This window comes from Thermostichus sp. MS-CIW-30 (assembly GCF_054058015.1).
On record NZ_JBSRZW010000024.1, the window covers coordinates 1 to 54,162 of the forward strand.

Sequence of the window (54,162 nt, forward strand, 5' to 3'; positions counted from 1 at the left end):
GTGTCGAGAATCTGGTTGCAAGCATTCGCAAAGCCCTGCAAAGTGCGGTCAATTTCTTGACGCAACTCTTGTGGGACTATCAGCTTGCAACGTACGGATATAGTCTGGCTCATGGGCTTATTGTAGTTCATCCAGGCTTTTGACCGGCAAACCTATAAGGAGGAGGGCTTTCCTCCCGACACCAAGCCTGCGGCTATGGTGCGGGTCTCCAGCCCGAAAATTTGGTGAGCTTTCTGGGAAGGGATCAGTCTTGGATGTACTCCTCGCCAGAGATCAGGGCAGCTTCGGCTTTTTGAAACTCCCTTCCCAAGTAGGCCGCATGGCTGAGCTGGGAGACCACTCTCTCCTGCTCCTTTTCAAAGATCTGTACACACAGTTCTTTGGCCGTGCGCCCAACATACACCCGTTCAGGGGATCGGTTGACGGAGCCCTTGGCCGGGATCACAGCTCCTGTCTCCGGATCGGTGGCCAGCCCCCGCTCGTTGATGACGGTGCTGTAGTACTTGGCGCAAATGAGGTTCTGCTCCCGATCCAAGTAGATGACGAAATAGCCCGCCGGATCCAGATCCAGGGGTCGGCGGGAGAGATGGTCGTCAATACTGCGAATCTGCTCGCTCAGGGGATTGGAGGAAGGGGACATAGAACGGCTGACCCAGAACCACACAGGACGTAGCCGAGACTACCTTTGGCTGCTCTCATTGTGGCAGATGAACCCAATCTTTGGGCAGCCTTTGGGGTGGTTGACTTCCTTCCCAGCTTGAACGGTGGGGCTGGTCATATACCCGATGAAGGGGATCCTGTGCGGGCCATCCACCTGAGGTCTCAGAGCTTGGATTAGCGCGGGGCAACCCGATAGAATCGGGTGGCCGTCACCCACTGGTCGGAAGGGATCCCCTCGACGATGATGGCGCGGGCAATGGCATTGCCCAGTTGGGATCCCCGCACCCGCACGTCGGCAAAGGAGCCACTCTGCTCAAAAGAGGCAATCTCCTGGAAGTTGAGAGGACGGGGAGAGGCCACCGCTAACACCTGGGCTTGGCCGAAGGGTGGAGCGATGGTCAACCGATAGCTGGCCCCTGGCGGCGGGAAGGTGCGCACTTCTCCGGCCCGCAGAAACTCGTTGCCGCCGGAAAAGCGGTTGGGCAAAATCAGATGGGTACGGCCATCGGCTTGGATGCTGAACAGGTAAACGTAGGCATCGCGGTTGGTGCTCAGGGTAATGGCAATCGGCTCGCCAGGCCGGTAGATGGGGTTAGACCCGTGCCGATCCAGCTCCAGATTCACCCGCAGGTCGGAAGGAACGGGGTTGACAATGATGGAGCGGGTGCCAACATCCAACTGACGAGTATCGGCCAGTTGCAGCCTTTGTAAAGGAGGGTAGATGCCCAGGGTTTGCGGAAAAACAGCGGTGGTCGGAGCCACAGACAGCCCCAAAGCCAGCGGTAGGAAAAGCAGTTTGGCATTCATGGTTCACACCCAATCAATGGCTATGTTCATCCTAGGAAGGGGCGCAGGTTATGCGGGTCAGGCTTTGCGCAATCTCCAATCTCTTGCCGCGGCAGTTTCTCCTGCTGCAGATGGCACCCCCAAGAGGGAAAAGACGGTAAACCAGCGGGGGCACGGCTCTGTTCTCGGTACCTGGGATGGGAATTGGGAGCCACCGGTTTGGCAAGGGTTAATCTACAGGTAAGGGATCCCTTCCTCATGCCAGCTTCCCAGTCAACCCCCAACTTGCTCATGGCTCACGACAGCTACCAAGAAGGCATCGCAGCGGTACAAGCGGGCGATTTCCAGGCTGCCATCCGGGCATTTCGGCAGGCGGTTGCTGCCGATCCAACCCATACCGAAGCTCGTTACAAGCTGGCCTGGGTACTGGGCATGAGCGGCTATCTGGATCCGGCCCTGGCAGAGCTGGAAGCCGTTTTGGCGGCAGATCCCAACCATGTGGCAGCCCATTACAATCGAGGGGCCCTCCTCTTGCAAAAGGCCCAACTGGAAGCAGATGAGGACGGACAAATCGATCTGGCCGTTCTGCAACAGGCGGAAGCAGCCTTTCAAGCGGTGATGCGCTTGGATCCCACCGACCAACGGGCCTTTGCCTTCCTCAATTTGGTCAAGCGGGCCATTCGCAACCATCAGGCGTCCACTCAGGTCTCCGGCGGCAGTGGCGGGTAAATCTGTGGGGGTTGTGGTCGGCAGCGATTGCACAGCCAGAAACCCATTGCGTAACATAAGTAAAGCCTGGGGATCCCGGCAATTTGGAGAGGTGTCCGAGCGGTTTAAGGAAGCAGTCTTGAAAACTGCCGTGGTTGACGCCACCGTGGGTTCGAATCCCACCCTCTCCGTTTATCTTGAGGTAAAGCCCAACGGGTCGAAGCTACAGAGATTCACTGGCCCAGAGGGGGAGCTATCCACATGACCATCCTTGATTTATCGACCTTGACCACTCAACAGCTCAAAGACATAGCTTGGCAGTTGCGGGGCACTCCCGCAGTGGAGCCCATCTATCGGGAACTGGGATCCCGACCCAAGAGCATAGTGATTGCACCTGAAGATCCCCAGTGGACAGAAAAGGTTAACCAAATCCTCACAGAGGGATCCCCATCCTGACCGTCGCATCCCAAACAAGGCGGGACATGAATATCGAACAGCCGCCCTTGCCTGCCTGTGTCAGCTCTGCTAAATACTGAACACCCCCCACAGTTCCTTTAGTTGAAGAGAGGGTCACCATCTTGGGTAGCAGGAGCTAGCCGCAATGATTCCCACCGTCAAAGACGTTTGTCAAATTCATCCTATGGCCTTGAACTACGCCATAGTTGAGCAAATTGAAAATCTGTCGAATGTTATCGAGCATACAGCAGAGGATGCCCGGGCATTCTTCGCCAAAAACCACATTACCCGCGGGATGGATCTGTTGCTGCGTCAGGGGCTCAAACGGCTGGCAGGTCGCTCCGACCAAGCGGTGTTTGAACTCAAACAGGCGATGGGGGGTGGTAAAACCCACTCCATGATTGCCCTAGGGTTGCTGGCGCGGGATGCCGCTTTGCGTGCCGAGGTTGTGCCAGACATCACTCAAGATGCTCCTTTTGCCGACGCTAAACTGGTTGCCATCAATGGACGCCTCAAGTTCGAGCAACGGTTTATTTGGGGAGAGATTGCCCGGCAACTGGGGAAAGAAGAGGCTTTTGTCAAATTTTGGCAGCACGGAGCAGATGCCCCCAGTGAGCAGGATTGGATTGATTTAATTGGAGATGAACCCACCCTCATTCTATTGGACGAGCTGCCGCCCTACTTCGACTACGCCATTACCCGCATGGTGGGCGGAGGTACATTGGCGCAAGTGACAACCTACGCCCTATCGAACCTGCTGAGTGCCGCCTTGAAGTTAAAGCGCTGCTGCATTGTCATTTCCAATCTATCCGGCAGCTACGAAGGAGCCTCACGGGAACTGCAAAAAGCAATCGGTAACTTCGCTCAAGAAACCAACCGCCAAGCGCGATCCATCACACCGGTAGACCTGGGCACATCGGAAATTTACGACATTCTCCGCAAGCGGCTATTTAGCTCCCTGCCCAATGTACAAACCATTGATGCAGTTGCTTCTGCCTACGCAAAAGTGCTGGGAGATGCAGCCAGAGCCAAATCAATTGCCAAAACTGCCGAACAAATTGCCGCCGAAATTCATGCTTCTTACCCTTTCCATCCTTCGGTTAAGCACATCATTGCCCTATTTAAGGAAAACGAAAGCTACCGTCAAACTCGCGGCTTGATGCAGTTTGTTTCAAAAATAATCCAGTCGGTATGGGAGCGTCCCAGCAACGATGTCTACCTGATCGGTTGCCAGCATCTGAACCTCAACATCCCAGATGTGCGGGAAGAGATCAACAAAATCAGCAATCTACAGGGAGCGATTGCCCACGATATTGCGGCCAATGGCACTGCTGTCGCTGAACTGGTGGATCAAAAACTGGGCCATGATGCTGCCAGTCAGATTGCTGCCCTGCTGTTGACTGCCTCTCTGTCTGAATCAGTTGATGCTGTGAAAGGCTTTACCGAGGGGCAATTTTTGGAATACCTAGTAGCTCCTCAGCGGAATGTCAGCGAATTTCAGGATGCTTTTCAAGCGTTCCGTGCCAACGCCTGGTACCTGCACCGCAAAGAAAACGATGCTTGGTACTTTTCCAACATCGAGAACCTGCGTAAGCGCATTGATAGCCGTGCCCGCAACGCTCCCCAGCCGAAAATTGATGCGGAAATGAAGCGGCGGCTGGAAGAAATTTTCCGACCCCAACGGCGGATTGCCTATCAAGAGGTGCAAGCCCTGCCCAAAATTGATGAGATTCGCCTCAATGGCCCGCGGGTGTGCCTGGTACTCAGCCCAGACAGCAAAACACCCCCAGAAGAGGCCCAGCAGTTTTGGGAAAGTGTTCCCGAGAAGAACAACTTTTGTGTGGTTACCGGAGATGGCTCCAATCTGGCCAGCCTAGAAGACAAAACCCGTCGTTTGTGGGCCGTTGCCCGAGTACTGGAAGAAACCGGTGGAGACAAATCCCCCCACAAAGCAGAACTGGAGGAAGAGGCCGAACAAGCCGCCTACGACTTTAACGCCACTGTGGTCAGCCTGTTCAATCGGGTCTATTACCCCATCAAGGGCAAACTGACTCCTACCAAGCTCTCCATGACCTTTACGGGCAATACCTTCCATGCTGAAGAGCAGATCGAAAAAGCCCTATCCGATGTCGGTGCATCCAAGCTGTATGTCGATGTGGAAGCCAATGCCGAGGCGTTGCTGTCGCGAGCAGAAGACCTGTTGTGGCCGGCAGGGGGAGAGCGGCGTATCCCTTGGCGAGACGTGGTTTCCCGCACCATCACCAACGAGCGCTGGCCCTGGTTGCCCCCCAAAGGAATGGATACCCTGCGGCAGATAGCCGTCAGCCAAGGTCGCTGGCGGTACACCGAAGATGGATACATCGAAAAGGGGCCCTTTCCGCCCCCCCGCACATCCGTAGCCATCACCCAGCGAGAATACGATGACCGCACCGGTACGGCTACCTTGGAAATTCTGCCTCGAGATGCGGGCAAAAATGGCCGTGTTCACTACAGCTACACGCCCAATGTGGATGCCAACAGCCCTGTGGTGCCCGATACGATCTGGACAACCGATGCCACTGCCCTGTGGTTTGTCGCCATTGACCCGGATGGCCGGCACGAGACAGGGGATGTCTATGCTTGGAAGAATACGCTGACCCTCACCCACCAGCCTCGTATTGGCGGCGGCAAGCGCACCGTAGAGCTAACCGTGAAACCCCGTGGTCAAATTCGCTGGAACACCACGGGCATTAACCCACGGGAAGGCACCCTCTACACTGGCCCCATCGAACTAGAGGGATCAGAAGCCGTTACCATCTATGCCTACGCCGAAGATCAAGGGGTGAGCACCACTCGCAACTTCACGATCCCGGCGCTCGACCAAAAAGGGCCGGTGATTGACAAAAACAAACCGGCTAAGCTGCACAAGCGCCTCAACCTGCAAGGAAATAAGGCGAGTTATACGGCCATCAATCAGAGCAAGGCTTTGGGTGTGCGACTGGCGGGTGGGATCTCCCTAACCGTGGGGGAAGGGAACCGAGCCATCACCACCCGTTTTGGAAGCGATATGGTGGTAAAAGCGGAAGACATTGAGCAGTTTATTGCGATAGCACGTCAGGCTTTGGGCAATGAGACGGCAGAGGTGAGTCTGCGCTTGGACGACCTACGCTTCAGCAGCGGCCACGATTTGGAAGTCTTTTTGCATCGGTTGGAAATCAATCCTGAGCCGGGAGAGGTAGAGCAGTGAGCGATAAAAAATGGGAGACGGTGGGGTTCGGCTGTCCCAAAACCGTTGATCCCCACCACTTTGTGGTCGAAATACCTGCCGGCAGAACCGCTCCTGTGCTGATTTACGAAGTCTATGGCATCAAGGCGGGCATCAACGGACAGCCGGACATTGCGGAGCGCTGTGTTCTCAGCCGGTCTATCTGGAGCCAGATTGCTGAGGATCTCAAACAAGAGTTTAATGACCGCCTGCGGGCGAAAAAAATGAATCCGAGCCGTTGGACAACTGGCCGCAACCTCGTAGAACGTCTGCTGGGGAAGGAATTGCTGGTGCTGGCTTGGGCAGTAGAACGGGCCAAACCGGAGGCGATCCCCAATGCCATTCGCAACTGGAGAGGGCTGCGTCCAGAAGAGCGCTGGTGGCTTTACACCATGACAGCAGCGGCGACAGGGGGTGTCGATCACGGGAATATCGGTTGGCGCAAAGCCCTGCGCTATGCCCTCACAGAAAATCCCTTGACGGAACTGAGTGTGCCCACTCCGGTCAAGCGCCCATACCAGCCAGCTTGTTCCGATAGCTTGCGTAGCGAAGCCGTAGAAGCCGATCAACTCAGCCTGTTATCCTGCTTGCAAGAAGATCCCTCGCCCTTTTGGGATAGTGAAGCAACCATTGGCACGACAAAGCTAAGAGATTAAGTTATACTAGATAAAACCGCCTATTTGGGAGAATGCAAATGATGACAGAACTGCTGGAGAAAGCGATTAGCAAGTTAAAAGCTCTACCCACAGAGGAGCAAAATGCAATTGCCAGCCTGATTCTTGATGAGCTAGAAGACGATCAGCGATGGGAAGAATCCTTTGCTTCTTCAGCGGATATGTTAGCAAAACTCGGTGCCGAGGCAATAGCCGAGTATCAAGCAGGCAAGACGGAAGAATTAAACCCCGAAACACTGTGAAATCTCGCACCACTGCCCAGTTTCGCAAGTTGTTTAACGCTCTTCCAGAGTCCATTCCAGATTTGGACAAGCTAGACTTACAAAGGACGCTAATCCCGATCAAAAGTCAATATAATCCGCTTCTCTTGTGCAGCTCTAGCCAAGACCTCGAAATCTTTAGTACCTGGAGCTTCCTCTGAGAGCGATGCCACATCTAAGCCAGCATCTCGCAATAGACAGATACTTAAGCGTGGAAAATTTTCATTGACGAGAAATTGCATCAACTAACTTTATCTGAAAAACTGTAGAAGTTCATTTCACGCATACATTCTTGGATATAGCTAAACATAGCCCTAAGTGCTTCTGGAGTCAGCGTAGGGTAGTTTTCCAAAATCTGCTTTTCCGTCCAGCCTGCCGAAAATAGCCCCAAAATAAATTCCACCGATAGGCGACTTCCTCTGAAAACTGGCTTACCCAGGAGAATATCGGGATCCGAATGAATATAGTCTTCCCAGTTCACGGCTTAGGGCCCTAAGAGCTACCATGATCGATGGTATCGCCGGAGATCTCCCTTGTCCATCATCCCCCTTGCTTGGAAAGATAAGCCGAGTTTGATCGAGCGGCTCTTGCCTGCCCAAAAAATCAGCGCCGAAGCCCAAAAAGAACGCAAAGCAAATTTGGGACAAACCCTCACCGCCTTGGGAAGTTACTGGAAAGGGCGCAAACCCCTCATCCTCGCCAAAGCCTGTGTGTTGGGAGCATTATTGCCTGCCACCGATAACCCCGAAGCCGATCTGGAAATTTTTGAATTGCTGATGGGCATCGCCGACAGCAGTTTGGAACGGCGTTTGAAATCGCCACGGGACAAACTCAAATTGGCGCAACGCTCTTACCTGGAAAAACTGGAACTCTGCAAACGGCCGGAAGAATGCGACGATGCCACCCTCTACGGCCCCATTTGGGATCGGGTGAACCAACATTTGGGGACAAATGCCCACAGTTTCCCGGAATTGGTGGAACAACTGGGGACTTTGCGGTTTGGCCATCGCCCGCGGGTGGGAGATACCTTCTGCGGCAGCGGCCAAATCCCCTTTGAAGCGGCCCGGCTGGGCTGCGATGTCTATGCCAGCGACCTCAATCCCATTGCCTGTATGCTCACTTGGGGAGCGCTGAATATCGTGGGGGCAGATGAAGCCACCCGTCGGGAAATTGAGCAAGCCCAAAGGGAAGTAGCCGCAGCGGTGGATCAGGAAATTACGAAGCTGGGCATCGAGCATGATGAACACGGCAACCGCGCCAAAGCCTATTTGTATTGCCTGGAAACTCGTTGCCCTCACACGGGCTGGATGGTGCCAATGGCTCCCAGTTGGGTGATCAGCAAAACCCGCAATGTGGTGGCGAAGTTAATCCCCAATTACGACCAAAAACGCTTTGAAATTGAAATTGTCACGGGAGTGAGCGAAGCGGAAATGACCGCCGCCGCCAAAGGCACCGTGCAAAAGGGCGATTTGGTGTACGTGCTGGATGGGGAAGAATACCGCACGCCGATCAAAACCATTCGCGGCGATTACCGCCTGCCCGATGGCACCACCGGCAACAAACTGCGCCGCTGGGAAAAACACGACTTTATGCCCCGCCCGGACGATATTTTTCAAGAACGGCTGTATTGCATTCAGTGGATAACGGCGGAAACCTTGGGCCAAAGCCGCCAAGAAACCTTTTTTGCCAGCGTCACCCCCGCCGATTTGGCACGGGAACAAAAGGTGGAACAAATCGTGCGGGAAAACCTGGCCGCCTGGCAGGAAGCTGGCCTGGTACCCGATATGGCGATCGAACCGGGGGAAGAAACCACACGCCTCGTTCGCGAGCGGGGCTGGACGTATTGGCATCATTTGTTTAACCCACGGCAGATATTTTTACATCAGTTATTTCAATCAAGTTTATTAAACAAGAACTCAAGAATATTTTTATTATTTGGTTCAATTAGCGCTCTCGATTGGAATTCAAGATTATGTCATTGGCATACTAGCTGGGAAAAACCTGAAAACACATTCTATCAACAGGCATTGAATACTATGTATACTTATGCAATACGGACAACAGCTTTAGATAAAAACGCAAGATTTCCTTCTTATAAAAGGGATTTGCTGAATGGAGAAATAAAAGTTATTCATGCTCTGTCCGCCAACAACTGTAATGCTTTTAGTGATATTTTCATCACCGATCCACCGTATGCGGATGCGGTGCATTACCACGAGATCACGGAATTTTTCATCGCGTGGTTGCGGAAGAATCCGCCCAAGGAGTTTGCCGATTGGGTGTGGGACAGTCGGCGGGCGTTGGCCATTCAGGGCAAAGGGGAAAAGTTTCGGCAGGACATGATTGCCGCCTATAGCGCCCTAGCGAACCACATGCCCGACAACGGCTTGCAAATTGTGATGTTTACCCATCAGGATGCGGAAGTATGGTCGGATATGGCCAGCATCATGTGGGGGGCGGGCTTGCAAGTTACAGCCGCTTGGTACATTGCCACCGAAACCACCTCCGAACTGAAAAAGGGCGGGTATGTGCAGGGCACGGTATTGTTGGTAGCGCGCAAGCGGGTGCGCGACGAGTCCGCCTATCGGGACGAACTGGTGGAGGAAGTGCGGCAGGAAGTTGCCCATCAAATTGAGACCATGGTGGGGTTAAATCAGAGTACCAAGGGCAAGGGGCGCACCGAAAACCTATTTGAGGATGCCGATTTGCAAATGGCAGGTTATGCGGCAGCGTTGCGGGTATTGACGGGCTACCGGCGCATTGATGGACAGGATATGGTGGCAGCAGCCCTGCGCCCCCGACCCAAAGGCGAAAGAGACATCGTGCGAGAAATTATTGATTACGCTGTGCAGGTTGCCAATGAGCATCTTGTACCTGAAGGCATCGCGCAGGGGGTGTGGGAGGGGTGCTGTGGTGCAGAGCGCTTTTATCTGAAAATGATGGAACTGGAAGCGGTAGGGCTGAAGAAGCTGGACAACTACCAGAACTTTGCCAAGGCATTTCGAGTTGGCGACTATGGCGAATTGATGGCCTCTCAGCAGCCCAACAATGCCCGACTCAAAAATGCTCTAGACTTCAAGAAGAGCAGCTTTGAGGGCGAATTTGGCCGCTCAGCACTGCGAGCCGTTTTGTTTGCTCTCTACGAACTGCAGAAAGAGGCGGATAGCGATGAGGTGATGGAACACCTGCGGTCTTTGGTGCCCAACTACCACATGCGCCGGGATGATTTGATGGCTTTTTGTCAATACATCGCCCGCAAGCGAGAACACCGCTATCCAGAAGAATCCTCAGCCGCTAATATCTTGTTTGCACTGATTAGAAATGAACGCTTGGGTTGAAGAAGAAGTTATAGGATTAACTCACTCACAAGTTGTATTGCCAGGGCTTCCTTCAAGCTCAGCATCTGAGTTAAAGTATTTCTCAACAATCGACTTTATTTGGTTAACATAAACTATAGCCTTGTCCGCATTTTTTTGTTTGTAGTATTCCAAGGGGACAATATCTACAGCTCCATAAAAAGCCAACTCCCTATCTTTGCGCATCTCAAATGATATGTTTTCCAGCAAGGCTATTTCCTCGTCAGAAAGCTCTGGGAACCGTTCCCTATTTTCTGCTACTTGGCCACCAGGGTCATGGGTTTTGCCGTAGTTTATTCCCTTAATGATTAGGCAAGCTTTGATGAATAACTCAATGACTTCTTGGCACATCCGAACTACATCAGCGTAATCGCCAACCTCATAGAAGAATGACAACGCTTGGATGCGATAATTAGCCCTTTGATAGTAGTCTCTTGCTAATTTCTTTCTCATCGTTATTCACCCAATAGGGGATCCCCCGGCATACTTTATACGTAATTAAACTGTCACAGATGAGTTGATTGACTATATCCCTGATCTGCGTGATGCAGTTCTGCTTTTCATAGATGATGTGGTGGTTGGTAGCCACTTCATAAGTCAAGCTGGCTGGCCTGCATAGCTCTGTGGGCTTTAGCAAGATAAAGTTTATCTCCAAGCCAAGAAGTTTTTCTAGATCCCTGCAGGTAGGAAGCAGTAAGTCATCTCTGCTTCTGCAATCGGGTATATTCTCTGCAATTACTAATAAATCGAGGTCAGAGCCGTGAACCCATGAATTATTGGCGCGGGATCCATAGACAACAATAGCCCACAGATCCGAGCCAAAGACGGATTGAATTTTCTCTTGAATAAGCCGCGCTTGTGCTTCGGATATTCCTATGCTGCGCTTCTCTCTGCCCTGAAAGCCTGCAGACTCTTGTACGGTTGACATGGCTACCTTGCGCTGATCAGCTTATTCTGCAAAGACGCTGCTTGCGCCTTCGGCTGCTCATTTTAAGGCTAGAGTATTGTTACAATTTTACCCCAGCCCGCCATGTCCAGCACTTCTTTCCTACGCCGTTTCAGTTCCCGCCAGCAGCGGCTCAGCCATGTCTTTCTCAAAGATCGCCTGGCAAAGGCACGCACCTACAAGCGCATTGCTGGGTACTTTCGCTCTTCTATTTTTGAATTGGTGACTGAAGAGATTACACACATCGAGCAGGTGCAGATCGTCTGTAACAGCGACTTGGATCCCTGGGATATTGCCATCGGCAAAGCTTCCCGCCAGGCCAGAGAAATGGCGCTCAAAGAAAAATGGAACGAAGAGAAAGGAGAATTGATCACCAGCCTATTACAGCGCCCCCGCTACCGTCAACTTTACGAAATCCTCAAAAGCGGCAAAGTGGAAGTGCGAGTGGTGTCAGCCGCAGATGCCCCCTTTCTCCACGGCAAAGCAGGTGTTATTGAGGCAAGAGATGGCACCAAATCTGCTTTTATCGGCAGCCTCAACGAAACGCGGCAGGGATGGCAAGAGCATTACGAAATTGTCTGGGAAGACCAGTCGCCAGAAGGGGTTGCTTGGGTCGAAGCGGAGTTTCAGTACCTGTGGGAACGGAGTGTTCCTCTGCCAGAAGCGATTGTGGAAGAGGTGGGGCGATTATCTCGCAAGGTAGAGGTATTTCTTCAAGACTTGCAACCTGTCGATGTTCCTGGAGCCGCATTGGTGGAAGCCCCTCTCTATCGCCGGGGTGAGGTTCTCAAACCATGGCAGCAGTCGTTTGTGGAAATGTTCCTGGAACACCGAGAGCTGTATGGTGCAGTGCGACTCATTCTGGCAGATGAAGTGGGGCTGGGTAAAACCTTGTCTTTGGCGGTTGCGGCGATGGTGGCGTGCCTTTTGGAAGATGGGCCAGCCTTAATTCTTTGTCCGGCTACCCTCTGCCAGCAGTGGCAAGTGGAACTCAAAGATAAACTGGGCATTCCCTCTGCTGTGTGGCTCTCCAACCGCAAGGTATGGCAAGATGCCAATGGGCACATCATCAAAACCAAGGGTGCTGAAGGTATTGGCCGTTGCCCCTATCAAATTGGTATTGTTTCTACGGGTCTCATCTTTCACAATGCCCCCGAAGCCCAATGCCTTTTGGAACGACGCTTTGGCACGATTGTCCTGGATGAGGCCCACCGCGCCCGCTGTACCCGTGGTGTCACGGTAAGGGATCCCAAACCCAACAATCTCTTGGACTTTATGGGCAAGGCGGCCACCCAGTCCAAGCACGTCCTTTTGGGCACAGCCACCCCCATCCAAACCCATGTTGAGGAGCTGTGGGATCTGCTGGGAGTGCTCAACAGCGGTGCCGAGCATGTGTTGGGACGACGGCATCAGCAGTTGTGGCAGCAGACGCAAAGGATCCTGCCCATCTTGACAGGACAACAAGCAGTGACCGACGAGCATTTTGCCTGGAATTTGCTCCGCAATCCTCTGCCGCCATCTGTTGAGGATCCCTTGTTTGACCACATCCGCAGCGATCTGAAGCTCTTCAAAGGTCAACACTTCACAGATAAGCCCCTGACGGAATTGGAGGACTTCACCCGCCAAGAACTGCGAGATGCCCTGGAAGAGCGCCAACAGGGGCTGACTTTTTTCCAGCGACACAACCCAATTCTGCGCCATACCGTATTGCGAAAACGCTCTACCTTGGAAGAATTGGGCTTGCTTGAGCGGATTGCCGTCGATATTTGGCCGAGCGAGGGAGAGCAATTGCCCATGTTCTGTGGGCTGGGTTTGCTCACTTCTCCCGAATTTGATGTGGCCTATGAAGCTGCCCAAGATTTTGCTAGGGCTTTGAGACAGCGTACCCAATCCGCTGGGTTTATGAAAAGCATCATGCAAAGCCGGATCTGCTCCAGTATTGCCAGCGGCCTATCTACGGCTCAGAAACTACTGGAAAAGCGGCGTTTTTTTGAGGAGGACGGAGAAGAAGATTGGCTGTTAGACAACCTTCCAGAGATTTTAGAGGCAGAATATGCCCATTTGGAGCGCATTGTTAGCGTCTTGAGCCAAAAGAGCACGGATCCCAAACTCGATGCCGTCCTCTATTTCCTACAGGAACGACACTGGCTGGACTTGGGATGCATCATTTTCAGCCAGTATTTTGATACCGCCCATTGGGTGGCCAACAACCTGAGCCAACGTCTGCCTCAAGAAAGTGTGGCTCTCTATGCAGGCGCCCACAAGTCGGGTTTGTTTTTTGCCGGAGAATGGCGGAGCGCAGAGCGGGAAGATATCAAGAGAGCCGTGCGAGAGCGTACCATTCGGCTGGTGGTGGCCACCGATGCTGCTTGTGAAGGTCTGAATCTCCAAACTTTGGGCACGCTGATCAACATTGATCTCCCTTGGAATCCTTCCCGCCTAGAGCAGCGCATCGGGCGGATCAAGCGCTTTGGTCAGACCCGCGACCGTGTGGACATGCTCAACCTGGTGTACCACGGTACCCACGACGAAAAGGTATACGAGGTGCTTTCTCAGCGGATGAAAGATCGCTACGACTTGTTCGGTTCTTTGCCCGATACTATCGAAGATGAGTGGATTGAGAATATCGAAACTCTGGAGGCCAAATTGCAGGAGTTTACAGAGCGCAAGAAACAGGCCAACGCTTTTGAGCTGCGCTACGCAAGCACAGTTGAACCCAAAGGCCCAAGATGGGAGACCTGCGAAAAGGTGTTGTCCCGTCGGGATATTGTGGAACGTCTTTCAGAAGGGTGGTAGCCATATATCAGCCAATTCGATATGCTTCTGCCAATGGGCTGGAAAAAGTTGCCTCTGACCACGAGTTAATACGGGCGGAAGTGCCTTGACCATGCTAGGCTCCAGCCCGAAAAATCTGCTCAGCCGTGAGGTTTAATTCAGGGAAAACTTTAGAGCGAATCCGGTCATTGCCCCGAAATAATTGCGCCTGATATTCCTCATTGACCAGTTGGAAAACAGAGATTGTGGGAACCTTCGGCTCGCCAATGTACCGACGACCCCCCAACGCTTGGTAGTCAACGATCCAGTATTCGGCAATACCTAACGTCTCGTAGTCACTCAGCTTATGCCAGTAGTCATCTCGCCAGTTGTTGCTGGTGATTTCAATGACAAGAGGAATAGAGGTTCCGTGGATGAGCGTCGAGGATTTCTGCCACAGGGGTTCTCTGGCCAAGGCGGTACGGTCAATCAGCACCCCATCAGGAGCGTAGGCAGTATCGCCTTCCGGCGCCTTGATCAAGGTGTCCCGACCTAGAAAATAGTTGAGGTTGCACCTGCGGATTTCTAATGCCAATTGGATGGCAAGAAAACCACTGATTTCATCATGTTTCCCTGTGGGTTGCATCTCAACCGCAACTCCGTTGTGTAGTTCGTATCGTCTGTTAGGTTTCCACTCCAGAAACTCAGCAAAAGTCATTGGCTTAGAAGACACAGCATAGGTAGCAGTCATAGTTTTTCCTCCCTTGAATGAGTTAAAACGCCCTAGATACTTCTGCAAACATTGTCGCCCATCTCATCCTTTAATAGTCTTTTATGGCATAGCCGTGTAACCCTAGCCAGAGCCGGATGTAGATATCTAGCAGAATCACTTCAGGCATTCCCAACTTGCCTCATCTACGTTTCAAGTGGGGGAGTAGGTTCTTGTCAGGAGCGTGTTGCATTTGAATCTTGCTCTAATTCAATATCACCGTAAATGTCTGCCAGGGAAAAAGTGATGTTGACAGATGGCAGCGTAACAACATCATCCAGGGCATGGTAGTCCCTGAAGATCCACTCGACATTTCCCTGGCGGCGGTAGTGTTCTACACTGATTCGAGCTTGGTCAATTAGCAGATACTCCTGTAAAGTTGGGAGAGAGCGATAGGCAGCAAACTTCGCTCCTCTATCGTAGCTTTCGGTGGCAGGCGAGAGCACTTCCACAATTAAGATAGGGTTAGTGACAGTATCCTTGCGCCCTTCTTTAAGCTGAACTGGGTTTTGGATCACCATACCATCGGGATAGACATATTGTTCGAAGGCAGGTATGTAAAGTCTGAGATCACTAGAAAAAACGGAAAACCCTTGCCTCTTAGCTTAAGCCAAAGTAGGGCATTGACACTGGTAATCAGTTGGCTATGAATGGGTGTGCCGCCAGTTATCTCAATAATTTCCCCATTGCGAAATTCACGGCGGATCCCGCCTGTGGCCTCTGATTCAGCTTCCAGGGCAAAGTATTCCTCTGAAGTGTGGGTTTTACGGGGGGCGAGGGCAGTGGTCATGGCATCTCCTCAGGCAGCGGCAGAATGGCTCAAACGGTCAGTCGGGTGTCGAGAAGCTCGACGCGGTGGCCTTCGGGTTCTCTCGGTCGCAAGTGCAGCCAACCTCTCTGCGTCCTTCGTCGGCCTCTCCATGATGAGAGGTATCCTGCGATTCTGGGGTAAAGACCGGTGGTGGGGAGCTGACGCTTTTGTTATCCTGTCGCATAAGCTCCCCCTCTGGGATCCCAGGGGAAAGTGGGCCAACCTTGCCTGACACTGAACGCCAGCACAGCCCGCATAATGTTCCCGCACAATGTCCTGCACAATGTTGTGTCAGCAAGACTTGGTTCTCGATGGCAGGTTTGCAGAGAGGACGTGACCTGATGTTTACTTGGCTCTGGACGAAACAATTTTCTCGCTTGAATCAAAGGCTACAGAGCCTAGAGGTAGCCCGCGAGGAAAACCTTCTGTCTCCCGATCTGAGCGCTCAAACTCTGCAGGTGGCCCCCGACTTTTGGGAACGGCAGCACCAAGCCTTTGTCTATGTGGATAAGCAAATGCGAAGGCTCAGCCGTCGCAGCAAGATTTGGGGAGGAATGGCGCTGCTGGCCATTCTGGCCGATGCGGCTTTGATAGTGGCAGGTCTGGCAGCGTTCCAGTCTTGGCAGCAGGTGCAGGCGGATCGCCAATTAACTCGCATTGCCCAACAGGTTGCGGCTGTCGATCCTGTGCAGCAAGCTTTTGATGATCTGGTGGCTCAATTGCCCCAGATGAGCGGGGCAGAGCGATCTCGTGCCCTAGAGGCGTTGCAGGCTCTCTCGGCCATCTCGATGGCCTATGGCGGCTACTCCTCCGACGGTTCTGCGGGTATTTCTGTGTACAGCTCTGCTCTCCCAGCAACCCCTCTTGAGGCTCAACTGCAAACCATTTACCGGTTGGGGCAAATGCGGGTGGTGGAGGCGGTGCCGGCTTTGCTGACCAAGCTTGCGGACGATGAACCGGTGGTGCGGGAGGCGGCGGCCCGTGCCCTCGGCCAAATCGGGGATCCGCGCGCCTTGGATCCCTTGCACGATCTTCTGGCCTATGAGCCCAATGAGTTGGTTCAAGATGCCGCTATTGCTTCGATTGCCCAACTGCTGCGCTGAAGAGAGGGTTAGATGGGGGTGGGAGTTGAGGCACTGGGGATGAGTATCGGCAAAATGAGCAGGCTGGGCAAACTGCTGGGGGTGATTTGTTGGGTGTGGGGATCCGCTCTGCCCGTTTGGGCGCAGGATCCCTTCCGCAGCGGGGACAATGCCCGCCCCATCAGGCCGGAGGTGGCGGCAGCTTTTGAAGAGTTCTTCTGTTCAGGCCGCTACAGCCAGAGCCGGGAAAAACTGGAAATGGCCAAGAAGGCCTCCCCCGAAGAGCCGATGGTCTATGCCCTGTTGGCGGCGCTGGCCTATCAGGAGGGAGACCTGGAAGCATTTGCCCAGTTGGCCACTCAAACCCGACAGGTGGCCGCCGAGTTGAAAAAGACGGATCCCTTGCGTGGCAACCTTTACGAGGGTGTGGGCTACGGGCTAGAGGCAGCCAACATAGTGGTGCGAGATGGGGTGGTCATCGGTTTGCCCAAAGCTCTGCCCACCCTCAATCAATTGTTTGCCTCCATCCGGGCCGCCCAAGCAGTGGACAGCAGCGATCCGGAGCTCAATCTGCTCAACGGCTACATGGATTTGCTGCTGACCTACCGGGAGAAGGCTCTAAATCAGTTTCGGATGGCAGCTCCTGACTATCTGTCCTACCGCGGCCAAGCTCTGGCCTACCGGGATATGCAGCGCTTTGACGAGGCGCTGGAGGCGGTGGATCGAGCCATTGCTGCTTCTTGCAGCAACCCCGAGCTTTACTACCTCAAGGCGCAAATTCTGGTTTCCAAAGGGCAAGACCGAGAGGCCGTCCCCCTTTTCGATCAGGCCCTGCAAGCTTCCGCCCAACTGCCCCAACCTTTGGTGGAGCAAATCCAGATGGAGCGGGATCGCGCCGCCCAGCGCAGTGGGTTGACCGGCCAGTTGCCGGCCACGCCTAGCCCCTGAAGGGATCCCATGAGCCTGCGCATCAGCGGCAAACGAGCGCTGCAAACTCCCACTGGCTTGGGCACCCGACCCACCCCTGGCCGGGTGAGGCAGGCCTTGTTCAACATCTTGCAAGGGCAGGTGGAAGGCTGTCGCTGGCTGGATCTGTGCTGTGGGGCCGGTACGGTGGGGGCAGAAGCCCTGTGTCAGGGGGCCGCTTTTGTGGCCGGGATCGAGATTGCCGCCCCTGCCTGCCGCATCATCCGAGCCAACTGGGCCAAGGTGGCGCAGCTGGGGCAATCTTTCCAGGTCATTCAGGGAGATGCCCGCAAGCTGCTCAGCCGCGGCCTGAACTTGGAGCCATTTGATTACGTGTACTTTGCTCCTCCCTACGAGGCCGGTCTGTACGCCCCGCTCCTGCCCCTGATCCCGCCCTTGCTCAAGCCAGGCGGAACCTTGATCGTCGAGCATCGCAGCGGCCAGAAGCTACCAGACCAGGTGGGATCCCTGCTGCGCTTTGACCAACGAACCTATGGGCAAACGGCGCTGGCTTTCTATCGCAATCTGGAAGAGCAGCTCTAGCTGGGGAAGGGAGTGCTGACGAAGCCGATTTCCAAGAGCTGCTGGTAGGCTTGGGTGCCCAGCTCGCGGGTTGGGCTCTGGCTGTTGATGACCTGGATCAGCCAGCCCACGGCCTCTTCCGGTCGCCCGGCGGCGCGGTAGACCACGGCCAAATCGTAGGCAGCTTGATCCCGGGCTTGGGCGGCAACACGGGCCAGCTCCCGCTGTTCTTCGGAGATGCGGTTTTGGATCCCGGCGAAGGCGCGGGAGAGATCTTGGTGGTAGTTGGAGCGCTGGTTGTAGGCGTTGAACACCTGCTGCAGCAGCTCGACAGCCTGGTCGTAGTTTTGCGCTTGGATGGCGGCATTGGCTTCGGCGGCCAGTTGTTCGGCTCGCAATGCGCTGAGGGCGCTGCTGGGTTGCTCTAGGGCGCGAAACTGCTGCGGATTGGGAATAAGCTGCTGTCCGGCAGGGAGCTGCTGAGCGGTGGCCCAGAAGGTGGAGCCCACGCCCAAGATGAGGCCGAGCAGTACGCCGAAAACCAACCGCGCCCAAGAACGGCGCAGAAGGCTGAGCCCCTGTGCGATGGCGTCCTGGCGACAGCCTTGGGAAGCAACAGCGGGACGTCGTCCAATCATGTGCGGGTAACCCCCAAAACCTCTCTTGACCCGTTCCACTCTACCCTACTCCTCGGGCCTTTGCTGCAGCTCAGGGATCCCTTTGGAGCGAGGCTGGGAGGAGATGGGCTTCTTGAGCTTGGGCGGAGAGGAGCTGGGCGAGTTGGGTGGCTCTGGAGGCTTTTCCGGCAGCAGCGGTAGGTTGAGAATCAGCTCATACATGCGCAGGTATTCCAGCGCTGAGCGGTGCCAACTGAAATCGCTGGCCATGCCCCGCTTCTGCAGCGCTTGCCAAGTTTCTTTGTGCTGGAAGGCTTCCCAAGCCCGCGCCAGACAGGTGTAGAAGTCCAGGGCTTCGTAGCGGTCAAAGCAGTAGCCGGTGCCGATCCCCTTGCTGGGGATGTGGTGGCTGACCGTATCCACCAGCCCCCCCGTGCGGCGGACGATGGGCACACACCCATAGCGCATGGCGATCATTTGGCTGATGCCGCAGGGCTCAAAGCGGCTGGGCATCAAAAACGCATCTGCCCCCCCGTAGATCAACTGGGCCAGCTTGGGTTGGTAGCCTTTTTGGTAGGCCATTTTGCCCGGGTGCCGCTCGGCCATCTCCCGGATCCGCCCTTCGTAGTAGGCTTCGCCGCTGCCTCCCAGCAAAACAAATTGCGCGTCGCTGTAGGCCAAAAAGCGATCCAAGGCTTGGATGAGCAAGTCGATCCCTTTTTGCTCCACCAAACGGGCCACCATGCCCATCAGAAAGGTATCTGGGTTGACGGTCAAGCCCAACTTGGCCTGTAGCGTGGCTTTGTTGGCCGCCCGCCCGCTGAGGTCATCGATGCTGAAATTGGCCTCTAGGTCTGGGTCGGTGCGGGGATCAAATCTGTCGATGTCGATCCCATTCAAAATTCCTCGCAACCGTTCCCCTTTCCAGGCCAACAAGTCCTGCAGTCCTTCCCCATGCAGAGGGGTGCGAATCTCCATCGCGTAGGTGGGCGAGACGGTATTCACTTGGTCGGCATAGAGGATCCCGGCAGCCATGGTGTTGTGGGCAGAAAAATACCAGGGCAGCCAGGTCATGCGCTCCAGTTGCCAGCGCCAGGGCCCTTGATAGGCCAGGTTGTGGATGGTGAACACCGTGCCAATATCGGGAGCTTGGTGCATCCAGGCCGGGATCATGCCGGTGTGCCAATCGTGGCAGTGGATGATGTTGGGTTTCCAGGGGTAGTAAGTCCAGGCAAATTCGGCTACGGCGTTGGCAAAAAAGGTGAAGCGCCAGAACTCGTCCTCGCCGTAGTAGATGCGGTGGGGAGCAAAGCAGTAGTGGCTGACCAAGTAGAGGGGCACATCGGTGCCGGGCAAAACGCTTTCGTAAATATCGGCCACCTGACCCATGACCTGTTTAGACCAGATGGGATCTTTCGAGCGGGGGTATTGCCCTGGTTCCTGGCCGAACTTGTCCCAGAGAAAGCCATACAGAGGCATGATGATGCGGACATCCTGCCCCAGCTTGCGCAAAACGACAGGCAGGGATCCCACCACATCCGCCATGCCCCCCACCTTGGCCAAAGGTGCTGCCTCTGCCGCTGCGAACAAAATCCTGGCTTGAACCACGCTGCCCTCCCTGGTGTTGTGGGCTCCGCTCCGCCGCCGCGAACGGATCCCGGCTCAGTTGCCCTCAGCCAAAACCCTTCCCATCCTAAAACACAAGGGATCCCTGCGCCGGATGAGCTGATGCAGCGCCTCATCTTGAGGTTATGTTGCAACTTATTGATTTTTCGTAAGATGGAAGGACAGTGCTGCTCAGAACTGTTGTGGGCGCTGCTGTATTGCACTTTATTCGTCGTCATTGTTCTGGAGAGACGTCCTATGACCATAGCGGTAGGGCGCGTGCGTCAGGAGCGAGGATGGTTCGACATCGTCGATGACTGGCTCAAGCGCGACAGATTCGTGTTCATCGGCTGGTCCGGGCTGCTGCTGTTCCCCTGCGCTTACCTAGCCCTGGGCGGCTGGCTCACCGGCACCACCTTTGTAACTTCCTGGTACACCCACGGGTTGGCCAGCTCCTACCTGGAAGGGTGCAACTTTTTGACCGTAGCCGTCTCCACCCCCGCCGACAGCATGGGGCACAGCCTGCTGCTGCTGTGGGGCCCCGAAGCCCAGGGGGACTTCACCCGCTGGTGCCAGATTGGGGGGCTGTGGACCTTTGTGGCCCTGCACGGAGCGCTGGGGCTGATTGGCTTTATGCTGCGGCAATTTGAGATTGCCCGGCTGGTGGGGGTGCGGCCCTACAACGCCATTGCGTTTAGCGCGCCGATAGCGGTGTTTGTGAGCGTGTTTTTGATTTACCCGCTGGGGCAGAGCAGCTGGTTTTTTGCGCCCAGCTTTGGGGTGGCGGGGATTTTCCGCTTTTTGCTGTTTTTCCAGGGGTTCCACAACTGGACGCTGAACCCGTTCCACATGATGGGGGTGGCTGGCGTTTTGGGTGGAGCGCTGCTGTGTGCCATCCATGGGGCGACGGTGGAGAACACCCTGTTTCAGGATGGGGAGGCGGCCAGCACCTTTCGGGCTTTTGAGCCGACGCAGTCGGAGGAGACCTACTCGATGGTGACGGCCAACCGGTACTGGAGCCAGATTTTTGGGATAGCGTTTTCCAACAAGCGGTGGCTGCACTTTTTCATGTTGTTTGTGCCGGTGACGGGTTTGTGGATGTCGAGCATTGGGGTAGTGGGGTTGGCGCTGAACCTGCGGGCGTATGACTTTATCAGTCAGGAGGTGCGGGCAGCGGAAGACCCTGAGTTTGAGACGTTTTACACGAAGAACATTTTGCTGAACGAGGGGATTCGGGCGTGGATGGCGCCGCAGGACCAGCCCCATGAGCGCTTTGAGTTCCCTGAAGAAGTCCTCCCCCGCGGCAATGCGCTCTAAAGGAAGCTACCCTGGCTGCGTCAGGGATCCGCTCCCGGCGAATCTTGAGTAATCAAAAATCAAAAACTAAAGAGTTCAGGGATCCCTCATGGGATCCCTTTTTGTGTTGGGCGCGAGGTGGCTAGGAGGGGATCCCGTCTCGCAGGCGGGCGCGAATGGCTTGCCAGATCTGTTCAACCAATTGGGGCGGGCTGGTTTCTGACCGGATGGGCACCCGCACGTCGGCTTGGGCGTAGAACGGCTCTCGCTCTTGCATCAGCTTGTGCAGGGCAGCTTGGGGGTCGGGGGTTTGCAGCAGGGGGCGTTGGCCGGGATCCCGCTTGAGCCGCTGCCAAATCAGCTCGGGGGTCGCATCCAGCCAAACGGTGAGGCCATGGTGCAAGTAGCTCCAATTTTTGGGGCGCAACACAATGCCGCCGCCTGTGGCGATCACCAACCGGGTGTAGCTGCTCAACTGGGCCAACACCTGCGTCTCCAGATCCCGGAAGTAGGCTTCCCCATGCTCGGCGAAGATCTGAGCGATGGAAGAACCCCCCACCTGCTCCACCAGACCATCGGTGTCGAAAAATTGAAAGCGCAACTGGGCTGCCAGCTCCGATCCCACGGTGGATTTGCCGCTGCCCATCATCCCAATGAGATAAACATTTACGCCGCGCAGGCGCTCAACTTCCTCGGGGTGGATCATGGGAAAGGTACCTAGATATAGCCATGCTCGGCCAGAAACTCCAGAGAAACGCTGCTCTCGGGGGGCAGCAAGCCCAGCAATTTTTCCACATACTTGCCCAAAATATCCGCCTCTATGTTGACGGGATCCCCAACTTGGAGCTGGGAAAGGTTGGTCTCGCGGTAGGTTTGGGGGATCACAGCCACCTTGAACCAGCAGCCCCCTTGGCGCACCTCAGCAATGGTCAAGCTCACCCCATTCACCGCCACGCTGCCCTTGGGTACGATGTAACGCCCGATCTCTTCGGGAACCTTGAAGCTCAGCTCCCAGGCGTTGCCAGTGGCGGCTTGATCCCACAGTTGCCCCACCCCATCGATATGGCCGCTGACAAAATGCCCCCCTAACTTGTCTCCTACCCGCAGCGCCGGTTCCAGGTTGACTGTGCGCGGGCCGAGGGATCCCTGGCCCCAAGTCGAGCGCCGCAGGGTTTCCGGCGAAACATCGGCCAAAAATCCATCGGGCAGAATCTCCACCACCGTCAGGCAAAGGCCGTCCACCGCCACGCTATCTCCATAGGCCAACTGAGGTTGCAACCGGGGACAGGTAACCCGTAGCTGCGAAGAATTGATCAACTGGGCTGTGCCCAAACTTCGAACCAGACCCGTAAACATTGCTTTGGCTCCTTAGGTTTTGCCGGCTGCCTTTTTGGCTTTCTGTTTTTCTCGCTCTTTGGCTCGTTTTTCGGCAGCGATTCGCTCTTGTCGGGCTTTCTCTTTCTCTTCAGCGATCTTTTCTAGATAGTAGTGATAGTTGCCCTGGTAGGCGACCAACTCTCCGTTGCGAATCTCTACAATCTTGTTGGCCACTTTTGAGATAAAGTAGCGGTCGTGAGAAACAAGGATCACCGTGCCATCGTAATGCTGTAAAGCTTCTTCCAGCATCTCTTTGGCCGGGATATCTAAGTGGTTGGTGGGCTCATCCAAAATCAGTAGGTTGGCCGGCTGAAGTAGCATTTTCGCCAACGCCAAGCGGGCTTTTTCTCCCCCGCTCAAAGCCGCTACTTTCTTAAAAACGGCGTCGCCGCTGAACAAAAAGCGACCCAACAGCGTGCGCACTTCTTCGTTTTTCCAGTCGGGCACTTCGTCATGGATGGTGTCCAAGACGGTTTTGCTCAGATCCAAAGCCTCTGCTTGATTTTGCTCGAAGTAGGCAGGGATCACATTGTGTGCTCCCAATTTCACAGATCCCTCGGTAGGTTGCTCTAGGCCGGTGATAAGACGCAGCAGGGTGGATTTTCCTGCCCCATTGGGCCCCAGAAAGGCGACGCGATCCCCACGCTCGATCAACAGCTCCGCACCCAAAAACAAAATCTTATCTCCATAAATGTGCGTCAAATTCTCGATCTTCACCACCTCGCGACCACTGCGGGGAGCAGGGGGAAAGCGAAACTTGAGGGTACGCACGTCGCCAATGGGCGCTTCGACCCGCTCGATCTTTTCCAGTTGTTTTTCGCGGCTTTTGGCCTGAGTGCTGCGGGTGGCACTGGCCCGGAAGCGATCGATGAAGGTTTGTTGCCTTTCAATTTCCTTTTGCTGACGTTCGTAGGCAGCTTGTTGTGCCTCTCGCCGTTCAGCTTTTTGGAGTAGGTATTGAGAATAGTTACCCAAGTATGTCGTAGAAACTCCTCGCTCCGTCTCCACAATTTGGGTGCAAAGCCGATCCAAAAACTCTCGATCATGAGAAACAATCACCATGGGGATCGTCAAGCTCTTGAGGTAGTTTTCCAGCCACTCAATGGTCTCCAAGTCTAGGTGGTTGGTCGGCTCGTCTAGCAACATCAAATCGGGTTTTTGCAGCAGGATTTTCCCCAGGCTGATGCGCATCTGCCAGCCGCCGCTGAAGGCGCTCACCAACCGATCCCCGTCCTCCGGCTCAAACCCCATTTCCGGCAGGATTTTCTCAATACGCGCCTCCAGTTCATAGCCATGTAAACTCTCAAATTGGCGCTGTAGACGATCTAGACGGCGCAAAAGGGTTTCCAACGTGTCCGCGTCCGCCTGCTCCATCTGTTGGGTGATTTGGGCAATTTCTTGGTGAATGCGGTTTTCCTCTTGAAAGACTGTCCAGAACTCTTCTCGCACCGTTCGGGCGGGATCCACTCCAAATTCTTGGGTGAGATAGGCGATGCGCAGGTTGGCGGGGCGGATCACCTCGCCGCTGGTCGGTTCTTCTTGCCCGCAGATAATCTTGAGCTGGGTGGTCTTTCCGGCCCCGTTTACTCCCACTAGGCCGACGCGATCCCCAGGCTTAACTTCCCAGTTCACATCCTTGAGCACCTCACCGGTGGGATAGATTTTGCTAATGTGTTCCAGTCGCAGCATAATGCTCCTTGGGGATCGGGACCAATTGGAGAAGTGTGGCGTTTTCTTTACATTCTTTACTCGATTTTACGTATTCTTGGGATCCCTGTCCATGGATCCTGAGCAATTTCTGCTTGATTTCTCCCTCTCATTGATCTTGCCGGGATCCACGACAGCGTTTAATATTTCTGGTTTGCCTTCAGAAGTGCCTGCTGAACCCTGTTCGATCTTTTTTCATGTCTTCAGGGCTTGTTTGTCGGTACCCTTAGTATGGACTCTTTTGCCAGAAGCCTTGTGAGGCTTCTCTAAGGCTTAAACGACCTCTAATGCCAGCGGGGAAAAGCCAGTTCCTGAGAGAGATTGAAGTAGCCGGTCGTGATGACAATGAGGAAGGTTGATCGGATAAGTTTTCAGTGTATGGGATGCTTACTTCGTCTCTTGTTTCTGAAATCCCCGGCAACCTATTTTTCTCTTTTGGGCATGTCCTAATGAGCTATCAATCCATTGACATTAGCAGTCAGCCCAGACAAGTTATGGTCTCTTGAGTTGACTTCTTATCTAACATAAAACCTTTGTTGATTTTGACAGGAAAGCCAATGGCGACGGGGATCAACTCAGAAGGACACTACGCCTTGGCTTGATCCTCGAGGGAACGGGGGGATCCCTGAAACAGGGCAGGATGACCTGTTCTGCCTCCCTGAACCGACAGAGGATTTTGTCTGTGGGCAGGCGGCTGTTGGGCCAGAAGCCGCTTCACCTCTGCATTAAGCTGACTTTCGTTGAAGGGCTTGGTCAAGTAGGCGGTTGCCCCCGACCATTTGCCGCGGATGCGGGCCAGCAGACCATCGCGAGCGGTAACCATCAGGATGGGAAGGGACTTAAACTCTTCTAAGCTGCGCACAATGCGGCAAAGCTCTAGACCATCGATCCCCGGCATGGCGATATCCATCAACAACAGGTGGGGCCGATGCTGAAACAACAAAGGAAGCACCTCGGCGGGGTTGCCCGTTGTAATCACCTGATAGTTGGGCAAATACTGCCGTAGGATTTCCTGCATCACCACGCTGTCGTCTACCGCCAAGATGGTTATCGGGTTGTGGCGCTTGGTCTGCAGCAGCTCTTGGGGGGTTTGTAGGCTGACCAACCCTTTTTTCGCCCAGGATGCAAAGAGATTGGCCACCTCCAGCCGATCTCGACACAGCTTCTTGGCGATCACCTCCAGCGACTGGCCATCTTTGGTGAGGGCGTGGATCTTCTGTCGTTGCTCATCGGTGATGCGATAGCGGTTGACTCGCTCCCAATTGACCACCGGCACCGCCAGCATAGTTGGGATCGCCACCTTCAAATCTGCCCAGCGATCGTGGCGCCGGGCGGCTTCTTGCAGCAGCGGCTCCAACTCAAACCCGCCAATGGGGGCCTCTTGGGCGACCTGCTCCTGCACCTCAAAGTAACAGGTGCCTGCCCGTTCGAATAGGTAGCGGTCGAAATCGGTAAGCAGGTTGAGCCACAGGGCATCTTCCAGCTCCCCCGGCTTGAGCAGGCCCAATTGCGTGATGGCCTCCAGCAGCTCAGGTAAGGAATGGTCTTTCATCAAGCGCTCTTGCACCACCGAGATGGCCCGCTGTGGCCATTCCAAGTTGAGGCGAGGAATAAAGCGGGAGAGTCGTTTCAGCAGGATTTGCGTGTTGAGGGGTTGATCGGCAGAAAAAAGCAGCCTGCCGTGGTAGTAGGTCAACACCCAGGGTTCCGCACCCTCAGAGGGATCCAGTCCCTTGAGGTGAATGTGCAGATATCCAGTGGTAAACCGCCAACCTTGCTGCCTGAGCAGTGGCGCAAGTTCCTCCGAGCCGAACACAAAACGGGACATGCAGCGTTCTCCGGGCCAACTTCTTCAGGCCAAATGAGCAGCGATTCACCTCAGCCACACGCTCAAACCGTCGAAAGGAGAGCATGACTCTAGTCACTATACTGAAAATATGTATAATATGTTCAGTACGGATTACTACCAGTTGATCTTTCTGTTTACTTTTGAGTCTGCCAACATGGTAGCCAAAGCAAAGCAGAAAATTGGTAGTAAGACGACACGGAAACTGCGCTTTGGGTATTCTACTCAAAGCTTTGCGGGATACCGCCATTCTGGTTGGAAACAAACAGAATGCTATCGCTGCATAGTTGAACAGTGATGTTCAGCAGTGTTCAGCGTAAATGTATCAGCTTCAGAGAGCTCACTTATTTTAACAACTGGCTGATCTTAGCTTTCCCGGCCATTCCTTTACAGCAAGGGAATACCGCTTTGCCAACCAGGATATACACCCATGCAATCCCATATGCAGTGCCTTGAAGGATTACCATTGCAAGGCTAGGGTCCGGCTATGGCTCTATCTTTCTAAATTGAGAGCCTGCCGTTGGGCTTGGAGCAATTCTTGGATCCCGGCTTGGGCCATCTCCAACATTTGTAGCAGTTGCGGGCGACTGAAGCAGGCGGCTTCGGCAGTGCCCTGGATCTCGATGAAGGATCCCTGCTCGTTCATAACAATGTTCATGTCCACCTCGGCTTGGCTGTCTTCCTCATAGCACAGATCCACAAGTACCTCTCCCTGCACAATTCCTACTGAAAGGGCCGCCACCTGCTGCCGCAGCGGGGATCCCTGGGCCGGATCCAGCGCCCCCTGTTTGTACAGCCAAGTGATGGCGTCGTGCAGAGCCACATAGCCCCCTGTGATCGCGGCGGTGCGCGTTCCGCCATCGGCCTGCAGCACATCGGCATCGACGGTGATGGTACGGGATCCCAGCTTGCGAAAATCCAAGGCGGCGCGCAGACTTCGCCCGATGAGCCGTTGGATCTCGGCAGTGCGACCCGATAGTTTCAACATCTCCCGCGGCTGTCGTTGTTGCGTGGCTCCGGGCAACATGCGGTACTCAGCCGTCAGCCAGCCTTGGCCGGTGTTCTGCAAAAAAGGGGGAACTTCTTCGGCCACACTGGCGGTGCAAAGGACATGGGTATGGCCGAACTTGACCAACACCGAGCCAGGGGCATAGCGGGTAAAGTGGCGCTCAAAAGAAACCGGGCGCAATTGAGCAGCGGTGCGATTATCTGGGCGTTGCCAGCTCATGGGCAGTTCAAAGAGGGATCCCTCGCATTGTCAACCATGTCTGCCCAATGCGGCTCAGGACTTGGAATCTTTGCAGAACATGACTGGGGCGACGGCTGCGGACGGAATTGGTCTGGGAAGGCAAGGACGACAAGTGTAGCAACCGCCGCAAATTGGATATTGCCGGGTATGCCACCTGATACATTTACGCTGAACACTGCTGAACATCACTGTTCAACTATGCAGCGATAGCATTCTGTTTGTTTCCAAACAGAATGGCGGTATCCCGCAAAGCTTTGAGTAGAATACCCAAAGCGCAGTTTCCGTGTCGTCTTACTACCAATTTTCTGCTTTGCTTTGGCTACCATGTTGGCAGACTCGAAAGTAAACAGAAAGATCAACTGGTAGTAATCCGTACTGAACATATTATACATTATTTTCAGTATAGTTGAGCTTATTATTGACTAGAGTCATGCTCTACGCGGAAGAAAGTGAAGCACTTGTGAGCAGCAAAACTTCTAGCGGCTGATCTCAACCCTCAGCTGCCCTACTTACCTACTTATTCCCTGCTTGTCCAAGAAAATCTAAAAAAAATGCACCAGCGCACGCTGGCGCAAGAGAGTCAACTTTTACCGGTCAGACATCGACCTAGACAAGGGCAGGGATCCGAGATCCTCCCAAGGCCTCCACCAATGCCCGCACTTGAGCCACCATGGCCACTTCATCCTGGAGCCGGCTGACAGCTTTGCCCACCCCTACACCTGAAGCGCCGGCAGCAATGGCCAAGCGCACTGTTACCGTCGAGAGGCCGGAAGCGCAGATAACCGGTACCGAGACGACACGGCTAATTTCATAGGCGGCGGCCAGGGTGGGGGCAGCCTTCTCGATCAGGCCCAGGGATCCCCCGTGAACCGGCTCGGCACTGGTGCTGCCCTCGGTTTGGATGAGATCGGCTCCCAGATCCTCCAGTTTCTCGGCCAATTCTGCCTGTTGATTCAGAGGCAGAGTGTGGGGAACGGTTACCGACAAGAGCGTGCGGGGCAGAAGAGAGCGGGTTCGGCGGGTAAGGTCTAGGACTTCCGCTGCGGAGAAGATGCGGCCTGAAGGGTAGAAGCTGTCGTAATTGCCGATCTCGGCCATGTCTGCTCCTGCCTGTACGGCTGCGGCCAACTGCTGCGGCTCCACCGCCGACACACAGATGGGCAGATCGATCTGGGCGCGTACCCGCTGCACCAATTCGGGGCTGGCAGCGATATCCACCCAAGTGGCCCCTCCCTGTTGGGCGGCGCGGGTGATGCTCAGAACCGACTGCAGGTCGAAGTTTTGTAGACCGCTGATGATCTTGAGGGCCCGACGTTGGGCCAGAGCGTCGAAAAGAGCAGCGTGAGAGGCAGTGGTCATAGGCTCGTCAGCTTGTGGAAAGGCAGTCTAAGAGGAGTGAAAACAAATGGCTGCTAAAACTGGGCTTGGGGAAGCCTTTGCTCAGTCTAGAGGGTTTGCCTCAATCCCACAAGGGTCCCTCTTTACCCCATCATCCCAGTCCTTTTGGCTCACCACAATTCTTCAATAGATTCAATAGAATAGGGATCCCTTCTTGCAAGCCATCATGTATCGCTCTCCCTTCCCCTTCCTGGGCCTGCCTGAGCCGGATCCGGAGATGGCCCAAGCAATTCTCCTGCCCGTCCCCTACGAGGCCACCACCTCCTATGGCAAAGGCACCGCCAAAGGCCCTCAGGCGCTGTTGCAGGCTTCTGCCTATGTGGAGATCTACGACGAGGTACGGGATCGCCAGCCAGCTCTTCACCCCGACTTCTCGGAAGAGATCTCCCGCTACTGGACGGCCCCCCCGGTGGAGTTGGAAGGTCTGGGATCTTCCGCCCAGGAACTGGCTATGGCCGAAATCCAGCGTCGCGCTGCCGAGTGGGTGAGACCGGGGCGGTTCCTGCTTTCCATTGGTGGGGAGCACTCCATCAGCGGGCCCCTGATTGCTGCCCACCTGGCCCATTATCCGGAGCTGCACGTCCTGCAAATCGATGCCCACTGCGACCTGAGAGATAGCTACGAGGGATCCCGCTATTCCCATGCTTCTGCCATGGCCCGCGTGGTGGAGCAAGTGGGCAGCCGCCTCACCCAAGTGGGGATCCGCTCCATCTGCGCCGAAGACCGCCAGACCATTCGCGAGCGCCGTCTGCACACCTTTTTTGCCCACAGCTTGCACACCAAGCCAGCCCAGGAGTGGATCCCAGAGGTGATTGCCACCTTGGGCCCCCAGGTTTACCTGACGGTGGATGTGGATGGGCTGGATCCCGCTGTGGTGCCGGCCACCGGTACCCCCGAACCTGGCGGCTTGGGCTGGTGGGAGACGGTGGAGCTGATCCGGGCACTAGGACAGCAACGGCAAATCATCGGCGCCGATGTGGTCGAGCTGTCGGTCACGGGAGAACGGGAAACCGATCGCCGCAGCGCCTTCACGGTCGCCAAACTGGCCTATCAGATCTTGGCTGCGGCCTTGGGTTAAGCTCAAGAAGAGCTTGGCCGGCCATCCCCGGGGCACCTGTTCGAGTTCTTTAGGTTTTTGGGTAACACACCTGTGAAATCGGCCCACCCCCGTCGTCCTGCTTTTGAACTTCCCGCTTTGTCCTGGATTCCCTTGGTGGGTGGGGCATTGCTGCTGATCCTCTTGGCCACCTTGCTGCAGTGCTTGGTGGTGGTGCCTGCCGGCACACGGGCCGTGGTGTTCAACTCCCTGACGGGGCTGAAGCCGCAGCCGCTGGGAGAAGGGCTGCACCTCCTGCTGCCGCTGGTGGAAACGCCTATCTTCTACGACGTGCGCACCCAAACCTACACCATGGCCTCCCAACGCTCCGAAAACCAGGGGGATGATGCGTTGAAAGTGCTCAGCGCCGACGGCCAGCAGATCTCCCTCGATGTCTCGGTGCGCTTTCGCTTGGATCCCGACCAAGTGGCCCACCTGCACCAGACCATTGGCCCTTCCTACGTGGACAAAGTGATTCGCCCAGAGGTGCGGACGGTGGTGCGCAATGAACTGGCTTTGCACCGCGCCATCGCCGTTTTCTCGGAAGAACGCGAGCAGATCCAGGAAAATGTGGAGCGGCAGCTCTCCAGCATTTTTGCTGAGAATGACCTGATCTTGCAAAACGTGCTGCTGCGCAATGTCCGCTTCTCCGACCAATTCCAAACGGCCATCGAGCAAAAGCAAATTGCCGAGCAAGAGAAAGAGCGGGAACGCTTCCTCGTGGAAAAAGCAGAGCTGGAAAAACAACGATTGGTGATCCTGGCAGAAGGAGAAGCCCAAGCCATTCGCCTCCAGGGGGAAGCCCTGAAGCAAAACCCAGAAGTGGTGCAGTTGGACTACGCGCGCAAACTGGCGCCCGGCACCCGCGTGATCATCTCCCGACCGGATCCCTGGCAGCGGTAGCGGACAGCCCGTTGGCTCTGGGTTCTGCAAAAATCTATCCCAGAGCATTGTTGCCAATTGGAACGAGAATGGGGATAGCGATCCCCGGCCTGCTGACCTGACGATGCCCCTTGACGAGCAGCTCATCCACAGCCGCATTCAGGCCATCCGAGCCCAGATCCCAGACCATGTGGAGATCATGGCAGTGAGCAAAGGCTACAGTGCCGACCACATCCGCGCCGCCTATCGGGCTGGGATCCGCCACTTTGGGGAGAGTCGAGTGCAAGAGGCCGCCGTCAAACAAGGGCAACTGCAAGATCTGACCGATATCGTCTGGCACTTGATCGGGCATCTGCAGACCAACAAAGTCAAACCGGCCCTCAAGCAATTTGCCTGGATTGACAGCGTCGATAGCTTGCGCCTGGCCAAGCTGATCAACCAAAAGGCTTGGGAGCTGCACCTCACCCCCAAGCTTTGCCTGCAGGTTAAATTGGCTCCGGATCCCAATAAGTTCGGCTGGCTCATCCCCGATCTGTTGCAGAGCCTCCCCGAACTGAACCAACTGCTGCAAGTGCAAATTGTGGGCCTGATGACCATTTTGCCTTTGGGCTTGAGCTCAGAGGCGGCCCTAGACCTGTTTCGCAAGCTGGCCGAACTGGCCGATTACATCCAGCGCAGCGGCTATGAACATCTGCAGGTGCACACCCTCTCCATGGGCATGTCCGACGATTACCTCCTGGCGGTGGCAGCAGGCTCTAACTTGATCCGGCTGGGGCGCGCTTTGTTTGCCGACGCCGAGCAGGAATAGATGTGACCTCTGTGAAGCCGTTAAATTGTGATTAAATTTTGTGTAAAGCCGTGCAACTCCCCAGTCGCCCTGCGGGGCACCTTTGGGGCGAGAGTTCGGCTTGGATAATCAAAAGTGGGGGGATCCCGCCCAGGATTTGCCCTATTGGGGAAATTTTGGGGAAATTTGTAATCATTTGCGTTACTTCCGTTAACGTGGGCTCAATCCAGACGGGGAGCAGAGTTCAATCCTGCCAAACAACGGCTTGGCAAGTGAGATGACATCTTCACTTCTTCTGGGTAAACTCTAGTCGTCGAATCAATGGGGTTTTGTTAACCTACGTTAGCCCCCACCTGCTTCGGCAGCTTCCTGAGCAAACCCTGTCTCAGCCTATTGAAAGACTTTGACCGAGAATAAAAGGACGCCCCCTAGCTTGAGTGAGCCACTCAGGATCCAATCAGGAGCCTGAATCCTACGCTCGCCGTAAACCCATGACCTGTAGTGAGGATGTGCATATGAATGTCAATGGAATCTGGAGCAGGGTAAGAGATTTTGTGGGTCTGAATGATCCCGTGGACGGCCTGGAGGAGTACTCTGAAATGGAAGGGCAGGATGATTACCAACTGCTCTACGAGGGACGCCGTTCCCAACCGGCTGCTCCCCCCGAAGAGGAGGAAGTGAGTACCCTTCCGCGAGGGCGGCGGCAACGGGGAGTGGAAGCGGGGGAGGGCTCTGCCGGTCGAGAAGAGTCGCGGGGCCATCGGCGCAGTCAACATCGGGATCGCTCAGCAGGGGGCAGTATGGGGAGCAACGTGATTGGATTACCGGGCGTAAACCCACCCACCAGTGAAGTGGTGGTGATGGAGCCGCGCAGCTTCGATGAGATGGCTCAGGTTATCCAGTACCTACGGGAGCGCAAGACGGTGATCATGAACTTGACCCTAATGGATCCCGCTGAGGCGCAGCGCTCTGTGGATTTCGTTGCCGGCGGCACCTACGCCATCGATGGCCACCAAGAGCGCATCGGAGAGAACATTTTTTTGTTCACCCCCAGCACGGTGATGGTTTCCACCCCCAGTAGCCAAGTGGTGCAGCCGCTGCAGCGCCCTTTGCAAAGCCCTACCCCCCTCTGGCCCAGCACCTATGAGCATCTGCAGGCAGTAGGTCAGCACTAGTTGCTATGGAGCGGCCACTGCTAAGTGTTATCGGGGGTGGAGCCATGGGATCCGCCCTGCTGCGGCGTTGGGTAGCTGTGGGAGTTTATCCCGCAGCGCAGGTGGCCTTGCGGGAGCCTGATCTGGATAAGGCTGTGGCCCTGCAGCAGGAGCTGGGTATCCGATTGTTGGCGGATCCATCCCAGGCGGGAGAGTCTGAGATTCTGTTTCTGGCCGTTAAACCGCAGCTCTTCCCGGCAGTGGTGGCTGAGATGGGCCGGCTGTCCGCCACAGAGCTGGTGATCTCGATTATGGCCGGGATCCCCTTGCAGCAGTTGCAGCAGGCTTTTCCCAAACAAAAGGTGGTGCGCACGATGCCCAACACGCCGGCGCTGGTGGGGGCGGGCATAACGGCCATCAGCTACGGGCCAGGGGTGACGCCTATGCAGGTGGAGCAGGTGGAGAAGCTGTTTCGCGCGGTGGGCGAGGTGGTGACGGTGGCCGAAAGCCAGATGGATGCGGTGACGGCACTTTCGGGTTCCGGGCCGGGGTATCTGGCGGTGATTCTGGAAGGGCTGATCGACGGAGGGGTACAGGTGGGGCTGCCGCGTCCCATTGCTACCCAGTTGGCCCTGCAGACCTTGGCGGGTACTGCTGCCCTCTTGCAGCAAGAAAATCTGCACCCTGCCGTTCTCAAAGACCGGGTCACCAGTCCAGGGGGGACGACCATTGCCGGGATCCAAGCCTTGGAGCAGGCGGGGGTGCGGGGAGCCCTGATGCAGGCAGTGCGAGCGGCCTACGAGCGCTCTTGCCAGTTACAGGGATCCTAGCGGGCCAGCAGCCCTTGCCACAGGGGGCGGGTGATCCAATTCCATCCCACCTTGAGCTGGTGTTCCAGGGTGGGCAGGCGCACCAAATAGGCAGTTCGCCGGGCCAAATAGCCCAGGGGGCCGGTCAGGGTGAGGCCGCCAAGGGCAGAAAGCACCGCCGTATCCACCCCCAGGCTGAGCATTTCCCCCAGAGAAAAGTAGCGAAAGGGCAAGAGAGGCCGCTCCTGGGTGAGCAAAGCCCACAGGTTCCAGGCGCAATAACCGGCCTGTTGAAAAGCCGCTTGGGCTGTGGCCGGCACCGGCTTGCCCTCCGCATCCACCACCGCTGCTGCATCTCCCAAGGCAAAGATCTCTGGGAAGGTGGGGGTTTGTAGGGTGGACAAAACCTGTAGCCGTCCCCGCTCCGTTTTGGGCAGATCCAAATTGGCAATCACCGCTGCCGGTCGGGTTCCGACAGTCCACAGCACAGCATCCACAAGATCTGTGGCGATCTCCTGGCTCTCCAGCCGTTGCAGCTGCAGACGGAAGGGAGGGGCGCCGTTCTCGTTAAGGGCCTCGATGCCCAAGACCTTGGTTTGCAACTCCACCTGCACCCGCCGTTGGGCCAGCGCCTCTTGGGCCGCCTCCCGGCTGGAGGGAGCAAAGCCGGACAAGATTTGGGATCCCAACTCGATGAGGCGGATCCGTCCCCGCCAGCCCAGCCGATCCGCCAATTTGCAGGCCAATTCCACGCCACTAGCCCCTGCTCCTGCAATGGCCAGAGCCACAGGCTGAGCCGGATCCCGGTCTTCCAACGCCTTCAGGTGGGCGCGCAGCCGCTGAGCATCTGCCAGGGTGCGAAAGGGAAAAGCAAACTCCGCCGCTCCCGGAACGCTCTCCAGAGGGGTTTCTCCCCCCAGCGCCAGCACCAGCGCGTCATACTCCAAGCTCTGCCCATCTTTCAGCTCCACTCGGCGGGCTTGAGGGTCAATGGCCTGGACAGATCCGCGGCGAAACTGCACCGATCCCGGGGGCAGCAGATCTTGAAAACGGGGGGCCACCTCCCAGTCTTCCATTTCTCCGGTGAGCAGCTCATAAAGCAGGGGGGCAAAGACGAACCGCTCCTGCCGATCGACCAAGGTGATCTGGGGTGGTTCTGGCCAGGGTTGCCGGCTCAGTTCCAAAGCTGTGTACAACCCGCCAAAGCCGCCCCCAAGAATGCAAATGCTATTCATGCTCGGATGGTTCACGTGACGTTATCAGACGTTATCAAAGTTGCGCGAAAGGCCCCGACTGAACAATCACACCCTGCTGATGCAGAAGGGGCAACGAGGGATGGCCCACCTTGGGCTTGAATTGATTTAAACTTTCCCGGCTAGACTTCTCCAGCGTAGTCTTTGTTGCCCCAGCTTTGCCAAGCCGGCACTTCTGACAGGGAAGCCCGTCGCTCGTCCAGCCAAGTTTGGAGAATTACCGCCGCCGACTGCTGATCGATTAAGCCCTTCTGGGCTTTGGCCGGGATCCCCGCCTCGCGCAGGTCCCACTCCGCCTGCACGGTGCTCAGGTATTCATTGACGGTAACAATGGGAAGATCCACGGCCACCTGCAAAGCGCGCACAAACCGCTGGACTTTGCGGGCCTGGGATCCCACCGACCCATCCGCCAGAAGGGGGATCCCCACCACCACCACGGTGGCCTGGCGGCGGCGGATCCACTCCTGCACTTGGGCAATGTCCTCTGAGAGGGAACGGCGCTGGATCACCCCCAGGCCAGTAGCCAGCAGCCCCAGCCGGTCGGAGCCGGCCACGCCAATGCGGCGGTTGCCTACATCCAGCCCCAGCGCTGAAAGGGGATCCCTTGTGGCAGAATAGTTCAGGCTTATCGACATCCTTGCTGATCTTTATGGCTGCCTGGCCCCCTTTGGGGCTTGCAGTTTCCGTTCCTCTATCCTCTCTCGATGACCCTGTTTGGAGCAACACTCGATGACCAGCGCTACCCTGTCTCTCCCGAAGCATGAAGTGAAAGATCTGAACCTCGCCCCCCTGGGCAAGCAACGGATCCAGTGGGCGGCGCGGGAGATGCCGGTGCTGGCCCAGATCCGGGAGCGCTTTGCTCAAGAAAAGCCCTTTGCCGGGCTGCGCTTGGTGGCCTGCTGCCACATTACGACCGAAACGGCCAACCTGGCCCTGGCTCTACAAGCAGGGGGGGCGGATAGCGTTCTCATTGCCAGCAATCCCCTCTCCACCCAGGACGATGTGGCCGCCAGCCTGGTGGCGGACCATGGCATTTCGGTGTTTGCCCTCAAAGGAGAAGATGTGGCCACCTACCGCCGCCATGTCCAGATTGCCCTAGATCACCGCCCCAACCTGATTATCGACGATGGCGGAGATGTGACGGCGGAGCTGGTGCAGCACCGTCAGGAGCAACTGTCGGAGCTCATCGGCACCACGGAAGAGACCACCACTGGCCTGGTGCGCCTTAGGGCCATGCTCAAGGCGGGGGTGCTCAGCTTCCCGGTGATGACCGTCAACGACGCCGAGACCAAACACCTGTTCGACAACCGCTACGGCACCGGCCAATCCACCCTGGACGGGATCCTGCGCTGTACCAACATCCTTCTGGCCGGGAAGACGGTGGTGGTGGCTGGCTACGGCTGGTGCGCCAAGGGAGTGGCCATGCGGGCCCGCGGCATGGGATCCCAGGTGATTGTCACGGAAGTCAACCCGGTGCGGGCTCTGGAGGCGGTGATGGACGGCTTCCGGGTGATGCCGATGGAAGAAGCCGCTGCTCTGGGGGACATCTTCATCACCGTCACCGGCAACAAGCACGTGATTCGCGGCGAGCACTTCGACCGCATGAAGGATGGGGCGATGGTCTGCAACGCCGGCCACTTTGACATTGAAATCGACCTGGTGGCGCTGCAGGAGCGGTCCGTCTCCCGACAGACGGTGCGCCCCTTTGTGGAAGAATACCGTCTGCAGTCGGGCAAGTCAGTGGTGGTGCTGGGGGAAGGCCGCCTGATTAACTTGGCTGCTGCCGAAGGGCACCCTGCCAGCGTTATGGACATGAGCTTTGCCAACCAGGCCCTGGCCTGCGAATACCTGGTGAAAAACCGGGGCCGCTTGGCCCCAGGGCTTCACCCCATTCCTCTCGAGGTGGACGAGGCCATCGCCCGCCTCAAGCTCAAGGCCATGGGGATCCAAATCGACAGCCTCACCCCCGAGCAGATCGAGTACGGCAACACCTGGACTGCCGGGACTTGAGGGTGGGTGCTGGCGCTACGAACCTGAGATACATCCTAAAACCTGTCGCACCTGGGCCAACTCGTCAGCAGGGAGGCGAGCTTTCAACTCCTTCTCCCAGCGATCCAGCCAGTTGCACAGTACCTCCGGCAGACAAACCTTTTGGTTATAGAGCTCACACACTACCCAAAGGCTGCCGTGGACGACAACGCCGCTCTCCGCGCAAGCTCTGCGCAACCGGCCATCGTTGGAGAGGAGCGTAGAGCTGCTGGTACGGCAGTAGTGAAGACACAATGCGTCAGCTATCGACAACCCACTTTTCTTCAGAACCATTGCCTCTGGAAGCCACGTTTCCTGCACCTGGACAACCTGCACGCCCAAAGCAAGAACCTGGGACTTGCAAGGGTCATCGACTTCTGCCAGTACCACGTCAAGCACCTCCAGACTTGCCAGTCTTGCCAAGGATTCCAGCCCCCCAACCTTGGCGAAGTCAATGAGGATGTTGGCTTCAGGCATAGCTGCCCCTCTCATTGTCTCCGCCGAGGCGCGTTTGGGTAACTCCAACAGGTTGTCCAGAGATCCATCCAATGGAATGAGAGTGGGATCACCACTTCAGCCTAGCCCCGGTGCACCTGGGCCCAGACACGGGTGGGCAGGCTCCAGATGTAGATAAAGCCTTCGGCGGCGCGGTGGTCGAATTGATCCCCTTCCCCGTAGGTGGCCAGCTCTGGGTTGTAAAGAGAGTAGGGAGAGCGACGGCCCACACAGACCGCCTGGCCCTTGTGCAACCGCATCCGCACGACACCGGTGACGCTTTTCTGGGTGGCGCGGATAAAGGCGTCCAGAGCCTCCCGCAGCGGCGAGTACCAAAGGCCGTTGTAGATCAACTGGCTGTAGGTGGTCTCGATGCCGTACTTGTAATGGATGACATCGCGGGTGAGGGTGAGGCTTTCCAGCTCGCGGTGGGCTTGGATCAAGACCATTAGAGCAGGGCACTCGTAGATCTCCCGCGACTTGATCCCCACCAGGCGGTTTTCAATCATGTCGATGCGGCCCACCCCATGCAGGCCAGCTAAGGAGTTGAGCTGCTCGAAGAGGGCTTTGGGACTGAGGCGCTGCCCATCCACCCCGACAGGGATCCCTTGCTCGAACTCAATCTCCACGTAGGCGGGCTCGTCGGGTGTCTGGGAAATAGGCCGGGTGAGGGCATACACTTCCTCCGGCGGCTCCCGGTCGGCATCTTCTAGGATGCCGGCTTCAGCGCTGCGGCCCAAAATGTTGAGGTCGATGCTGTAGGGGCTGGACTTCTGCACGGGCATGGGGATCCCGTAGCGCTCCCCATAGGCAATGGTCTCCTCGCGGGTCATCCCCCACTCGCGGGCAGGGGCCAACACTTTGAGCTGGGGATTTAAAGCAGCAATAGCCAGATCAAAGCGCACCTGGTCGTTGCCTTTGCCGGTGCAGCCGTGGGCCACCGCATCGGCGCCCACCTCTTCCGCCACTTCCACCAGCAGCTTGGCAATCAGGGGTCGGGCCAGGGCCGTGGAAAGGGGGTAGCGCTGCTCGTAGAGGGCGTTGGCCTGGATGGCCGGGAAGGCATAGTCGGTAATGAGGGCCTGGACAGCCTCCCGCACCAGAGATTGCTCTGCCCCCGCCCTGAGGGCTTTGGCCTGAATGGCCTCCAGCTCCGCCCCCTGCCCCAAGTCGACTGCCAGGGCCACCACCGATTCCACCCCCCACTCGTGCTTGAGATAGGGAATGCAGACGGAAGTATCCACCCCGCCTGAATAGGCCAATACCACCTTCTTTGCCCGTCCCATGGGATCCCGCCGTTGCCGTTAAAAAGTTGCTAGCCCATTATGCCCTGTGGCAGGGATCCTGGCTGGCCTCAATGTCGGTTTCCTCAGCTATTCTCAAGGGGATTTCTCCTGCCGGGGAAAGGCCGGGGGTGTGAGTGAGCATGGCTGGCAAAAAGACGGCTGCGGCGTGCCGGGGATCTGAGCCCAAGCGAACTGTGGGGCTGGGGATCCTGTCGCTGCTGAGCTTTGTGGCCGGGATGGGGTTTGCCGCCCTCTCCCAGCCAGAGGTGGGATCCCCTGTTGCCGTCTCCGAGCCGGAGGTGCCCCGTTTTACCGCCCACGGTTGGCCCTTGTTGGATCCCTTGCCGCAGCCGGACGAGATTTGGGAGTGCGAGCTGGTGGTGGTGGGCGGATCCCTGGGAGGGGTGGCAGCGGCAGGCCATGCCATGCGAGGGGGGGTGCAGACCTGTCTCATCGAGCTCACCCCTTGGCTGGGGGGTCAGATTACCTCCCAGGGGGTATCGGCCATTGATGAATCGCTGCCGATGCGGCAACGGGGCAATTTTTCCCGCCACTGGCTGGAGTTCAAGGCCTTGATCGAAAGCCAGCCGGTGCATCTGCCGGCCTGGACAGGGATCCCGCCGGGAACCCGCGTATCCGAGATCAACAGCTGCTGGGTGGGAGGGCTGTGTTTTCCGCCCCAGGCCGGGCTGCAGGCGGTGGAAACCTGGCTGCAACAGGCAGCCCAAAATGCCCCCAACAGCCGCTGGGCTACCCAAACGGCTTTTAAGGGGGCCACCTTCAGCGCCGATGGATCCCGGATTGAAAGCATTTACGCTGTGCAGCGGCAGCCGCGGGATCCCGATTTTGTGCCGCCGGGACGGCTGTGGCGGGAGCTGGTGAGCTGGTATGGCTGGCAGGAGACGGAAGTTTTTGCCAAACGGGTGTTGAGGCTGCAGGCACCACCAGGCCGCAACCTGTTTGTTATCGATGCCACCGATACCGGCGAGCTGGTGGGCTGGGCCGGGATCCCCTATCGGCTGGGTTCGGAAGGGCGAGACGTGACCGGAGAGCCCAATGCCGCCCCCGCCAGCAACCCGGAGTGCACTCAAGCCTTTACCTTTCCCTTCGTGCTGGCCATCCACGACGATGGCGGTCGCTCCCGCGCCGAGCTGGTCCAGCTGCAGCCGGGCTATTCCCGCGCCGAACACCGCCGCGAGTTCGACATGGAGGGTTTCCCCACCTTCAGCGGCCAGAGCTTTTTCAATTACCGCCGCATCGTCAGCAAGGGCCGCCGGGATCCCTTCTACAGCACGCCTGTTCCAGGCGACCTGACGCTGGTGAACTGGAACCGCGGCAACGACTGGGGGATCATGAACCCGCCCCTGATCCTGACGGAAGAGCGGCTAGTGGCCTCAGGGCAGCGCCACAACTGGCTGGGGGGCCTGGATGTCTCGGCCATCAAAGATGGAGAAAACCACGCCCTGCTGTTTGCCGAGTGGCTGATGGAAACTCAATCCCGCTCTGGCTATCCCCTGTCCTTGGTGTTTGCCGAAGAGTCCTTGCTGGGCACCCGCTCCGGCCTCAGCCTCTACCCATACATCCGGGAAGGTCGACGCATTCTGGGGCGATCTGCCTACGGCCAAGCGGAGTTCCTGATGTTGGAGCAGGATATTCGCGTCGGCACCACTGGGGGACGGGACTTCAGACCTACCGTGGTGGGGGTTACCCACTACGCCATCGATATCCACGGCTGTCGCTACCGCAACTGGGAGCCCTCTCTTTCGGCCAGCTCCGCGCCAGTCAACGAGTTTTCCGTCCGTCCCATTCTCATTCCCTTGGAAGCCCTGATCCCGCAGAAGGTGGATAACCTGCTCATCGGCGGCAAAGGGATCGCCGTCAGCCACATTGTCAACGCCGCCACCCGCGTGCATTACGGTGAATGGACCATCGGCTCGGCAGCAGGGCTGACCGTGGCTTGGCTGCACAGCCAGGATCCCAGCTTGATCCCAGCTCAGATCGTACCGCAAGGCAAAATAGCCGATTTACAGCGCTACCTGATCTCCCATGGGCAAAGACTGCAATGGTGAACCCAGAGGACACCGTCTCAGCGCGAACGACAGATCCCCACCCAATCGACCCAATTTTTCCGATATCGGGGCCCTAGCCCTCAGAGGGAAGGGAATCGGGATCCCTGCCTGCGCGGGCATCTTCGCTACTTTTGCCATAGCGCTGCTGCCGCCACCACACCAACAGGGGGCTGGCGATAAAAATGCTGGAATACACCCCCAAAGTAAAGCCAATGAGCAGGGCAATGGCAAACCCCTTCAAGGTAGCTCCCCCGAAAATGGCGATGGCAACTAGGGGCAGCATCGTCGTCAGGGTGGTGTTCAGGGAGCGGGCAAAGGTCTGGTTCAGAGATAGGTTTACCACCTCGGCCAGGCTGACCTTGCGGCTCACCAGACGCAGATTCTCGCGGATGCGGTCGTAGATGACCACGGTGTCGTTGACGGAAAAGCCGATGATGGTCAGCAGCGCCACCACAAACAGGCTGTCCGCCTCCATACCCACCGTCAGGCCCAAAAGGGCAAATAGCCCTATCGTCAACACTACATCGTGCAGCAGCGCCACAATGGCAAACACCGCGTAATCCCACTGGAAGCGCAGGGCCAGGTACAGCACGATGAGCCCGAAAGAGATGAGCACCGCCACGATGCCGGAACGCAAGAGCAAACGCCCCACCGTCGGGCCAACCGTCTCGACCAGATTGCGCTGGAAGGGGGCAACCTCCTGCCGCAGGGTGGCTTCCACGGCCAGCCGCTCTTGCTCAGTCAAGGGGGGCATGCGGATCAGGGCTTCCTGGCCCGTTTGGGTGTCCAGCTGGATGATGCTGGTGCCCAGGTTGTGTTCCTGCAGCGCCCGTCGCAGCTCCTCGGTGGTGACAGGCCGCTCAAAGCTCAGATCCAGCAAGGTGCCGCCGGAAAAATCCAACCCCAGCCGCAGGGGAGTTCCCAGAGAAGCCAGGGAAAAGGCCATGCTGACCAGCCCCACCAGCAGCACCGCCAAGGACAAGCTGAACCACAGCTTGCTCCGTCCAACAATGTCGAAGCGATAGTCGAGCAACCGAGAGGCGGGATCTACGGGGGATAGCTCTTGAGCCGTCATGATTGGGCCGCCTCCATCCGAACGCCGTAAAACTCAGGTTTGCGCAAGCTGGGGATCCCCATTGCCGCCAAGAGCAGGCTACGGGTGCAGGTGATGGCCGTAAAGAAGCTCACCAGAATGCCAATGCCCAGGGTTACCGCAAACCCTTTCACCAGTCCCATCCCCAGCCAGAAAAGCACGCCACAGACCAAAAGGGTAGTCACATTGCTGTCCAGGATGCTGCTGAAGGCGCGGTTAAACCCTTCCGAAATGGACTTGTAGATGGATTTGCCGGCCCGCAACTCTTCTTTGATGCGCTCGAAGATCAGCACATTGGCATCCACCGCCATGCCGATGCTGAGGATAAAGCCGGCGATCCCCGGCAGAGTCATGGTTACCCCCAGCAGTTGGAAGAGAGCAAAGGTACAGAGGGCGTAGATAAGCAGAGCAATGTCCGCAATCAGCCCTGGCAGGCGATAGTAGGCCACCATAAAGAGGAAAACCAGCACCAGGCCCCCGATCCCGGCATAGAGGCTGCGGCGCACGCTCACTTCCCCCAAAGTGGCCCCGACGGTGCGATTTTCGATCACCTGAATGGGAACCGGCAGCGCCCCTGCCTTGAGCTTGACCGCCAAGTCAGTGGCGGTTTCCACCGTAAAATTGCCCGTGATCACCGCCGTCCCGCCGGTGATGCCGGTGCGGGCAAACTCCGGCCCCACGATCGGGGCACTGATCAACACGTCGTCCAGAAAAATGCCCAATGGACGTTCTGTTCCGGCCAGATCTCGGGTGAGCTGAGTAAACTTTTCTGCCCCCTCCGGCTTGAACTCCAGCAGCACCTCCCAACTCTGGGATCCGCGGCGAGGGGCTTGGGGATAGGCATTGCGCAGCAGATCCCCGGTGAGGCCGACCCGCTCAAACAGAGTATCCGGATCCTCCCCCGCTGTTATCTCTCCCCGCTCGTTGCGGGGCAGCGCGCCGACGGGAACCAAGCCCTTGCGAAACTCCAGTTGGGCTGTATCTCCAAGGAGAGCAATGGCCCGATCCGGATCCGCCACCCCCGGCAACTGCACGAACAGGCGGTCTTGGCCGCTGATCTGCACCAGAGGCTCAGCCACCCCCAGCCCGTTGATCCGCTGCTGGATGACGGCCTCTACCCCCTGCATCACTTCGGGGGTGATTTCAGGCACCTCCTCGGTGGGCACAGCTTGTAGCGTGAGCTGGGTTCCTCCCTTGAGGTCAAGGCCAAGGCGAACCTCCCGGCTGAAGCCCAAGTAAACGAGGGCAACCACCACGGCCAAGATGAAGATCAGCCCTCGCAAAAAGGAGAGCCGACTGAGCCACGACGCTGAGGATCTAGCCATACTGCTGAGAAGGTGAGGAACACGGTCGCACTCGATCTGAGGCTCTTAGGATTTTGGCACTTTGTAAACTACCCGACCCTACACCGCCTTAGCAGTGTAGCGCGGGCTTTCAGTAGCCCTGAGCCTGTTATGCTCTACCAGAGAACAAAACAAGCCCGAACCTCTAGGCTGGTTTACGACAGCCCCCAAAAGCGCAATCACATTCGCACCATTCAAATCCGCATCCCCTTCCCATCCACAGTGTCCACACTTAAACTTCTTTCCACTGCGGTAGGATTGCGCAGGGTCGGGATGAATGTGCAAACACCGGTGGCAGGTCTGCGACGTGTAGGCAGGCGGAACAAGAATCAGAGCAACCCCCGCACGCAGAGCCTTGTACTCCAAAAATTGACGGAGTTGATAAAACGCCCAACTATTTGCCCGCCTACGCTCTGTCTTGCTGCGTGGCTGTTGATTGACCCTTTCCCGATCGCGCCAGCGGGACGGAGTCCTTATCCCTGTCAAGTCTTCCAGAGCAAGAGCGCTATTTGTCGCCTTTGCCCTAGAGACAATAGCTTTGGAGATGCGATGATTGACCCACGTTTTTGCTACGCAACGCTGACGCGACTGAAAGCGTCTTTCCTTGCCAGACAGCCGTTGCAACAGTTCTCTGCATCTGCGCCGCGAACTGCGGGTGCCCTTACTGGCTTTGCGTTGAAGTACCGCCCTCAACCGCGAGTGATGGTCTCGGACTCGGTTCAACTGCTGTCCATTCCAATTGTCCCCGTCTGACGTATGGGCAATATCTGTCCTTCCCAAGTCCACCCCCAGCACTCTACCCGTGCGTTGCGGTGGGGATGGCTCCGTTTCCACACAGATTTGAATGGAGTAGGAGCCGTCTTTACGCTTGACCAGGGTGGCAGATTTGGGATTGGAGCCCGCCAGCCGTTCTCTCTGGTAGCGGCCAATCGCCAGCTCAAAGCGCTCCCGACCCTCCACCGTGGTCAGCGACACCGTCCAGTCTTTTTGACGGAACGAAAAGATACGAGCGTCGTAGGTAGCGAAGCCCCCTTTGAACGCTTTGACGGGGCGGTTTTTCTGTTGGGCAACTTTACGGGCGCCGGCCAGCCGTCTGCAGACCTGCTGGTCGCGTAAGCGGGACGTAGTCCTTGCCAAGTTACTGGATAAGCCGAACCGGGCACGGATTTCGCGGTAGCACAGAGACTGGAGCTTAACGGCGTTGGCGACTTTCTCCGGCGTGTTCTGGTTGACCCAATTCAAGGCTTGGCCGAAAGCAGCCAAGGTCGCGTCCAATTTGGCGGCTTGCGACTGGGACACCTTGAGCTTGCAGGAGACGGTCAGGACTTGGGTCATGGTTCTATCGTAACTTCCGCATTCCTCCCGACACTGACCCTACGGGTACAGTGCGGGGCTCCTGCGCTAGTAAGCTGAACTTTCTGATCCTATCGCAGACGGGATCCCAGCGGAAAACGGCAGAGCCGGTGGCGCTGCCCCGACAAAATGGCCCCTGGGATCCACCGCCAAGGCAACCCCCAGCTTGATGAAGATAGGCACCGGGTTATTTTTGGGCAGAGCGGATGAGGTTCAAAGCCGTTAGCCTTGAAGTTGAAAAGATTACTCTGGTTAAAGACTGCCCTCGCTGGTTTGCGCCAGCCCTGGGTTAGGCTATTGCCATTCCGGGGGAGCAAGAAACACCGCTGCTCTGCCCCAAAGTCCGCAAGTTGAGTGAAGGAAGGTTGAGGTGAAGGGGAGACTGACCTGCCATTTCCCTGTGCTGCTATTGGCCCTGCCTCTGTGGGGATCCCCGACCTGGGCCGGAGAGTATTTCACCGAGGAAGTGACCAGCCCTAGCCTGGAGATCGTTCACGGCTGGCGGCAGGAGGTGTACGGCATTGGGGTCACCATCACCAACACCAGCCTCGGCTCCTTTCGCGTGCCCTTGGAAATTGATATGGAGGATCGGACTAGCTGTGAGCGGGCCGACTTGGTGCTGACCAACAATCGCATCATGCCGATGGGATCCTTCCAAGATTGCATTCTCAACATCTTTCCCTACCTGGATAAGTTCATCAACCAAGAAGTCGCCAGCATCCGAGTCACCCTAAAAGGGCCAGCTCCCCTCCTGGAAATTCCGGTAGAGGAGTCGGATCGACTGATTTTGGCCCAGGTGGCCAACCAATCGCGGGAAGCCTTTGTTTTCTTTCAGCAGGAGTTGGCCCGTGTTTTGGAGCTGCTGAGGCAGTCGGATCCCAAGCAAAGCGAGACGGCCCCACAGCCTGGCACCCCAGTTCCGACCGCCACCCCAGCCGAGTCTGCCGCTAGCCCAGGAGATTTTGTAATCGTGGGATCCATTCGGGAAGAACGAGTGGGGGCCGGTAGCCGCCTAAGCGTGGAAGCGATCAACCGCAGCACCCGCACGGTTCTCAACGCCCGTGCTCGTTTCACCTTCTATCGGGGAGAAGAAGTTGTCGATACGCGAGTGGCAGCATTTGAGCCCAGCGACGTGCCCCCCGGACAAAGGGCCTCTGCCAGTGTGCTGAAAACCGAGGCCAACTGGGATCGCGTTACGGTGACCTTCCAGTGGCAGTAGGGTTGTCTCAGGGGGCTAAAGCGTTGCCGCGAATCAGGCTGCCCAAGGTTTTGACCGTGATCTTGAACTGCACCCAAGGGCTCATGGGCACTACCGTCTTGTAGAGGTAGCTGTCAAAGGTCATCCTCTGCACGTCCCGGTCGGCGCACATCTCCACAAAGGCTTCGCGGGTGGCATTGGAACGGTAGAACACCCGCTGCAGGATGTCCAAGACCTTGTAGGTCAGGCCGTACTGGCGATCCCAGCGCTTGAGATACAGTTTTAGATCCTCCTCTGTGGGAATGCGCTTGCCGCCGTTGGAGGTCTCGACAAGGGTCTCGGCACACATGCGGCCTGACTTGGCGGCAAAATAGATCCCTTCGCCGCTGGATTTGGTTACGTATCCCGCCGCATCTCCCACCAAAGCAGCACGGCCCACCACGCGGCGCGGGCGGGGATGCTCTGGGATCGGATGGGCTTCCACCTTGATCACCTGGCCTCCTCGAATCCGCTCGGCAGCACGGGCGCGGATCCCAGCTTGCAACTTTTGGATGTGGGCTTGGTTTGCCCTCATGGTGCCGGTGCCCACGGCTACATGGTTGGACTTGGGAAACACCCAGGCATAAAAGTCTGGAGAAACATCGTCCCCCACATACATTTCTGCCCGCTCTGCGTAGTAGGCCATTTTGTCGTCCGGGAGCCGGATGCGCTCCTGAAAGGCCAGCGCATAGTTGTAGTCGCCAGCACCAATGGCTTCTGCCACCTTGGAGTGGAACCCATCCGCCCCGATCACCACATCCACAGCCAAAGAACGCGGCACCCCTTGCCTCGATCCGTCGGAAAAATCGTTGTAGTGCAGGATGTAGGGATCCCGGCCATTCTGGGGGATTTCCAGATGCATTACCTTGCCGTTGATCAGCTCCGCCCCTTTTTGGTGGGCACGATTGCGCAAGAAGGCATCCAAGATCTCGCGGCGGCACATGCCGATGTACTCGTTTTCTTTTTCGAGGGCGATATCCACCTCATAGTTGGAAGGGGAGATCATCTTCATCTTGCGCACTTTGCGGTCGATGATCCCCTCGGGGAGGTCGAACTCGGAGACCATACAGAGGGGAATGGCGCCCCCGCAGGGCTTGGCGTTGTCCAGCTTCCGCTCAAACAAAAAGGTCTCGATTCCAGCTTGGGCCAGAACTTCGGCAGCAGAGGCTCCGGCTGGGCCGCCCCCCACAACAGCAACTCTCAGACTCAAGGTGCTCTCCTCGATGCAAGTGCAACTGGCTCATCAGACAGCAGGCATCCTACCACAGCTCCTCAGAAGCATTGCGGACCTTGACGAAGTGTTGCAGAGTGGAGGGCTCGCGCTCGCTGTGTTTCTACAAAAGGCCCCGCCGCATTTGATCCCAGAGGTTGAGATAGGACTCGGCTTCGGCTGAGCTCAGGGGGCGCCAGATCTCCGAGCGTTGCCAAGTGGAGATTTGCAAGTCGGCTCTGCGTTGCAGGCGTGGGGCAAGTTGAGCCAAATCCAGCGGCAAAACCGAAGGGATCCCGCTCAGATTGACCAAGCGGGGGGCAAATTCAGGATTCAAGACAAAATCAAGCCAGTCAGCCAACAGGGATCCGGAATCTGTCTGGGTTGATTCTGTGTGGGCATGGTCTTCGACGTGGGGTCGCACCCAGACATCCCACCAGATGGCGGATCCGGAGGCCGGGATCACCACTGCCAGCTCAGGGTAGTTGGCTTGGGTGGCGTAGAGATCCTGCGACCAGCCCACGGCCACCCAGCTATCGGCCAAGCGCAAGATGGGCAGGTAGTCAGAAGAGGTGTAAGTTAAAACCTGGCGATGCAGGGATCCCAGCTCTTGCCGTAATTCCACATCCTCAGGGTTGAGGGGATCGTTGTAGGAGCGGCCCATTTTCTTTAGGGTTAGCCCAATCACCTCCCGCGGATGATCCGGCAGAGTCAGTTTGCCGGCCAGCTCAGGCCGCCACAGATCCGCCCAGTCCCGAATGGGCTCCCTCACCCGATCCCGGCGGTAGGCAATGGCCGTTACCCCCCAGCGCCAGGGCACACCCCAAATCTGCCCCTCCCGGAGTGCCGCAGCTTGCCAACGGGGATCCAGATTCTGCCATCGTTCTCCCAACAGGCTTGCCGGCAGAGGAGCCAGCCAACCGGCAGCTATGGCCCGATCCAAAGCGTCGGCCCCCAACAAACTCAAAGCCGCCACCGGCAGCCGCCGCCGGAACCATCCCCCCGGATCCCACCAGGCTGCATCAGCCGGCTGGACGCTTTGCTGCAGATAGGCCAACAACTGATCCCGCTCATCCAACAGTTGCAGCCGAAAGCGGGCCTGAGTCCTGCGGCGAAACTCGTTGAGCAAACTGGCGGGGATCCCTTGCTTGAGCGCCACGACAAGAGGCAGGTGTGCATCCGGCCCCCCACATCCTGCCGCCATTAGCCCCAGCAGGATCCCCTGTAGAAGCTCACGTCGGCTCAGCCGTATCTCGCCCACGACAGTACCGCTCCACCAGAATGAGAGCCACCAGATCATCGTAAGCCTTGGCGGGCACCCGCATCCCCTTGGGCAACAGCCGCTCCCATCCCTGCGGTGGGTGAAAATCCCAGTAGCGCTGACGGGCCTCTTGGGAGCTGTGCCGCTCATCCACCAGGACAATCTGCTGCGGGGGGAGGATCGATTCCAGTTGAGACTTCCAGGCTTGGGCCGTCGTCTGATTGCCCAGGATCACTTGCTCCGCCTGAAACTGTTGCCGGAGCGTTTGTAGTCTAGACAGCGCTGCCGCGGAAGGGACCACCTCCCGGTGTAAAACCTTCAGCTCCGTTTGCGTAAACACCTGCACCACAGCAATGCCGCATTTGTCGCGCCCTGGGTCGAAACCGATCAGCACTCGTTGGCCCTTCAGTCTTGCCGGGTGGAGTGGATCCGTCATCCCTCGGGACGCCCCGCCTGCTGAGCCCCAGAAGAGCCGGGTTGACCGGAAGCTTCTGCCATCAGAAAACTCACCCGCAATGGCCCCGCTGTGTAGATGTCGGTGTCGGCAACTAGCTTCACATCCAGAGGGGTGGTGCTCTGGCGGAGATGCTGCACAACCTCCAGAAACTTGACCTGGGAGAACTCCCCCACAGTGCCGGTGATGGGATCGGAGAGGAGCCCCTCCTCTTGCGAGCGCTGATTGGCCTGGTTCAGCAGCCCCAGCAGTTGCTGTTGGATCTGATTTTCGCTCAAACCCGGTTGAATCACCCCGTGGGCCAGCACGGATCCCTTGGCGAAAATCCGCTGGTTGGGGTAAATCTGCACGAGCACAGGCACAGGCTCCCCCTTGAGCCGGTTGGTAACAGAGAGAATGCGCACCGCCCAGCTACCGGGTTCTCGCAACTTCTCCAAGGCTTGGTCGGCATCCTCCCGGCGGATCAAGATCGCGTTTTCCAGAGGGGGCATGGGCTGGGATCCAAGGGCAAGGGCCCGCTGTTCCGCCTGGGCCAAAAGGTGCTCAAACTGCCGCCGGATCGCCTCTGGTTTTGCCCCTCTTGGAGCCTCCACAACTCCTGTTGCCAAAACTTCCCCCGCCAAGATGGCCAGTTCCCCCCGCCGCAGCCGCACCGCCAATTGGTTGAGCTGCTCGATCTCCTGCTCAAGCTGGTTTTTCTGGTTCTCCAGTTGGGTTAAGGCCGCCTGCACCACATCCAGGGAGCGCTCCAGCTGATCCCGATCCAGTTGCAGGGCTTGTTTTTGCGACTCCAGGGTGGCGATCACCTGGCGGGCCGACTCCACCTCTGCCTTCACTGCCTCCAACTCGGCATGGGCTCGATCCAAACTGGGCTGCACCTTGGCCAGTTGCTCGTTGGCTGCCGCCAGCTTGGCCTCCGCCTCCTGCCGCTCCTGCAGCGCCACTGCCAGCTGATCGCGCACTTCGCTCAGGCGGGTTTGGGCTGCCGACTGCTGGCTGCGAAATTGGTCGAGATCCATCTTGAGGTGATCCCGCTCAACCCTGAGAGCGGCATTTTCCGCTTCCAAGAGGGCTTTTTGGCGGTTGAGGGCCCGCAGCTCTTGCTCCGCCTGGGCAATTTGGTTGGTGTAGCTGAACAGGGCCTCCGACAGAGAGCGGTTGAGGAGCAGCAGTGTGCCCAAAGTCAGGGCGGAGATGCTCACGCCGGTCACCACGGCCACCAGAATGGCGGTATGGCGGGGGCGCAGGTTAAACCAGGTAAGGCGCTTTTTGCCAATGCGGTAGCCCACCCGATCCCCAACAACGGCAATCAGGCCACTGACAACCAACATGTAGAGGATCAGCAGTACGCCTTGCATATTCGCGGATCCCTGCCATGGAAATCTTAGCAAGGTTGCCCTGAGGATTTTGCAAGTTGCTGGGAGATAGATTTCGGCGCTGTTTTGTAGGGATTTTTGGGGGTTCTAATCCGCGTAGAGGAGCCGCTCCACCGCCGCCACAATATCTGCAGGTTGCACGATGGTGGCCGCCTCCAGCGTGCCGTTGTAGGGGGTGGGAATGTCCTGCGAAGCCAAACGCATCACCGGCGCATCCAGCTCATCGAACAGTTCTTCCATGATGCGAGCTGTCAGTTCCGCCCCAATGCCACCCGATTTCATGTCTTCCTCAACAATGATCACCCGATGGGTTTTGCGCACCGAAGCGGCAATGGTTCCCATATCTAAAGGTTTCAGCGAGATTAAATCGATCACCTCAGGGTCGATCTCCTGCTGCACCAAAGTGTCCACGGCCTTGAGCACGTGGTAGCGCATGCGGGAGTAGGTGAGCAGGGTAACATCGGAGCCGGATCGGACGATTTCGGCTTTGTCCAGAGGCAAAAGGTATTCCTCTTCTGGCAGATCTTCTTTCAAGTTGTACAGGAGCACATGCTCGAAAAAGAGAACGGGGTTGTCGTCGCGGATGGCGGACTTGAGCAAGCCCTTGGCATTATAGGGAGTTGAACAGGCCACGATCTTAAGCCCGGGCACCGCTTGGAAGTAGGCCTCTAGCCGCTGCGAGTGTTCTGCTCCCAACTGACGACCCACCCCGCCCGGCCCGCGGATGACCATCGGGATCTTGAAATTGCCCCCGGAAGTGTAGCGCAGCATACCGGCATTGTTGGCAATTTGGTTGAAGGCCAGCAGCAGAAAGCCCATGTTCATCCCTTCCACCACCGGGCGCAAGCCGGTCATGGCTGCCCCGATGGCCAGGCCGGTGAAGCTGTTCTCGCAAATGGGGGTATCCAGCAGGCGCATCTCCCCGTACTTGCGATACAGGTCTTTGGTGACTTTGTAGGAGCCGCCGTAATGGCCGACATCTTCTCCCAAAACAAATACGTTGGGATCCCGGGCCATTTCTTCGTCGAGGGCAGCACGCAAGGCGTTGTAAAGGAATGTCTCGGCCATAGAGGTTCAATATCGCTAAACCCTCATTAAACCATTTTGCCGGCATGGATCCCCTTGCAGCTGACTGGATAGGCTGAGCTCAGCATTCTGGCTCAAAGGGATGGCGACCTTCCCCACAGCTTTCCTCAGCACTCTCTTTCCCCTGCAAAATGGAGATCATCTGTCTTCTCAAGAAAAGACACCATGAGCCTTGCACTGCCCAAACTGGCGCTGACCTTGGGGGATCCCGCGGGAATTGGGCCGGAAATTGTGCTCAAGGCGCTGGCGGATCCTGAGGTGCAGTCTTGCGCCCACATCACGGTTGTAGGGGATCGGCAGGTTCTAGAAGCCACCTATCGCCTGCTGAGAGATCGGTCGCCGGCTCCATTGGCCCATCCGGCAGGGATCCCGATGCTGGAATGCGACACAGGCTTTCGGTTACAGCCTGGCTGTATTGGTCAAGGGGATGCTGACAGTGGTGGGGTCAGTTTTGTTTACCTGAAAACGGCAATCGAACAGACGCTGCGGGGCGAGTTTCAGGGGATCGTGACAGCGCCCATCGCCAAGTATCTCTGGCATCGAGCCGGCCATCGGTTCCCTGGTCAAACAGAAGTTTTGGCCCAGCTGAGTCGGTCTGAGCACTACGGGATGATGTTTGTTGCCCGTTCCCCCCACAGCGGTTGGCAGATGCGGGTTTTGCTGGCCACCACCCATATTCCCCTCGGCCAAGTGCCCACCGTGCTGACTCCAGAGCGGGTGCGGACAAAGCTGAATGTGCTGGTGGGATCCCTGCGCCACACCTTTGGGATCCGGGATCCTGTGATTGCAGTAGCCGGCCTGAATCCCCATGCCGGCGAACAGGGGCAACTGGGATCGGAGGAAAAAGAATGGCTGACCGAGCTGCTGCGCACCTATGCCCACGCCCAAATTTGGGGGCCGCTTCCCCCCGACACCATGTGGCTGGCTCCCGCGCAAGCCTGGCATGGCCAGGGATCCCCAACTGTGGCAGATGCCTACTTGGCTCTCTATCATGATCAGGGCTTGATCCCGGTGAAGATGCTGGCTTTTGACCGGGCAGTCAACCTGACAATTGGGTTGCCTTTTGTTCGCACCTCTCCCGATCATGGCACCGCCTTCGACATTGCCGGCCAAGGGGTGGCCCGATGCGAGAGCCTCAAGCAGGCGATCCTGCTGGCGGCAGAACTGCTGGGCAAAAACCCCCAATCCCCTGAGGGAAATGCCGTCTGTACCCGACAATCTGAGGCCGTTTCTCGTTTCCAGGGGGTGGCTTGATGGAAGTTGCCGGTGCTACCTCAACCGCAATGCTCTACCGTCGCTTTGGGCGCACCCAACAGCTGGTCTCGGTTTTTTCTCTGGGCAGCATGCGCTTGGTCAATGTGCCCAGGGATCAAGCTCAGGCAACCGTTGAGGCAGCCCTAGCCGCAGGGATCAACCACATCGAAACGGCTCAGGCTTATGGCCATGCCGAGGTGCTCTTGGGCGAGATTTTGCAAACCCTGCCCTTTTCACGCCATCAGTTGATTCTGACCAGCAAACTCACTCCCACAGATGGGTTGCGAGAGCGGCTTCAGGGATCCCTGCGCCGTCTGCGGGTGGATTACCTGGATCAATTTGCCTTTCATGGCATCAACCTGCCGGAACATCTGGAGTGGGTGCTGCAGAAAGGGTTGCCGATTCTCCAGCAGCTCCAGCAAGAAGGCTGGGTGCGCTACATTGGTTTTTCCACCCATGGATCCCTGGAGTTAATTTTGCAGGCCATCCAGACAGGATGCTTTGACTTTGTTAATTTGCACTATCACTTTTTCCAACAGCGCAATGCACCGGCCCTAGAAGCGGCTGCCCAGCAAGATATGGGCGTGTTCATCATTTCTCCTGCCGATAAAGGGGGAATGCTCTATCGCCCGCCCCAACACCTGCAGGAGTGCTGTGCACCTTTCAGCCCCTTGGAGTTTGCCTATCGTTTTTTGCTGGCGGATCCCCGTGTTCACACCCTCAGCCTGGGCATCACTCATCCTGAGGAGCTACAGGTGGCCTTGTCGGCTTTACAGGATCCCGACCGTTGGTGGGTGGATGGCCCTCAGATTCAGGAGCGGTTGCGCCAAGCCGAGCAGGAACGCTTGGGATCCAGCCGCTGCACCCAGTGCTACGCCTGCCTGCCCTGCCCAGAAGGGATCCACATTCCCGAAGTGCTGCGTTTGCGCAACTTGGCCATTGCCCACGAGATGACGGAGTTTGCCCAGTACCGCTACAACATGTTCGGCCAAGCTGGGCATTGGTTTCCGGGGTCACTTGCCGACCGCTGTACCGAATGCGGTGACTGCTTACCCCGCTGCCCAGAACATCTGCCTATCCCGGAGTTGCTGGCCGAAGCCCACCAGTTGCTGCATCGCTCTCCAATCCGGCGGCTCTGGGAATGACCATTCCCCCTATCCTGTTTGGCAGAGCTCAACTTCGTTTATGATCGGTTGCAGTTTGTCAAGAGACTCACAAGGCGAGGCATCAGGGTGAATAGTCAGAGCCAAGACCGCTTAGACCGAGTGGAGCAACTGCTGGCTTGGACGGCTGAACAGACTGCTGCCAACAGCCGAGAAATCCGGGAGCTCTGCCAATCCGTCCAGGAGCTGCGTCAGTCCATCCAAGAAAGCCGCACCCAGTCTGCCGAGGAGAACGCCGCCCGTCTGCGGGAAATCGAGGAGCTGCGTCAGTCCATCCAAGAAAGCCGCGCCCAGTCTGCCGAGGAGAACGCCGCCCGTCTGCGGGAAATCGAGGAGCTGCGTCAGTCCATCCAAGAAAGCCGCGCCCAGTCTGCCGAGGAGAAC

General features: G+C 57.1%; 50 protein-coding genes, 1 tRNA gene and 3 pseudogenes. 24 read left to right on the forward strand and 30 right to left on the reverse strand.

Annotated features, from left to right (window positions below):
- The 3 genes and pseudogenes from ACVWXW_RS10610 to ACVWXW_RS10620 all read right to left on the reverse strand — a co-directional run.
- Positions 1-113, reverse strand: a pseudogene (locus ACVWXW_RS10610) (RNA-guided endonuclease TnpB family protein); the annotation flags it as partial.
- Positions 114-244: 131 nt separating this feature from the next.
- The gene (locus ACVWXW_RS10615; protein WP_414407603.1) at positions 245-640 is read right to left on the reverse strand and encodes a DUF4346 domain-containing protein; all 396 of its coding nucleotides are present in this window, start codon (positions 638-640) and stop codon (positions 245-247) included.
- A 194-nt stretch (positions 641-834) separates the two neighbouring features.
- Positions 835-1,467 carry a DUF4384 domain-containing protein gene (locus tag ACVWXW_RS10620; RefSeq protein ID WP_414330041.1) on the reverse strand — a complete coding sequence of 211 codons (633 nt, stop codon included), beginning with the start codon at positions 1,465-1,467 and terminating at the stop codon, positions 835-837.
- 237 nt (positions 1,468-1,704) lie between these two features.
- Here ACVWXW_RS10620 and ACVWXW_RS10625 point away from each other — a divergent pair, with 237 nt between their 5' ends.
- The 6 genes from ACVWXW_RS10625 to ACVWXW_RS10650 all read left to right on the forward strand — a co-directional run bounded on the left by ACVWXW_RS10625 (position 1,705) and on the right by ACVWXW_RS10650 (position 6,770).
- Positions 1,705-2,175: a tetratricopeptide repeat protein gene (locus tag ACVWXW_RS10625; protein ID WP_414418001.1), complete on the forward strand. Its 471-nt coding sequence runs from the start codon at positions 1,705-1,707 to the stop codon at positions 2,173-2,175.
- Positions 2,176-2,260: 85 nt separating this feature from the next.
- Positions 2,261-2,345: transfer RNA gene (locus ACVWXW_RS10630), tRNA-Ser, on the forward strand.
- A gap of 70 nt (positions 2,346-2,415) precedes the next feature.
- Entirely contained in the window at positions 2,416-2,610 is a 195-nt protein-coding gene (locus ACVWXW_RS10635; RefSeq protein ID WP_011433320.1) for a hypothetical protein, read from the forward strand.
- 145 nt (positions 2,611-2,755) lie between these two features.
- A complete protein-coding gene (locus ACVWXW_RS10640; RefSeq protein WP_414418149.1) occupies positions 2,756-5,836 on the forward strand; it encodes an anti-phage-associated DUF499 domain-containing protein in 3,081 nt (1,026 codons plus the stop codon).
- Positions 5,833-6,510, forward strand: coding sequence for an anti-phage-associated DUF3780 domain-containing protein (locus ACVWXW_RS10645; protein ID WP_083757646.1), 678 nt, complete (start codon positions 5,833-5,835; stop codon positions 6,508-6,510). The genes ACVWXW_RS10640 and ACVWXW_RS10645 overlap by 4 nt, the downstream gene beginning before the upstream one ends.
- Before the next feature lie 41 nt (positions 6,511-6,551).
- Complete coding sequence (locus tag ACVWXW_RS10650; protein WP_041437369.1) at positions 6,552-6,770, forward strand: hypothetical protein; 219 nt, start codon at positions 6,552-6,554, stop codon at positions 6,768-6,770.
- 89 nt (positions 6,771-6,859) lie between these two features.
- Here ACVWXW_RS10650 and ACVWXW_RS10655 read toward each other — a convergent pair whose 3' ends face one another.
- Both ACVWXW_RS10655 and ACVWXW_RS10660 read right to left on the reverse strand, forming a co-directional pair.
- Positions 6,860-7,030, reverse strand: coding sequence for a DUF5615 family PIN-like protein (locus tag ACVWXW_RS10655; RefSeq protein ID WP_187147225.1), 171 nt, complete (start codon positions 7,028-7,030; stop codon positions 6,860-6,862).
- On the reverse strand, positions 7,030-7,269 hold the full coding sequence (locus tag ACVWXW_RS10660; RefSeq protein ID WP_011433325.1) for a DUF433 domain-containing protein: 240 nt from the start codon (positions 7,267-7,269) through the stop codon (positions 7,030-7,032). The genes ACVWXW_RS10655 and ACVWXW_RS10660 overlap by 1 nt, the downstream gene beginning before the upstream one ends.
- Before the next feature lie 52 nt (positions 7,270-7,321).
- On the opposite strand from ACVWXW_RS10660, the gene ACVWXW_RS10665 reads away from it, so the two are divergent.
- Entirely contained in the window at positions 7,322-10,126 is a 2,805-nt protein-coding gene (locus ACVWXW_RS10665; RefSeq protein WP_457403799.1) for an anti-phage-associated DUF1156 domain-containing protein, read from the forward strand.
- A 21-nt stretch (positions 10,127-10,147) separates the two neighbouring features.
- Here ACVWXW_RS10665 and ACVWXW_RS10670 read toward each other — a convergent pair whose 3' ends face one another.
- A complete protein-coding gene (locus ACVWXW_RS10670) occupies positions 10,148-10,597 on the reverse strand; it encodes a HEPN domain-containing protein (protein WP_457403801.1) in 450 nt (149 codons plus the stop codon).
- Complete coding sequence (locus tag ACVWXW_RS10675) at positions 10,557-11,072, reverse strand: nucleotidyltransferase domain-containing protein (RefSeq protein WP_414357407.1); 516 nt, start codon at positions 11,070-11,072, stop codon at positions 10,557-10,559. The genes ACVWXW_RS10670 and ACVWXW_RS10675 overlap by 41 nt, the downstream gene beginning before the upstream one ends.
- 102 nt (positions 11,073-11,174) lie before the next feature.
- On the opposite strand from ACVWXW_RS10675, the gene ACVWXW_RS10680 reads away from it, so the two are divergent.
- On the forward strand, positions 11,175-13,886 hold the full coding sequence (locus ACVWXW_RS10680) for a phospholipase D-like domain-containing anti-phage protein (RefSeq protein WP_011433328.1): 2,712 nt from the start codon (positions 11,175-11,177) through the stop codon (positions 13,884-13,886).
- Positions 13,887-13,980: 94 nt separating this feature from the next.
- Here the strand turns inward: ACVWXW_RS10680 and ACVWXW_RS10685 are convergent, their stop codons facing one another.
- The 3 genes from ACVWXW_RS10685 to ACVWXW_RS10695 form a co-directional block, all read right to left on the reverse strand.
- Positions 13,981-14,595, reverse strand: a complete 615-nt coding sequence (locus tag ACVWXW_RS10685; RefSeq protein ID WP_457403802.1) for a Uma2 family endonuclease — start codon at positions 14,593-14,595, stop codon at positions 13,981-13,983.
- A gap of 194 nt (positions 14,596-14,789) precedes the next feature.
- A complete protein-coding gene (locus ACVWXW_RS10690; RefSeq protein WP_457403822.1) occupies positions 14,790-15,170 on the reverse strand; it encodes a Uma2 family endonuclease in 381 nt (126 codons plus the stop codon).
- Complete coding sequence (locus tag ACVWXW_RS10695) at positions 15,128-15,403, reverse strand: Uma2 family endonuclease (RefSeq protein ID WP_457403803.1); 276 nt, start codon at positions 15,401-15,403, stop codon at positions 15,128-15,130. The genes ACVWXW_RS10690 and ACVWXW_RS10695 overlap by 43 nt, the downstream gene beginning before the upstream one ends.
- Before the next feature lie 362 nt (positions 15,404-15,765).
- Here ACVWXW_RS10695 and ACVWXW_RS10700 point away from each other — a divergent pair, with 362 nt between their 5' ends.
- From ACVWXW_RS10700 to rsmD, 3 genes are read left to right on the forward strand one after another with little or no spacing between them, the layout of a single operon-like run.
- Entirely contained in the window at positions 15,766-16,527 is a 762-nt protein-coding gene (locus ACVWXW_RS10700) for a HEAT repeat domain-containing protein (protein ID WP_457395642.1), read from the forward strand.
- A 39-nt stretch (positions 16,528-16,566) separates the two neighbouring features.
- On the forward strand, positions 16,567-17,454 hold the full coding sequence (locus ACVWXW_RS10705) for a Sll0314/Alr1548 family TPR repeat-containing protein (protein ID WP_457403805.1): 888 nt from the start codon (positions 16,567-16,569) through the stop codon (positions 17,452-17,454).
- Between the two features lie 9 nt (positions 17,455-17,463).
- The gene (gene rsmD / locus ACVWXW_RS10710) at positions 17,464-18,015 is read left to right on the forward strand and encodes a 16S rRNA (guanine(966)-N(2))-methyltransferase RsmD (protein WP_414407375.1); all 552 of its coding nucleotides are present in this window, start codon (positions 17,464-17,466) and stop codon (positions 18,013-18,015) included.
- Here rsmD and ACVWXW_RS10715 read toward each other — a convergent pair.
- Both ACVWXW_RS10715 and glgA read right to left on the reverse strand, forming a co-directional pair.
- Complete coding sequence (locus ACVWXW_RS10715; RefSeq protein WP_457403806.1) at positions 18,012-18,632, reverse strand: hypothetical protein; 621 nt, start codon at positions 18,630-18,632, stop codon at positions 18,012-18,014. The genes rsmD and ACVWXW_RS10715 overlap by 4 nt on opposite strands.
- 45 nt (positions 18,633-18,677) lie before the next feature.
- Positions 18,678-20,219 (reverse strand): glycogen synthase GlgA, encoded by a 1,542-nt coding sequence (glgA, locus tag ACVWXW_RS10720; RefSeq protein ID WP_457403807.1) that lies wholly within the window; start codon positions 20,217-20,219, stop codon positions 18,678-18,680.
- Positions 20,220-20,474: 255 nt separating this feature from the next.
- On the opposite strand from glgA, the gene psbD reads away from it, so the two are divergent.
- A complete protein-coding gene (gene psbD, locus ACVWXW_RS10725; protein ID WP_011432491.1) occupies positions 20,475-21,533 on the forward strand; it encodes a photosystem II D2 protein (photosystem q(a) protein) in 1,059 nt (352 codons plus the stop codon).
- 121 nt (positions 21,534-21,654) lie between these two features.
- On the opposite strand, the gene ACVWXW_RS10730 is transcribed toward psbD, so the two are convergent.
- The 4 genes from ACVWXW_RS10730 to ACVWXW_RS10745 all read right to left on the reverse strand — a co-directional run bounded on the left by ACVWXW_RS10730 (position 21,655) and on the right by ACVWXW_RS10745 (position 26,424).
- The gene (locus tag ACVWXW_RS10730) at positions 21,655-22,218 is read right to left on the reverse strand and encodes a shikimate kinase (protein WP_457403809.1); all 564 of its coding nucleotides are present in this window, start codon (positions 22,216-22,218) and stop codon (positions 21,655-21,657) included.
- An 11-nt stretch (positions 22,219-22,229) separates the two neighbouring features.
- Entirely contained in the window at positions 22,230-22,868 is a 639-nt protein-coding gene (locus ACVWXW_RS10735) for a riboflavin synthase (protein ID WP_414332173.1), read from the reverse strand.
- Between the two features lie 12 nt (positions 22,869-22,880).
- Positions 22,881-24,578 (reverse strand): ABC transporter ATP-binding protein, encoded by a 1,698-nt coding sequence (locus ACVWXW_RS10740; protein WP_414332172.1) that lies wholly within the window; start codon positions 24,576-24,578, stop codon positions 22,881-22,883.
- Between the two features lie 604 nt (positions 24,579-25,182).
- Positions 25,183-26,424 carry a response regulator gene (locus ACVWXW_RS10745; RefSeq protein WP_457403810.1) on the reverse strand — a complete coding sequence of 414 codons (1,242 nt, stop codon included), beginning with the start codon at positions 26,422-26,424 and terminating at the stop codon, positions 25,183-25,185.
- Positions 26,425-26,545: 121 nt separating this feature from the next.
- Here ACVWXW_RS10745 and ACVWXW_RS10750 point away from each other — a divergent pair.
- Positions 26,546-26,729, forward strand: a pseudogene (locus ACVWXW_RS10750) (hypothetical protein); the annotation flags it as partial.
- Between the two features lie 206 nt (positions 26,730-26,935).
- Here the strand turns inward: ACVWXW_RS10750 and rph are convergent.
- Positions 26,936-27,670, reverse strand: coding sequence for a ribonuclease PH (rph, locus tag ACVWXW_RS10755; protein ID WP_011433341.1), 735 nt, complete (start codon positions 27,668-27,670; stop codon positions 26,936-26,938).
- Between the two features lie 627 nt (positions 27,671-28,297).
- On the reverse strand, positions 28,298-29,050 hold the full coding sequence (locus tag ACVWXW_RS10760; RefSeq protein ID WP_011433343.1) for a DUF561 domain-containing protein: 753 nt from the start codon (positions 29,048-29,050) through the stop codon (positions 28,298-28,300).
- A gap of 193 nt (positions 29,051-29,243) precedes the next feature.
- Between ACVWXW_RS10760 and speB the strand changes: the two genes are divergently transcribed.
- The 5 genes from speB to proC all read left to right on the forward strand — a co-directional run bounded on the left by speB (position 29,244) and on the right by proC (position 33,838).
- Positions 29,244-30,167, forward strand: a complete 924-nt coding sequence (speB, locus tag ACVWXW_RS10765) for an agmatinase (RefSeq protein WP_414413650.1) — start codon at positions 29,244-29,246, stop codon at positions 30,165-30,167.
- A 72-nt stretch (positions 30,168-30,239) separates the two neighbouring features.
- Positions 30,240-31,088 carry a prohibitin family protein gene (locus tag ACVWXW_RS10770; RefSeq protein ID WP_011433345.1) on the forward strand — a complete coding sequence of 283 codons (849 nt, stop codon included), beginning with the start codon at positions 30,240-30,242 and terminating at the stop codon, positions 31,086-31,088.
- 103 nt (positions 31,089-31,191) lie between these two features.
- The gene (locus tag ACVWXW_RS10775) at positions 31,192-31,875 is read left to right on the forward strand and encodes a YggS family pyridoxal phosphate-dependent enzyme (RefSeq protein WP_414374881.1); all 684 of its coding nucleotides are present in this window, start codon (positions 31,192-31,194) and stop codon (positions 31,873-31,875) included.
- Between the two features lie 578 nt (positions 31,876-32,453).
- Entirely contained in the window at positions 32,454-33,029 is a 576-nt protein-coding gene (locus tag ACVWXW_RS10780; RefSeq protein WP_011433347.1) for a cell division protein SepF, read from the forward strand.
- 5 nt (positions 33,030-33,034) lie between these two features.
- Positions 33,035-33,838 carry a pyrroline-5-carboxylate reductase gene (gene proC, locus ACVWXW_RS10785; protein ID WP_457403811.1) on the forward strand — a complete coding sequence of 268 codons (804 nt, stop codon included), beginning with the start codon at positions 33,035-33,037 and terminating at the stop codon, positions 33,836-33,838.
- On the opposite strand, the gene ACVWXW_RS10790 is transcribed toward proC, so the two are convergent.
- Positions 33,835-35,052, reverse strand: coding sequence for an NAD(P)/FAD-dependent oxidoreductase (locus ACVWXW_RS10790; RefSeq protein ID WP_457403812.1), 1,218 nt, complete (start codon positions 35,050-35,052; stop codon positions 33,835-33,837). The two genes, proC and ACVWXW_RS10790, sit on opposite strands and share 4 nt — an antisense overlap.
- A gap of 140 nt (positions 35,053-35,192) precedes the next feature.
- A complete protein-coding gene (gene ruvX, locus ACVWXW_RS10795; protein WP_457395477.1) occupies positions 35,193-35,705 on the reverse strand; it encodes a Holliday junction resolvase RuvX in 513 nt (170 codons plus the stop codon).
- A gap of 94 nt (positions 35,706-35,799) precedes the next feature.
- Here ruvX (ACVWXW_RS10795) and ahcY point away from each other — a divergent pair, with 94 nt between their 5' ends.
- Positions 35,800-37,080: an adenosylhomocysteinase gene (gene ahcY / locus ACVWXW_RS10800; RefSeq protein WP_414351063.1), complete on the forward strand. Its 1,281-nt coding sequence runs from the start codon at positions 35,800-35,802 to the stop codon at positions 37,078-37,080.
- Positions 37,081-37,095: 15 nt separating this feature from the next.
- Here ahcY and ACVWXW_RS10805 read toward each other — a convergent pair whose 3' ends face one another.
- Entirely contained in the window at positions 37,096-37,575 is a 480-nt protein-coding gene (locus tag ACVWXW_RS10805) for a hypothetical protein (RefSeq protein WP_414374876.1), read from the reverse strand.
- Positions 37,576-37,676: 101 nt separating this feature from the next.
- Positions 37,677-38,879 carry an argininosuccinate synthase gene (locus ACVWXW_RS10810; protein ID WP_457403813.1) on the reverse strand — a complete coding sequence of 401 codons (1,203 nt, stop codon included), beginning with the start codon at positions 38,877-38,879 and terminating at the stop codon, positions 37,677-37,679.
- Between the two features lie 236 nt (positions 38,880-39,115).
- Between ACVWXW_RS10810 and ACVWXW_RS10815 the strand changes: the two genes are divergently transcribed.
- Positions 39,116-40,948, forward strand: a complete 1,833-nt coding sequence (locus tag ACVWXW_RS10815; RefSeq protein WP_457403823.1) for an FAD-dependent oxidoreductase — start codon at positions 39,116-39,118, stop codon at positions 40,946-40,948.
- A 73-nt stretch (positions 40,949-41,021) separates the two neighbouring features.
- Here the strand turns inward: ACVWXW_RS10815 and secF are convergent, their stop codons facing one another.
- The 3 genes from secF to ACVWXW_RS10830 all read right to left on the reverse strand — a co-directional run bounded on the left by secF (position 41,022) and on the right by ACVWXW_RS10830 (position 44,719).
- Positions 41,022-42,023: a protein translocase subunit SecF gene (secF, locus tag ACVWXW_RS10820; protein ID WP_414331115.1), complete on the reverse strand. Its 1,002-nt coding sequence runs from the start codon at positions 42,021-42,023 to the stop codon at positions 41,022-41,024.
- Entirely contained in the window at positions 42,020-43,366 is a 1,347-nt protein-coding gene (gene secD / locus ACVWXW_RS10825; protein WP_457403814.1) for a protein translocase subunit SecD, read from the reverse strand. Before secD ends, secF begins: the two co-directional genes overlap by 4 nt.
- 78 nt (positions 43,367-43,444) lie before the next feature.
- Positions 43,445-44,719, reverse strand: coding sequence for an RNA-guided endonuclease InsQ/TnpB family protein (locus tag ACVWXW_RS10830; RefSeq protein WP_457403815.1), 1,275 nt, complete (start codon positions 44,717-44,719; stop codon positions 43,445-43,447).
- Positions 44,720-45,107: 388 nt separating this feature from the next.
- Between ACVWXW_RS10830 and ACVWXW_RS10835 the strand changes: the two genes are divergently transcribed.
- Positions 45,108-45,956, forward strand: coding sequence for a hypothetical protein (locus ACVWXW_RS10835; protein ID WP_414331048.1), 849 nt, complete (start codon positions 45,108-45,110; stop codon positions 45,954-45,956).
- A 7-nt stretch (positions 45,957-45,963) separates the two neighbouring features.
- On the opposite strand, the gene chlP is transcribed toward ACVWXW_RS10835, so the two are convergent.
- The 5 genes from chlP to ACVWXW_RS10860 form a co-directional block, all read right to left on the reverse strand.
- Positions 45,964-47,184 carry a geranylgeranyl reductase gene (gene chlP, locus ACVWXW_RS10840; protein WP_414406886.1) on the reverse strand — a complete coding sequence of 407 codons (1,221 nt, stop codon included), beginning with the start codon at positions 47,182-47,184 and terminating at the stop codon, positions 45,964-45,966.
- A 124-nt stretch (positions 47,185-47,308) separates the two neighbouring features.
- On the reverse strand, positions 47,309-48,445 hold the full coding sequence (locus tag ACVWXW_RS10845) for an extracellular solute-binding protein (protein ID WP_457403817.1): 1,137 nt from the start codon (positions 48,443-48,445) through the stop codon (positions 47,309-47,311).
- The gene (gene ruvX / locus ACVWXW_RS10850) at positions 48,417-48,881 is read right to left on the reverse strand and encodes a Holliday junction resolvase RuvX (protein WP_414331042.1); all 465 of its coding nucleotides are present in this window, start codon (positions 48,879-48,881) and stop codon (positions 48,417-48,419) included. The genes ACVWXW_RS10845 and ruvX (ACVWXW_RS10850) overlap by 29 nt, the downstream gene beginning before the upstream one ends.
- Entirely contained in the window at positions 48,878-50,257 is a 1,380-nt protein-coding gene (locus ACVWXW_RS10855) for a DUF3084 domain-containing protein (RefSeq protein WP_457403818.1), read from the reverse strand. The genes ruvX (ACVWXW_RS10850) and ACVWXW_RS10855 overlap by 4 nt, the downstream gene beginning before the upstream one ends.
- Before the next feature lie 105 nt (positions 50,258-50,362).
- On the reverse strand, positions 50,363-51,343 hold the full coding sequence (locus ACVWXW_RS10860; protein ID WP_414331610.1) for an alpha-ketoacid dehydrogenase subunit beta: 981 nt from the start codon (positions 51,341-51,343) through the stop codon (positions 50,363-50,365).
- Between the two features lie 183 nt (positions 51,344-51,526).
- Here ACVWXW_RS10860 and pdxA point away from each other — a divergent pair, with 183 nt between their 5' ends.
- From pdxA to ACVWXW_RS10875, 3 genes and pseudogenes are all read left to right on the forward strand, one after another.
- Positions 51,527-52,615, forward strand: coding sequence for a 4-hydroxythreonine-4-phosphate dehydrogenase PdxA (gene pdxA, locus ACVWXW_RS10865; protein ID WP_457403820.1), 1,089 nt, complete (start codon positions 51,527-51,529; stop codon positions 52,613-52,615).
- Between the two features lie 29 nt (positions 52,616-52,644).
- The gene (locus tag ACVWXW_RS10870; RefSeq protein ID WP_457403824.1) at positions 52,645-53,760 is read left to right on the forward strand and encodes an aldo/keto reductase; all 1,116 of its coding nucleotides are present in this window, start codon (positions 52,645-52,647) and stop codon (positions 53,758-53,760) included.
- A gap of 87 nt (positions 53,761-53,847) precedes the next feature.
- Positions 53,848-54,162 (forward strand): annotated as a pseudogene (locus tag ACVWXW_RS10875) (hypothetical protein); the annotation flags it as partial.

Bases quoted from the DNA above. Each gene is read 5' to 3' on its own strand.
- ACVWXW_RS10715 (WP_457403806.1), bottom strand. From the start codon at position 18,632: ATGATTGGACGACGTCCCGCTGTTGCTTCCCAAGGCTGTCGCCAGGAC.
- ACVWXW_RS10860 (WP_414331610.1), bottom strand. From the start codon at position 51,343: ATGGCCGAGACATTCCTTTACAACGCCTTGCGTGCTGCCCTCGACGAA.
- ruvX (WP_414331042.1), bottom strand. From the start codon at position 48,881: ATGACGGATCCACTCCACCCGGCAAGACTGAAGGGCCAACGAGTGCTG.
- secD (WP_457403814.1), bottom strand. From the start codon at position 43,366: ATGGCTAGATCCTCAGCGTCGTGGCTCAGTCGGCTCTCCTTTTTGCGA.
- ACVWXW_RS10670 (WP_457403801.1), bottom strand. From the start codon at position 10,597: ATGAGAAAGAAATTAGCAAGAGACTACTATCAAAGGGCTAATTATCGC.
- ACVWXW_RS10760 (WP_011433343.1), bottom strand. From the start codon at position 29,050: ATGACCACTGCCTCTCACGCTGCTCTTTTCGACGCTCTGGCCCAACGT.
- ahcY (WP_414351063.1), top strand. From the start codon at position 35,800: ATGACCAGCGCTACCCTGTCTCTCCCGAAGCATGAAGTGAAAGATCTG.
- rsmD (WP_414407375.1), top strand. From the start codon at position 17,464: ATGAGCCTGCGCATCAGCGGCAAACGAGCGCTGCAAACTCCCACTGGC.
- ACVWXW_RS10740 (WP_414332172.1), bottom strand. From the start codon at position 24,578: ATGCTGCGACTGGAACACATTAGCAAAATCTATCCCACCGGTGAGGTG.
- ACVWXW_RS10805 (WP_414374876.1), bottom strand. From the start codon at position 37,575: ATGCCTGAAGCCAACATCCTCATTGACTTCGCCAAGGTTGGGGGGCTG.
- ACVWXW_RS10815 (WP_457403823.1), top strand. From the start codon at position 39,116: ATGGGGTTTGCCGCCCTCTCCCAGCCAGAGGTGGGATCCCCTGTTGCC.
- ACVWXW_RS10700 (WP_457395642.1), top strand. From the start codon at position 15,766: ATGTTTACTTGGCTCTGGACGAAACAATTTTCTCGCTTGAATCAAAGG.
- ACVWXW_RS10615 (WP_414407603.1), bottom strand. From the start codon at position 640: ATGTCCCCTTCCTCCAATCCCCTGAGCGAGCAGATTCGCAGTATTGAC.
- rph (WP_011433341.1), bottom strand. From the start codon at position 27,670: ATGAGCTGGCAACGCCCAGATAATCGCACCGCTGCTCAATTGCGCCCG.
- ACVWXW_RS10695 (WP_457403803.1), bottom strand. From the start codon at position 15,403: ATGACCACTGCCCTCGCCCCCCGTAAAACCCACACTTCAGAGGAATAC.
- ACVWXW_RS10675 (WP_414357407.1), bottom strand. From the start codon at position 11,072: ATGTCAACCGTACAAGAGTCTGCAGGCTTTCAGGGCAGAGAGAAGCGC.
- ACVWXW_RS10790 (WP_457403812.1), bottom strand. From the start codon at position 35,052: ATGAATAGCATTTGCATTCTTGGGGGCGGCTTTGGCGGGTTGTACACA.
- ACVWXW_RS10730 (WP_457403809.1), bottom strand. From the start codon at position 22,218: ATGATCCACCCCGAGGAAGTTGAGCGCCTGCGCGGCGTAAATGTTTAT.
- ACVWXW_RS10620 (WP_414330041.1), bottom strand. From the start codon at position 1,467: ATGAATGCCAAACTGCTTTTCCTACCGCTGGCTTTGGGGCTGTCTGTG.
- secF (WP_414331115.1), bottom strand. From the start codon at position 42,023: ATGACGGCTCAAGAGCTATCCCCCGTAGATCCCGCCTCTCGGTTGCTC.
- ACVWXW_RS10735 (WP_414332173.1), bottom strand. From the start codon at position 22,868: ATGTTTACGGGTCTGGTTCGAAGTTTGGGCACAGCCCAGTTGATCAAT.
- ACVWXW_RS10635 (WP_011433320.1), top strand. From the start codon at position 2,416: ATGACCATCCTTGATTTATCGACCTTGACCACTCAACAGCTCAAAGAC.
- proC (WP_457403811.1), top strand. From the start codon at position 33,035: ATGGAGCGGCCACTGCTAAGTGTTATCGGGGGTGGAGCCATGGGATCC.
- ACVWXW_RS10685 (WP_457403802.1), bottom strand. From the start codon at position 14,595: ATGACTGCTACCTATGCTGTGTCTTCTAAGCCAATGACTTTTGCTGAG.
- ACVWXW_RS10855 (WP_457403818.1), bottom strand. From the start codon at position 50,257: ATGCAAGGCGTACTGCTGATCCTCTACATGTTGGTTGTCAGTGGCCTG.
- ACVWXW_RS10870 (WP_457403824.1), top strand. From the start codon at position 52,645: ATGCTCTACCGTCGCTTTGGGCGCACCCAACAGCTGGTCTCGGTTTTT.
- ruvX (WP_457395477.1), bottom strand. From the start codon at position 35,705: ATGTCGATAAGCCTGAACTATTCTGCCACAAGGGATCCCCTTTCAGCG.
- ACVWXW_RS10830 (WP_457403815.1), bottom strand. From the start codon at position 44,719: ATGACCCAAGTCCTGACCGTCTCCTGCAAGCTCAAGGTGTCCCAGTCG.
- ACVWXW_RS10745 (WP_457403810.1), bottom strand. From the start codon at position 26,424: ATGTCCCGTTTTGTGTTCGGCTCGGAGGAACTTGCGCCACTGCTCAGG.
- ACVWXW_RS10810 (WP_457403813.1), bottom strand. From the start codon at position 38,879: ATGGGACGGGCAAAGAAGGTGGTATTGGCCTATTCAGGCGGGGTGGAT.
- ACVWXW_RS10705 (WP_457403805.1), top strand. From the start codon at position 16,567: ATGAGTATCGGCAAAATGAGCAGGCTGGGCAAACTGCTGGGGGTGATT.
- ACVWXW_RS10775 (WP_414374881.1), top strand. From the start codon at position 31,192: ATGCCCCTTGACGAGCAGCTCATCCACAGCCGCATTCAGGCCATCCGA.
- ACVWXW_RS10655 (WP_187147225.1), bottom strand. From the start codon at position 7,030: ATGCAATTTCTCGTCAATGAAAATTTTCCACGCTTAAGTATCTGTCTA.
- psbD (WP_011432491.1), top strand. From the start codon at position 20,475: ATGACCATAGCGGTAGGGCGCGTGCGTCAGGAGCGAGGATGGTTCGAC.
- ACVWXW_RS10680 (WP_011433328.1), top strand. From the start codon at position 11,175: ATGTCCAGCACTTCTTTCCTACGCCGTTTCAGTTCCCGCCAGCAGCGG.
- pdxA (WP_457403820.1), top strand. From the start codon at position 51,527: ATGAGCCTTGCACTGCCCAAACTGGCGCTGACCTTGGGGGATCCCGCG.
- ACVWXW_RS10640 (WP_414418149.1), top strand. From the start codon at position 2,756: ATGATTCCCACCGTCAAAGACGTTTGTCAAATTCATCCTATGGCCTTG.
- ACVWXW_RS10650 (WP_041437369.1), top strand. From the start codon at position 6,552: ATGACAGAACTGCTGGAGAAAGCGATTAGCAAGTTAAAAGCTCTACCC.
- ACVWXW_RS10625 (WP_414418001.1), top strand. From the start codon at position 1,705: ATGCCAGCTTCCCAGTCAACCCCCAACTTGCTCATGGCTCACGACAGC.
- ACVWXW_RS10780 (WP_011433347.1), top strand. From the start codon at position 32,454: ATGGAAGGGCAGGATGATTACCAACTGCTCTACGAGGGACGCCGTTCC.